56 protein-coding genes (1 of these 56 running past the window's edge) are annotated in these 55,928 nt (G+C 63.4%); 27 read left to right on the top strand and 29 right to left on the bottom strand.

Features of this window, described 5'->3' with window-relative positions:
- Together BDK88_RS12385 and BDK88_RS12380 are read right to left on the bottom strand one after the other, a co-directional pair.
- Positions 1-726: the beginning of an alkaline phosphatase PhoX gene (locus tag BDK88_RS12385; protein ID WP_338143221.1), read on the bottom strand. The gene continues 1,437 nt to the left of window position 1, outside the view; the window shows 726 of its 2,163 coding nt (coding positions 1-726); the start codon lies at positions 724-726; the stop codon falls past the left edge of the window.
- Between the two features lie 301 nt (positions 727-1,027).
- Entirely contained in the window at positions 1,028-1,456 is a 429-nt protein-coding gene (locus tag BDK88_RS12380; protein ID WP_130500691.1) for a hypothetical protein, read from the bottom strand.
- 388 nt (positions 1,457-1,844) lie between these two features.
- Here BDK88_RS12380 and BDK88_RS12375 point away from each other — a divergent pair, with 388 nt between their 5' ends.
- Together BDK88_RS12375 and BDK88_RS12370 are read left to right on the top strand one after the other, a co-directional pair.
- Positions 1,845-2,858, top strand: coding sequence for a sodium:calcium antiporter (locus tag BDK88_RS12375; RefSeq protein WP_130501043.1), 1,014 nt, complete (start codon positions 1,845-1,847; stop codon positions 2,856-2,858).
- 103 nt (positions 2,859-2,961) lie between these two features.
- Positions 2,962-4,254, top strand: a complete 1,293-nt coding sequence (locus BDK88_RS12370; protein WP_130500690.1) for an O-acetylhomoserine aminocarboxypropyltransferase/cysteine synthase family protein — start codon at positions 2,962-2,964, stop codon at positions 4,252-4,254.
- A gap of 3 nt (positions 4,255-4,257) precedes the next feature.
- Here BDK88_RS12370 and BDK88_RS12365 read toward each other — a convergent pair whose 3' ends face one another.
- Entirely contained in the window at positions 4,258-4,455 is a 198-nt protein-coding gene (locus BDK88_RS12365; protein ID WP_130500689.1) for a hypothetical protein, read from the bottom strand.
- Positions 4,456-4,632: 177 nt separating this feature from the next.
- Here BDK88_RS12365 and BDK88_RS12360 point away from each other — a divergent pair, with 177 nt between their 5' ends.
- Positions 4,633-5,163 carry a DUF5813 family protein gene (locus BDK88_RS12360; protein WP_130500688.1) on the top strand — a complete coding sequence of 177 codons (531 nt, stop codon included), beginning with the start codon at positions 4,633-4,635 and terminating at the stop codon, positions 5,161-5,163.
- Positions 5,164-5,546: 383 nt separating this feature from the next.
- On the opposite strand, the gene BDK88_RS12355 is transcribed toward BDK88_RS12360, so the two are convergent.
- The 11 genes from BDK88_RS12355 to BDK88_RS12305 form a co-directional block, all read right to left on the bottom strand.
- Complete coding sequence (locus tag BDK88_RS12355) at positions 5,547-5,777, bottom strand: Lrp/AsnC family transcriptional regulator (RefSeq protein ID WP_130500687.1); 231 nt, start codon at positions 5,775-5,777, stop codon at positions 5,547-5,549.
- The gene (locus tag BDK88_RS12350; protein WP_130500686.1) at positions 5,777-6,523 is read right to left on the bottom strand and encodes a potassium channel family protein; all 747 of its coding nucleotides are present in this window, start codon (positions 6,521-6,523) and stop codon (positions 5,777-5,779) included. Before BDK88_RS12350 ends, BDK88_RS12355 begins: the two co-directional genes overlap by 1 nt.
- Positions 6,524-6,662: 139 nt before the next feature.
- Positions 6,663-6,893, bottom strand: a complete 231-nt coding sequence (locus BDK88_RS12345) for an Lrp/AsnC family transcriptional regulator (RefSeq protein ID WP_130500685.1) — start codon at positions 6,891-6,893, stop codon at positions 6,663-6,665.
- Positions 6,894-6,975: 82 nt separating this feature from the next.
- Complete coding sequence (tmk, locus tag BDK88_RS12340; RefSeq protein ID WP_130500684.1) at positions 6,976-7,578, bottom strand: dTMP kinase; 603 nt, start codon at positions 7,576-7,578, stop codon at positions 6,976-6,978.
- Positions 7,579-7,634: 56 nt separating this feature from the next.
- Positions 7,635-8,384: a 3-oxoacyl-ACP reductase FabG gene (fabG, locus tag BDK88_RS12335; RefSeq protein ID WP_130500683.1), complete on the bottom strand. Its 750-nt coding sequence runs from the start codon at positions 8,382-8,384 to the stop codon at positions 7,635-7,637.
- Positions 8,381-9,328: an ACP S-malonyltransferase gene (locus BDK88_RS12330; protein WP_130500682.1), complete on the bottom strand. Its 948-nt coding sequence runs from the start codon at positions 9,326-9,328 to the stop codon at positions 8,381-8,383. Before BDK88_RS12330 ends, fabG begins: the two co-directional genes overlap by 4 nt.
- Positions 9,329-9,355: 27 nt before the next feature.
- Positions 9,356-9,808 carry a holo-ACP synthase gene (locus BDK88_RS12325; protein WP_130500681.1) on the bottom strand — a complete coding sequence of 151 codons (453 nt, stop codon included), beginning with the start codon at positions 9,806-9,808 and terminating at the stop codon, positions 9,356-9,358.
- Positions 9,809-9,810: 2 nt separating this feature from the next.
- Complete coding sequence (locus BDK88_RS12320) at positions 9,811-11,031, bottom strand: beta-ketoacyl-[acyl-carrier-protein] synthase family protein (protein WP_130500680.1); 1,221 nt, start codon at positions 11,029-11,031, stop codon at positions 9,811-9,813.
- Position 11,032: 1 nt separating this feature from the next.
- Positions 11,033-11,278 (bottom strand): acyl carrier protein, encoded by a 246-nt coding sequence (locus tag BDK88_RS12315; protein WP_130500679.1) that lies wholly within the window; start codon positions 11,276-11,278, stop codon positions 11,033-11,035.
- A 55-nt stretch (positions 11,279-11,333) separates the two neighbouring features.
- Entirely contained in the window at positions 11,334-12,305 is a 972-nt protein-coding gene (locus BDK88_RS12310) for a quinone oxidoreductase family protein (protein WP_130500678.1), read from the bottom strand.
- Between the two features lie 2 nt (positions 12,306-12,307).
- On the bottom strand, positions 12,308-13,156 hold the full coding sequence (locus BDK88_RS12305) for a ferritin family protein (RefSeq protein WP_130500677.1): 849 nt from the start codon (positions 13,154-13,156) through the stop codon (positions 12,308-12,310).
- A gap of 134 nt (positions 13,157-13,290) precedes the next feature.
- Here BDK88_RS12305 and BDK88_RS12300 point away from each other — a divergent pair, with 134 nt between their 5' ends.
- From BDK88_RS12300 to cofG, 4 genes are all read left to right on the top strand, one after another.
- Positions 13,291-14,211 (top strand): complex I NDUFA9 subunit family protein, encoded by a 921-nt coding sequence (locus BDK88_RS12300; protein ID WP_130500676.1) that lies wholly within the window; start codon positions 13,291-13,293, stop codon positions 14,209-14,211.
- Positions 14,212-14,409: 198 nt separating this feature from the next.
- Entirely contained in the window at positions 14,410-15,588 is a 1,179-nt protein-coding gene (locus BDK88_RS12295) for a tubulin/FtsZ family protein (RefSeq protein WP_092932869.1), read from the top strand.
- Positions 15,589-15,724: 136 nt separating this feature from the next.
- On the top strand, positions 15,725-16,417 hold the full coding sequence (gene cofC, locus BDK88_RS12290; protein WP_130500675.1) for a 2-phospho-L-lactate guanylyltransferase: 693 nt from the start codon (positions 15,725-15,727) through the stop codon (positions 16,415-16,417).
- A gap of 61 nt (positions 16,418-16,478) precedes the next feature.
- Positions 16,479-17,642 carry a 7,8-didemethyl-8-hydroxy-5-deazariboflavin synthase subunit CofG gene (cofG, locus tag BDK88_RS12285; RefSeq protein ID WP_130500674.1) on the top strand — a complete coding sequence of 388 codons (1,164 nt, stop codon included), beginning with the start codon at positions 16,479-16,481 and terminating at the stop codon, positions 17,640-17,642.
- On the opposite strand, the gene BDK88_RS12280 is transcribed toward cofG, so the two are convergent.
- From BDK88_RS12280 to cofH, 4 genes are all read right to left on the bottom strand, one after another.
- Positions 17,639-18,091, bottom strand: coding sequence for a nucleoside deaminase (locus BDK88_RS12280; protein ID WP_130500673.1), 453 nt, complete (start codon positions 18,089-18,091; stop codon positions 17,639-17,641). The genes cofG and BDK88_RS12280 overlap by 4 nt on opposite strands.
- A gap of 179 nt (positions 18,092-18,270) precedes the next feature.
- Positions 18,271-19,296, bottom strand: a complete 1,026-nt coding sequence (locus BDK88_RS12275; RefSeq protein ID WP_130500672.1) for a DUF4350 domain-containing protein — start codon at positions 19,294-19,296, stop codon at positions 18,271-18,273.
- A complete protein-coding gene (locus tag BDK88_RS12270; protein WP_130500671.1) occupies positions 19,293-20,258 on the bottom strand; it encodes a S49 family peptidase in 966 nt (321 codons plus the stop codon). The genes BDK88_RS12275 and BDK88_RS12270 overlap by 4 nt, the downstream gene beginning before the upstream one ends.
- A 353-nt stretch (positions 20,259-20,611) precedes the next feature.
- Positions 20,612-21,991, bottom strand: a complete 1,380-nt coding sequence (gene cofH / locus BDK88_RS12265) for a 7,8-didemethyl-8-hydroxy-5-deazariboflavin synthase subunit CofH (RefSeq protein ID WP_130500670.1) — start codon at positions 21,989-21,991, stop codon at positions 20,612-20,614.
- Positions 21,992-22,181: 190 nt separating this feature from the next.
- On the opposite strand from cofH, the gene BDK88_RS12260 reads away from it, so the two are divergent.
- The 3 genes from BDK88_RS12260 to BDK88_RS12250 all read left to right on the top strand — a co-directional run bounded on the left by BDK88_RS12260 (position 22,182) and on the right by BDK88_RS12250 (position 23,879).
- The gene (locus BDK88_RS12260; RefSeq protein ID WP_130500669.1) at positions 22,182-23,201 is read left to right on the top strand and encodes a phosphoribosylaminoimidazolesuccinocarboxamide synthase; all 1,020 of its coding nucleotides are present in this window, start codon (positions 22,182-22,184) and stop codon (positions 23,199-23,201) included.
- Between the two features lie 126 nt (positions 23,202-23,327).
- Positions 23,328-23,531 carry a hypothetical protein gene (locus BDK88_RS12255; RefSeq protein WP_130500668.1) on the top strand — a complete coding sequence of 68 codons (204 nt, stop codon included), beginning with the start codon at positions 23,328-23,330 and terminating at the stop codon, positions 23,529-23,531.
- A gap of 75 nt (positions 23,532-23,606) precedes the next feature.
- Positions 23,607-23,879, top strand: a complete 273-nt coding sequence (locus BDK88_RS12250) for a MoaD/ThiS family protein (RefSeq protein ID WP_130500667.1) — start codon at positions 23,607-23,609, stop codon at positions 23,877-23,879.
- Positions 23,880-23,895: 16 nt separating this feature from the next.
- Here BDK88_RS12250 and BDK88_RS12245 read toward each other — a convergent pair whose 3' ends face one another.
- Complete coding sequence (locus BDK88_RS12245) at positions 23,896-25,203, bottom strand: acetamidase/formamidase family protein (protein ID WP_130500666.1); 1,308 nt, start codon at positions 25,201-25,203, stop codon at positions 23,896-23,898.
- A gap of 123 nt (positions 25,204-25,326) precedes the next feature.
- On the opposite strand from BDK88_RS12245, the gene BDK88_RS22530 reads away from it, so the two are divergent.
- On the top strand, positions 25,327-25,497 hold the full coding sequence (locus BDK88_RS22530; protein WP_449406705.1) for a DUF7576 family protein: 171 nt from the start codon (positions 25,327-25,329) through the stop codon (positions 25,495-25,497).
- A 53-nt stretch (positions 25,498-25,550) separates the two neighbouring features.
- Here BDK88_RS22530 and BDK88_RS12240 read toward each other — a convergent pair whose 3' ends face one another.
- Entirely contained in the window at positions 25,551-26,510 is a 960-nt protein-coding gene (locus BDK88_RS12240) for a formyltetrahydrofolate deformylase (RefSeq protein ID WP_207225297.1), read from the bottom strand.
- Positions 26,511-26,848: 338 nt separating this feature from the next.
- Here BDK88_RS12240 and purS point away from each other — a divergent pair, with 338 nt between their 5' ends.
- Both purS and purQ read left to right on the top strand, forming a co-directional pair.
- Positions 26,849-27,100 carry a phosphoribosylformylglycinamidine synthase subunit PurS gene (gene purS, locus BDK88_RS12235; protein WP_008009364.1) on the top strand — a complete coding sequence of 84 codons (252 nt, stop codon included), beginning with the start codon at positions 26,849-26,851 and terminating at the stop codon, positions 27,098-27,100.
- A complete protein-coding gene (purQ, locus tag BDK88_RS12230; protein ID WP_130500664.1) occupies positions 27,101-27,781 on the top strand; it encodes a phosphoribosylformylglycinamidine synthase I in 681 nt (226 codons plus the stop codon).
- Positions 27,782-27,861: 80 nt separating this feature from the next.
- Here purQ and BDK88_RS21215 read toward each other — a convergent pair whose 3' ends face one another.
- Positions 27,862-28,026: a hypothetical protein gene (locus tag BDK88_RS21215; protein ID WP_165396962.1), complete on the bottom strand. Its 165-nt coding sequence runs from the start codon at positions 28,024-28,026 to the stop codon at positions 27,862-27,864.
- A gap of 56 nt (positions 28,027-28,082) precedes the next feature.
- Positions 28,083-29,228, bottom strand: a complete 1,146-nt coding sequence (locus BDK88_RS12225) for an archaeosine biosynthesis radical SAM protein RaSEA (RefSeq protein ID WP_130500663.1) — start codon at positions 29,226-29,228, stop codon at positions 28,083-28,085.
- Between the two features lie 145 nt (positions 29,229-29,373).
- On the opposite strand from BDK88_RS12225, the gene tgtA reads away from it, so the two are divergent.
- The 5 genes from tgtA (at position 29,374) to BDK88_RS12200 (ending at position 34,904) form a co-directional block, all read left to right on the top strand.
- On the top strand, positions 29,374-30,849 hold the full coding sequence (gene tgtA, locus BDK88_RS12220) for a tRNA guanosine(15) transglycosylase TgtA (protein ID WP_130500662.1): 1,476 nt from the start codon (positions 29,374-29,376) through the stop codon (positions 30,847-30,849).
- Positions 30,850-30,906: 57 nt separating this feature from the next.
- Positions 30,907-31,269: a TRAM domain-containing protein gene (locus BDK88_RS12215; protein ID WP_130500661.1), complete on the top strand. Its 363-nt coding sequence runs from the start codon at positions 30,907-30,909 to the stop codon at positions 31,267-31,269.
- 77 nt (positions 31,270-31,346) lie between these two features.
- The gene (locus tag BDK88_RS12210) at positions 31,347-33,284 is read left to right on the top strand and encodes a NosD domain-containing protein (protein ID WP_130500660.1); all 1,938 of its coding nucleotides are present in this window, start codon (positions 31,347-31,349) and stop codon (positions 33,282-33,284) included.
- Positions 33,277-34,014 (top strand): ABC transporter ATP-binding protein, encoded by a 738-nt coding sequence (locus BDK88_RS12205; protein ID WP_130500659.1) that lies wholly within the window; start codon positions 33,277-33,279, stop codon positions 34,012-34,014. Before BDK88_RS12210 ends, BDK88_RS12205 begins: the two co-directional genes overlap by 8 nt.
- Positions 34,011-34,904 (top strand): ABC transporter permease, encoded by an 894-nt coding sequence (locus tag BDK88_RS12200; RefSeq protein ID WP_130500658.1) that lies wholly within the window; start codon positions 34,011-34,013, stop codon positions 34,902-34,904. The genes BDK88_RS12205 and BDK88_RS12200 overlap by 4 nt, the downstream gene beginning before the upstream one ends.
- Before the next feature lie 165 nt (positions 34,905-35,069).
- Here BDK88_RS12200 and BDK88_RS12195 read toward each other — a convergent pair whose 3' ends face one another.
- Positions 35,070-35,684 (bottom strand): nitrous oxide reductase accessory protein NosL, encoded by a 615-nt coding sequence (locus tag BDK88_RS12195; RefSeq protein ID WP_130500657.1) that lies wholly within the window; start codon positions 35,682-35,684, stop codon positions 35,070-35,072.
- Between the two features lie 310 nt (positions 35,685-35,994).
- Between BDK88_RS12195 and arcS the strand changes: the two genes are divergently transcribed.
- Both arcS and BDK88_RS12185 read left to right on the top strand, forming a co-directional pair.
- Positions 35,995-37,746, top strand: a complete 1,752-nt coding sequence (gene arcS, locus BDK88_RS12190) for an archaeosine synthase subunit alpha (RefSeq protein ID WP_130500656.1) — start codon at positions 35,995-35,997, stop codon at positions 37,744-37,746.
- Between the two features lie 326 nt (positions 37,747-38,072).
- On the top strand, positions 38,073-38,675 hold the full coding sequence (locus BDK88_RS12185) for an HdeD family acid-resistance protein (RefSeq protein ID WP_130500655.1): 603 nt from the start codon (positions 38,073-38,075) through the stop codon (positions 38,673-38,675).
- A gap of 58 nt (positions 38,676-38,733) precedes the next feature.
- Here BDK88_RS12185 and BDK88_RS12180 read toward each other — a convergent pair whose 3' ends face one another.
- Complete coding sequence (locus tag BDK88_RS12180; protein WP_130500654.1) at positions 38,734-40,422, bottom strand: bacterio-opsin activator domain-containing protein; 1,689 nt, start codon at positions 40,420-40,422, stop codon at positions 38,734-38,736.
- Positions 40,419-40,883, bottom strand: a complete 465-nt coding sequence (locus tag BDK88_RS12175; RefSeq protein WP_130500653.1) for a response regulator — start codon at positions 40,881-40,883, stop codon at positions 40,419-40,421. Before BDK88_RS12175 ends, BDK88_RS12180 begins: the two co-directional genes overlap by 4 nt.
- A gap of 1,625 nt (positions 40,884-42,508) precedes the next feature.
- Here BDK88_RS12175 and BDK88_RS12170 point away from each other — a divergent pair.
- From BDK88_RS12170 to BDK88_RS12145, 6 genes are all read left to right on the top strand, one after another.
- Positions 42,509-43,378 (top strand): GNAT family N-acetyltransferase, encoded by an 870-nt coding sequence (locus BDK88_RS12170; protein ID WP_130500652.1) that lies wholly within the window; start codon positions 42,509-42,511, stop codon positions 43,376-43,378.
- A gap of 66 nt (positions 43,379-43,444) precedes the next feature.
- Positions 43,445-43,831 carry a hypothetical protein gene (locus BDK88_RS12165; protein ID WP_130500651.1) on the top strand — a complete coding sequence of 129 codons (387 nt, stop codon included), beginning with the start codon at positions 43,445-43,447 and terminating at the stop codon, positions 43,829-43,831.
- Between the two features lie 175 nt (positions 43,832-44,006).
- Positions 44,007-44,489: a hypothetical protein gene (locus BDK88_RS12160; protein ID WP_130500650.1), complete on the top strand. Its 483-nt coding sequence runs from the start codon at positions 44,007-44,009 to the stop codon at positions 44,487-44,489.
- Between the two features lie 73 nt (positions 44,490-44,562).
- The gene (locus BDK88_RS12155; protein WP_130500649.1) at positions 44,563-45,987 is read left to right on the top strand and encodes an IS4 family transposase; all 1,425 of its coding nucleotides are present in this window, start codon (positions 44,563-44,565) and stop codon (positions 45,985-45,987) included.
- A 384-nt stretch (positions 45,988-46,371) separates the two neighbouring features.
- Positions 46,372-47,391 (top strand): DUF1611 domain-containing protein, encoded by a 1,020-nt coding sequence (locus BDK88_RS12150; RefSeq protein ID WP_130500648.1) that lies wholly within the window; start codon positions 46,372-46,374, stop codon positions 47,389-47,391.
- On the top strand, positions 47,388-48,440 hold the full coding sequence (locus BDK88_RS12145) for a dipeptide epimerase (RefSeq protein WP_130500647.1): 1,053 nt from the start codon (positions 47,388-47,390) through the stop codon (positions 48,438-48,440). The genes BDK88_RS12150 and BDK88_RS12145 overlap by 4 nt, the downstream gene beginning before the upstream one ends.
- 106 nt (positions 48,441-48,546) lie before the next feature.
- On the opposite strand, the gene BDK88_RS12140 is transcribed toward BDK88_RS12145, so the two are convergent.
- The 3 genes from BDK88_RS12140 to BDK88_RS12130 all read right to left on the bottom strand — a co-directional run bounded on the left by BDK88_RS12140 (position 48,547) and on the right by BDK88_RS12130 (position 53,433).
- Positions 48,547-49,479: a segregation and condensation protein A gene (locus BDK88_RS12140; RefSeq protein WP_130500646.1), complete on the bottom strand. Its 933-nt coding sequence runs from the start codon at positions 49,477-49,479 to the stop codon at positions 48,547-48,549.
- A complete protein-coding gene (gene smc, locus BDK88_RS12135) occupies positions 49,472-53,044 on the bottom strand; it encodes a chromosome segregation protein SMC (RefSeq protein ID WP_130500645.1) in 3,573 nt (1,190 codons plus the stop codon). Before smc ends, BDK88_RS12140 begins: the two co-directional genes overlap by 8 nt.
- An 89-nt stretch (positions 53,045-53,133) precedes the next feature.
- Positions 53,134-53,433, bottom strand: coding sequence for a DUF7518 family protein (locus BDK88_RS12130; protein ID WP_130500644.1), 300 nt, complete (start codon positions 53,431-53,433; stop codon positions 53,134-53,136).
- Between the two features lie 201 nt (positions 53,434-53,634).
- On the opposite strand from BDK88_RS12130, the gene gatB reads away from it, so the two are divergent.
- Positions 53,635-55,131 carry an Asp-tRNA(Asn)/Glu-tRNA(Gln) amidotransferase subunit GatB gene (gatB, locus tag BDK88_RS12125; protein WP_130500643.1) on the top strand — a complete coding sequence of 499 codons (1,497 nt, stop codon included), beginning with the start codon at positions 53,635-53,637 and terminating at the stop codon, positions 55,129-55,131.
- A gap of 172 nt (positions 55,132-55,303) precedes the next feature.
- Here gatB and BDK88_RS12120 read toward each other — a convergent pair.
- Positions 55,304-55,928: N-acyl homoserine lactonase family protein (locus BDK88_RS12120; protein WP_130500642.1), on the bottom strand; the 625-nt coding region annotated here is incomplete at its 5' end.

The raw sequence follows: 55,928 nt of genomic DNA, 5'->3' as shown, positions 1-55,928 counted from the left end.
ATCGCCGTAACAGTTGATGCGCGTCCCGCCGAGGTCGCGCATCGGCTCGGTGTTGGCGATGTTGATGGCGTTCTCGAGGTCGACCTCCCACTCGCCGTCCTCGGTCCGGCTGATCGGAATTCGGGAGACGTTGCCAGGGCTGTTCTCCCAGTTGGTAAAGAGATAGCCCTCGGTGCCGTCGTCGGTCGTGGGGACGAACTGGTTACAATCGGGGTTGTACGCGGCGTCGCCGTACTGCGTGCCGGCGAACGCGTCGGTCGTGATATTCTCGCCGTCGGGCGTCTGGACGACGCCGAGTTCTTCGGTGCCCCCGTTGATCGCCTCGTGGGCCTGTGCGAGGAACGTGAACTCGCCGTCAGCGCCGCGGACTGTCTGTCGTTCCGCGTTCGTCTGGGGCGTCGACAGCTCGTCGAAGTCGTCGTTACTGCCCTCGAGTTCGAACTGGAAGCCGCTGAAGTAGCCGATTCCGGCCTCGTCGTACGGTGCGGGATTGTCGCGGCTCGGGTGCTGGAGGCTGTAGAGCAGCGCCCCCTCATCGAACACGAACGGGCCGGTGACTTCCGCGCCGAGTGCGGTCGAGGAGAACCGCTTTAATTCCCCGTCGACGTGCGGTGCCAGCGGCGTATCGGGATCGTCAGGGTCGGCGCTCGCGACGCCAGTGACGCTCGCACCGAGCGCTGCGGCGACTGAGGCTTCCATCAGGTTGCGTCGAGTTAAATCAACCATCAGTTCCGTAACGGGCCAGCGTATTATAGGAGTTTTATATTTCTAATATTTATTCATCAATTCCTAAACGAAGCGTACGGAATTCTATGTAGCTCTCCGTTCGACTGCCGATCCAGTCATCGTCGACTTGACGCCAGCAACGTCTCGATTGCCCACAGTGTGATTCGGTCGAAAAGAACGTCTCGATTACCCTTCTCAGACGGTCTGCTGTCCCGATTTCCCAGTGGGACCACAGTGTGGATTGCGGGCCCACCGGCACTGACTGACAGGAGTCCGTCTCAGCGTGGGGATCGGCTATCAGCTACTCGAGTCCCTGTTCGGCCGCGTTCGCGCGGATTTCCTGGGCGCGCTGGCGGACGGATGCGATGTACCGTTCGATCTTCGGCGGCGTCTTCCCGTAAAACGATGCCACCCAGTTTACGTCCGTACCGGGCATCGTGAGGAAGTACGCCGCAAGCGTGTCTCGGCCCGCCTGAATGACCTCCGGTGGAACGCCCCGGTCGCCGGTTCCCGCCTCCTGAAAGCCGTTCGTGTCGAAGTAGACGTCGGCGTACAGCGTCGCGGTCTCCGGATCGTCGAACGTCATCGGCGTGTGCTGGGGGGCCTCGAACCGGTACTCTGGTGTCTCGGCGTCCGGCGGCATGACCTCGAGGATTCGGACATCCAGTATGTAGTCGTTGTAGACCGATTCTGTGTCGTCTCGCGGTGACCGTGACGTTGATTCGGACATGGGTAGTCGATGTCGCTTGGCAGCGGTTCGGACGGCGGTCCGTCGCACGTACCGTCGTGAACCAAGTGCCGGGTGCCGTGCGTATGAGCGTTGCTAGTAGTAGTACCACCGCTCACGAAGCGCTCACGAGCGATATAGAGTGCTCCCTTGCTTGCTCCGCATTATAAATAGCGCTCGGCTCGACGGCCGCGAGCACCGCGCAGTGGGGCGATCACAACGCCATCGCCGCGAGAGTCTGCCATCTTTACACGTCTGCGCGAGAAGGGCGAACCATGGAAGCGGAAGCCGCCGAGAAAGCCGAGACGCGAGAGACAACCGCTCGACGAGGCGAGCGCAACCGAACGTGTCGGCACGGATCGACAGTCGGTCGCCGACCAGCGACCTGGTCATGATCGAAATCGCGGTCTTGATCGCCCTCGCTGCCGTCGGAACGGGCGTTCTCTGGTACGGCAGCGCCAGACTCGAGGAGGCAGCCAACGACCTCGCAGCCGCGTATGGATTGCCGGCTGTCGTCCAGGGTGCCGTCATCGCCGCTGTCGGCTCGAGTATGCCCGAACTGGTGAGCGTGTTGCTCGCGACGCTGCTTCACGGCGAGTTCGAACTCGGCGTCGGTTCGATCGTCGGCTCGGCAGTGTTCAATCTGCTGGCGATTCCCGGCCTCGCCGTGGTGGTCGGCGGCGGCATCGACACGTCGCGCGAGCTGGTCTACAAGGAGTCACTGTTCTACATGCTCGCGGTCGCGTCGCTGCTGTTGACGTTCTCGCTGGCGGTCATCTACAACCCGGTTGCCGGCGGCGACGGGCTCATTCGAGGCGACGTCTCGCGGCCGCTTGCGCTGTTCCCCGTCGCGCTGTACGGGCTCTACATCTTCACCCAGTATCTCGATGCTGCTGACGAAGGGGCGACGACGGACACGTCGGTCGACGTGCTCCCAACCTGGTTGCAGTTCGGCGTCGGGCTGGTGGCGATCGTCCTCGGCGTCGAGGCCCTCGTCCGGTCGGCGGTCGGCCTCGGCGACGCGTTCGGAACCCCCACGTTTCTCTGGGGGATGACCGTCGTCGCCGCCGGCTCGAGCCTGCCCGATACGTTCGTCAGCCTCGCGGCCGCACGGGCGGATCGGCCGACGGTGACGCTGGCGAACGTCCTCGGGAGCAACACGTTCGACTTGTTGGTCGCCGTGCCGGTCGGCGTCCTCGTCGCGGGCTCGCTGACGGTGAATTTCGCCCACATCGTTCCGATGATGAGTTTTCTCGTCCTTGCGACGATCGTCTTCTTTAGCATCTCTCGGACTGAAATGCGGCTCTCGATACGCGAAGCATGGCTGCTGTTGGGGCTGTACGGTGCCTTTCTCTGCTGGCTGCTCTTGGAGAGCCTTCGTGTCGTCAGCGTGCTGGAACTGTGAATCCGTACACCGTCCGAGGTAATATCTGCCCGCATCTCGGTCGTATTCCGTCTCGAGGGGAAAGGCTAGGGGTTTTACGTGACGTGGCTGCAAGGACGCTGGTATGAGTGACGATTCCGATTCGGACGGACACCACTTCGCAACGAACAGTATCCACGCCGGTCAGGAGCCGGACCCAACGACGGGTGCCCGCGCCCCGCCGCTGTACCAGACGACCTCCTACGAGTTCGAGGACACCGACCACGCCGCCGCGCTGTTCGGCTTAGAAGAACTGGGCAACATCTACTCGCGGATCATGAACCCGACGAACGCGATGCTCGAGGAACGCATCGCGACGCTGGAAGGTGGCGTCGGCGCGCTGGCGACCGCCTCCGGGATGGCCGCGTTCGATCTCGCGACGTTCATCCTCGCCGATGTCGGGGACAACATCGTCTCCTCGTCGTCGCTCTATGGCGGAACCTACACCTACCTCACCCACACCGTCTCGAAACGCGGCGTCGAAACGAAATTCGTCGACACCCTCGACTACGAGGCATACGCCGAGGCCATCGACGACGACACCGCGTTCGTCCACTTAGAGACAATCGGCAACCCCGCGCTCGTCACCCCCGACATCGAGCGCATCGCCGACATCGCCCACGACCACAATGTGCCGCTGTTCGTCGACAACACGTTCGCGACGCCGTATCTGTGCCGGCCCCTCGATCACGGCGCGGACCTCGTCTGGAACTCGACGACCAAGTGGATCCACGGCGCGGGCTCGACCGTCGGTGGGATCCTCGTCGACGGCGGCTCGTTCCTCTGGGAAGACGGCGACTTCCCCGAACTCACCGAGCCGAACCCGGCCTACCACGGCGTCAACTTCCGCGAGACGTTCGGCGACGCGGCCTTCGCGTTCGCCGCTCGGACCCGCGGCCTGCGCGACCTGGGCAACCAGCAGTCGCCGTTCGACGCCTGGGTCACACTCCAGAAACTCGAGTCGCTGCCCCTGCGCATGGAAAAACACTGCGAGAACGCGATGGCCGTCGCGGAGCACTTAGAAGATCACCCCGACGTGGCGTGGGTCAACTACCCCGGCCTCGAGAGCCACGAGACCCACGAGAACGCCGCGAAGTACCTCGAGGGCGGTTATGGCGGTATGATCACCTTCGGGCTCGAGGGTGGCTACGACGCCGCCGAAACGGTCTGTAACGAGGTCGACCTGACGAGCCTGCTGGCGAACGTCGGCGACGCGAAGACGCTGATTATCCACCCCGCGAGTACGACGCACCAGCAACTCACCAAAGAGGAGAAGTTGGCCGGCGGCGTCACCGACGACCTCGTGCGCCTCTCGGTCGGCATCGAGGACGTCGACGACGTGATCGCGGATCTGGATCAGGCCATCGAACAGGCGTAGACGTCAGCGGGCACGGGTCGATTCGCCGTCGGCCTCATCCTCGCCGTCACGGTTGTCGTCCCCTTGTCGCGTGGGTTCGTCTCGGTCGGTCCCCCCGCTGTTGGTGTCGGTCCCGACGGGCAAGCCGGACCCGCGGTCGCCGTCGGTTCCGAGAAGGCGAGCGAATCGACGACGTTCCGCAGTTTTCCGATCGAGGGTCATGCCGTCGAGCGATGCCGAAGCTCCGGGTAGTTCCGTCGGTTCGTTTCGGGCACAACGCGAGGTTTCTCGCTGAAACGGTCCGGAATCGACGGCCGACCGCCGGGCGGTCTGCCGTCGCCGGCGCGGCGAGCCAGCGACCCAAAACATCCTTTTCCGCCACGCCCCTCTGGACGACCGATGACCGATCTTCCGGCCCCCGTCGACCGCGCACTCGAGGCCCACGACGCGTTCGCCCGAACCGACGACGGCTACGACCTCACGACCACCGTCTTCGAGACGACCGTCACGGCCGACGACGCCGACGGCAAGCGCGATGGCCGCTTTCGAGTCACCGTCTTCCTCCCGACGCTCGACGCTGCCGTCGCCGGCGAGCACGTCGCCGACGTCGTCGAAGACGGCTGGTTCGAAACACTCGAGCGCCGCCTCGACGACGTCTTCGGCGTCGCCCACACGAGCACACACGACGAGCCAGTCGTCGAACGCGACGGCGACGAGGTTCGAGTCTCTCTCGAGTACACCGCCTGGGTCGCTGCAGAAGGCGTCGAAGACGCCAAGGCGCTCATCGAGTTCGTCGAAGGCACCTACGCACAGGGGATCATCCCTGGCTACGACTACCGCGGGCCGGCAGCGACGCTGCTCGAAAACGCCCAGCAACAGGGTCAGCAGGCCGCAGACGACAACGGGAGCAGCGGCGGCATGCCCCTATAACACGCTGGCGGCTGTTTCTGGGTAAGGCTCACAGCTATGGCCGGGAGCGTGGCTCGAGCAGACGCGAGAGCCACGCGACCCGGGGAAAGGCAGGTACTCTCCCTGTTACTGACCGCGAGCGAACCCGTGCGCGGCGCTACGCGCCGCGAGTAGTCGAACGGCCGACGGCCGTGAGACAGGGTGAGCGAGCGGGCCGACGACTGACCCAGAAGCCGCGCTTTGCGCGGCTGGCGGGAAAGGAGGAGTGTCCTCGTGAACAGAGTGAACGAGGGCTCGGAAGACGCGTCGCGTCTTCCGGTGCTTTTGGTCCAGCTTTTACCGAGGGACGCCGCGCTGTGTGGCACCGCCACCAGCGCGGCAGACCGCAGAGTAAAAGCTGGGTCTTAGTCCATCGCGATGTACGTCTGTGTATCCTCGATGCCCTCGACCGCCTGAATGCGGGTCGCTGCGATCTCTTTGACTTCCGCCGGTGTCTCGACCTGTGCTTTCGCGATGAGGTCGACGTCGCCGGCGACGATGTGCGCCGATTGCACGCCCTCGATCGATTCGATGCTGTCTCTGAGCCGATCCGCCTCGCCCGTGTTTGCCTTGATCATAACGAATGCCGTAACCATTAGTTCACACCTCCAGTGTCGCTATTCGTATCACGATCCGTCGAGACCGAACTCGAGCCCGACCCTGCGTTCGCAGCCGCCTGCATCGGCGTCTCACCGACAAGCAGCTGGCGAACCTCGCTTAAGACGTCGAAATCCGCGAGGACGACGAGCCGGTCGCCGTCCTCGAGCGAGCTATCTTCGGTCGGGATCTCGAGGGAGCTGTTGTTCTTGCCAAACGCGAGGACGGTCGCGTCGGCGGGCAACTGCAGTTCGTTGAGCGTGTATCCGTTGACGGGCGCGCCGTTGGTTATCGTCAGTTCGACGACCTGCAGGCTCGGGGCGATGTCGGCGATGGCCCGGATCGTCCCGCCCAGCAGGGCGTTTTTCGCACCGATCGCGCCCAGCCGCTCGGGGTGGATGATCTCGTCGACCTGATCGGCGTACTTGCGATAGATCCCCTCGCGGTAGGCCTCGTCGATCCGCATGACGGTTCGACAGCCGTAATGGTTCCCGATCATGCAGGCGGTGAAGTTGACGTTGAGGTCGCTGGTCAGTGCGCCGACGGCGTCGGCGTCCATCACGCCGGCTTCCTCGAGGATGGGTTCGCGAGAGCCGTCGCCCTCGATGACGGGAAAGTCCTGATTCTGGGCGCGTTTGATCCGTTGTTCGTCGCGTTCGACCAGCGTTGTCTCGTGGCCTTCGTCTCGCAGGACGCGTGCCGTCCGCAGCCCGACCCGTCCGGCCCCGATAATGACGAACTGCATAGACAGGCGTACGCTCGCCCCTGTGAATAAGTTTGCCCCCGACTAGCACGGTCGGTGATCGAACAGTGACTGTAATTGTGAGAAGAAAAGCACTCGTCGACGCCGACACGACACTGCCGTCAAAACGGCGATCGAGCCGTCACCCCATCGCGATGTAGGTCTTCGTCTCGGTGACGCCGTTGAGTTGCTGCATCTGCGACGACGCTGCCTGAAGCACGTCGTAGACATCGGGGGCGTCGATCTCCGCAATGATGTCGTAGTTACCCGCGACGATGTGGGCGTCGGTGACCGACTCGAGCCCGTTGATCTCTGCGAGGAGGCCCTCCGATTTCCCGGCAGCGGTCTTCACCATAATGAACGCATGGACCATCGCCAATGTGGTACGCTATGGCACGACTAAAGCCTTTGCCCGAGTCTCGATCGCGACCAACGGCGACGGTGTCGAGCCGAACTTAGCGCGACTCGCCGAGCGCATCGGCCAGCACGTCGGCCGTCGCCTCGAGGACCGCCTCGGGCGACTGGGTCGCATCGACGCGGACGAACCGATCGGGATCGCGCTCGAGGAGCCGTTCGTAGTTGTCCCGCACCGACGCGAGGTACTCGGCGCGCTCGAATTTGTTCGTCGTTCCTGCGCGTGCTGCGGCGGTTTCGGGGTCGAGATCGAGGTAGATCGTCAGGTCCGGCTCGATTGAGAAGGGGCGATGAACGTCGACGACGTACTCGAGGGGATCCGCAAGGCCGTGGCCGTCGGCCGCCTCGAGGGTCGCGCCTTGGTAGGCAAAGCGCGAGTCGGAGTAGCGATCCGAGATCACGAGGTCGCCGCGCTCGAGGGCGGGTTCGATCACTCGCGAGAGGTGGTCGGCGTGGTCGGCGGTGTAGAGAAAGAGTTCCGCCAGCGGATCGGCGTCGTCGTCGTCGATCGATCGGTAGACGGCGTCGCCGTACCAGGAGTTCGTCGGCTCGCGCGTGAATACGGCATCGGGATAGCGCTCATGTAAGGCTTCCCAGACCGTCGTCTTGCCGCTACCGTCTAATCCCTCGAGCGTGACGAGCATAGTCGTGTCTCGTCGTGACGCCTATTACAATCCGTCGTTGTCTCGAGCCGATCGCCTCACAGCGTGAGGCCGTCGTCGACGCGCACGACCTCGCCGTTGACGTACGAGGCGGCGTCGCTGGCAAGGAAGGTGATCACGTCGGCGACTTCTTCGGGCGTCGCGGTGCGACCGCTTGCGGTATCCGTCTCGACGGCCGACTCGTGGCCCCGTGAATCCGCGAGCAGGTCGGTGTCGGTGTAGCCTGGTGCGACGGCGTTGACGCGGATTCCCTTGCCCCCGAGTTCGCGGGCCGCCGCACGCGTGAGACCGAGGACGCCGGCCTTGCTCGCGGCGTAGTTGGCCTGCCCGACTCCGCCGTGCTGGGCGGCGACGCTTGCGACGTTAACGATTCGGCCGCCTCGGTCGTCACTCCGTAGCATTCGTCTGGCCGCTTCCCGCGTGCAGTAGAACGTACCAGTGAGGTTAACGTCGATGACCCGTTGCCACTGCTCAGGGGACATCCGAACCAGCAGGCCGTCGGCCACCGTTCCGGCGTTGTTCACCAGCACTGTCGGGGGGCCATACCGTTCGGCGACGGTCTCGAACGTCGCCGCCACCGCGTCGGAGTCAGCGACGTCGAACTGCTCGACGGTCGTCTCGGCGGGAGACGACGCTAGCGCTGCTGCCGTCTCGTCTGCGGCCGCGTCGTCCTCGTGATAGGTGGCGACGACAGTCGCTCCCAGTTCGGCCAGTCGCGTCGCCACTGCGCGGCCAATACCGCGCGTCCCGCCGGTGACGACCGCAACCTCGCCCTCGAAGTCGATCACGCGAACACCTCCCTGGCGTCCGCGGGCGTCTCGAGCGCCCAGCACTCGGCCTCGGGCGCGATGCGTTCGACGAGTCCCGCTAGCACGCCGGCCGGAGGAAACGCGATGAACCGGTCGATCCCCTGTGCGCGAAGTGTCTCGATGACAGCCACCCAGTCGACCGGCGACGTGATCTGTGCTGTCAGATCTCGCCGTGCGACGGCCGGATCGGTATAGCACTCGCCGGTCACATCAGAGACGACAGGCAGTTCGGCCTCGCACAGCTCCACGTCGGCCATCGCCGTTTCGACGCAGTCGACGGCCGACGCCATCACCGGCGAATGGAACGCCGCACCGACCTCGAGTTCGCGAAACCGGGCGGTCGTCCGCTCCTCGAGCCGTTCCCGGACCGCCGCCACGCCATCGGTCGTGCCGCTGATGACAGTCTGTTTCGGCGCGTTGTACAGGGCAACGCCGACGTCCTCGCGGGCGGCACATGCTTCGGCCACCACGTCCGGGTCGGCCAGCAACACCGCCACCATCGTCCCCGGGCCGTCGGCGGCTGCCGCCCGTTCCATGCACTCGCCTCGTCGGTGGGTGAGGGCAGCCGTGGTCGCGGGCTCGATCGCGCCGGCGGCCGCCAGCGCGGTGAAGTGACCGAGGCTGTGGCCAGCGACGGCTGCCGGCTCAACGTCGAACTGGGCTGTCACACCCTCGTAGACCGCGATCCCCGTCGCCAACAACAGCGGCTGGGTGTTGCTCGGGCGCTGGATCGCCTCGGCGGTCCCGTCGAAGCACAACCCCGGGAGATCGATCTCGAGGGCGTCGTTGAGGCGGTCGAACACCGCGCGCGTCTCGGGCCAATCGTCGTAGAACGCCCGTCCCATTCCGACGGTCTGGCTCCCCTGCCCGGGGAAGAGAAACGCCGTCCCATCGAGCGTCGTGGCGGACTCGTCAGTGGTCATATCAGTGCTGTGAGTGGGACAACTCGCTTAGTGGTGTCGGGTCGTCATCCCCACGACGGTGACCGAGCCGACGGCATACCCTGCGGTCTGATCGTGACTCAGGCTGACGTCGATGTCGGCCGTCGCGAGGGAACTGCCGCGTTCCTCGAGCGTCGCAGCAAGGGCGTCGGCTGCGACGGGAGCCAGCGAGAGATGCGGACCATCATCCTGACGGTCGATTTCGATGGCAGCGGTCGGTACACTAGGGGACGCGCCAGCGAGCGTCTTTAGAAATGCCTCCTTGGCTGCCCAGCGAGCGGCATAGTGCTGTAGCGGATCGCCCTGCGCCTCGCAGTAAGCCTGTTCAGCCGACGTGAACGCGCGGTCGCGAAACGAGTCACCGAACTCCGCGAGGAGGTCGGCGATACGAGCGATCGAGACGACATCGACGCCGTGGAAGACGACAGGATCGGAACCGGGGACGGCCGCATCGTCGACCATCGTTACGGGCGCTCGAACACGAGCGCCCCGTTGGTCCCGCCGAAGCCGGCCGACGTACTCACGGCGACGTCGACGGCCGTCTCGCGTGGCTCGGTGGCGACCGGCAGGTCACAGTCCGGATCGGGCGTCTCGTAGTTCAGCGTCGGCGGGATCGTCCCCTCGGCGATGATCCGCGCGACGATAGCGGCCTCGATCGCGCCGGCAGCGCCGAGCGCGTGTCCGAGGTGACCCTTGATGCTCGTCGTCGTCGGCACCCCTGTCTCGTCGAACACCGCTGTGAGCGCGTCGGCTTCACGGGCGTCGCCGACCGGCGTACTCGTCGCGTGGGCGTTGACGTGATCGACGGCAGCCGGCTCCCTGTCGGCGTCCGAAAGCGCTTGCTCGAGACAGCGCCGAAGCCCGTCGCCCGCTTCGGCCGGCCGGGTGGGGTGATGCGCGTCCGCGGTTCGACCAGCCCCGGTGATTGCGGCGTACGGCGTTGCGCCACGCTCGCGGGCGTGCTCGCGTGACTCGAGAACGACGATGCCACACCCCTCCGAGAGCACGAGCCCGTCTCGGTCGCTGTCGAAGGGACGACTCGCTGCCGCGGGATCATCAGTGGTGCTGAGCGCCCGCATCGAATCGAAGCTCCCGACGCCGAGCGGCGAGATCGCGGCGTCGGTGCCGCCGGCGACGACGACATCGGCCCGGCCGCGCCGGATGTCGTCGGCCGCGGCTGCGATGGCGTGGGTACCCGCCGAACACGCCGTGCCCGGCGCACGGTTCGGCCCCTTCGAACCGATGGTCATGCTGACGTGGCCGGCTGCGAGGTTCGTCAACGCGCTCACGAGAAACGATGGCGAGGGGCGCGCGCCTGCCGCGGCTTCGATTTCGGCCAGGCCGGCCAGTCCCGAGCCGATGCTGGTACCCACCCGTTCGGCGTTCCAGTCGGGGCTTGCGGTGTCGAATCCGGCGTCTTCGAGTGCCTCGGCGGTCGCGGCGACGGCGAACTGAGCGTACCGGCCCATCGTCCGGTCGTCGACACGGTCGTCGGGCGCGACGGCTGCCGGATCGGTCTCCACCTCACAGGCAATTGAGGCCCGCAGGCCCGCCTCCTCTGGGTCGAAGCGCGTGATCGGCCCCGCGCCGCTCGCCCCCTCGAGCAGCCCGTTCCAGGTCCGCTCGACGCTCTCGCCCAGCGGCGTCACCAGACCGAGGCCGGTCACGACCACCTCGCGGCTCATCTCAGGCGCGCTCGTCGACGTACGCCGTCAGGTCGCCGACCGTCTCGAGGTCCTCGAGATCCGCATCAGGAATGTGGACGCCCACTTCCGCCTCGATAGCCTCCGCGATTTCGACCAGATCGAGCGAATCGGCATCAAGCGTCTCCCCGTCGAACGGGGTTCCCTCGTCGAACGCGTCCGCGTCGACGCGCAAGCGGTCGGCAACGATCCCTTCGACACGATCGGATACACCCTCCGTAGCTGTCATGTGCTGTCGTTCCGCGAGCGCCGTCAAAACCGTCCCGATTCTCGTCGGCACCCCATTAGGGCTCGAGGACGACCGTGCCGACGGTCTCGCGGTCGGCGAGCGCGTCGTGGGCCTGCGTGGCGTCCGCCAGCGCCAGTGTCCGGTCGACGACGACGTCGACCTGCCCGGTCGCGACGTGATCGATCAGCGACGGCACTGCGCTGAGGACGCGCTCGGGGACGTGCTCGAGGGCGTGCTCGAGGTGGTAGCCGCGAACGGACTGATTCGCGAAGAACAGTCGCGGGGTCGCGACGGTTGGCACGGACCCGCTTGCCATCCCGAACGAGACGATCCGACCGACCGGCGCGAGCGCGTCCACGCTGGCAGCGAAGGCGTCGCCGCCGACCCCATCAACGACGAGGTCGACGCCATTGCCGTCCGTCCGTACGTGGATGGCGTCGGCGACGTCAGTGTCCGTGTAGTCGATGGTGTGGTCGGCCCCGAGCTCTCGAGCCAACTCGCGTTTCGCCGCGGTGCTTGCAGTCGCGAAGACGGTCGCCCCGGCTGCGGCGGCCAACTGAACGGCAAGCGAGCCGACGCCGCCGGCTCCGGCGTGGATCAGCACCCGATCGTCGGCCGACAGCTCGCCCCACTCGTGGAGGACGTTGTGGGCGGTCAGTCCTTGGACCGGCAGGGCCGTCGCGTCGGCCCACGGGATCGAGTTTGGTATCCGGAAAGTACGGTCGACGGGTGCCGTCGCGACCGCCGCGTAGCCGCCGGTCGACGACAGCGCGGCGACGCGGTCGCCGACCGCGAGGTCGCTCGTCGCTGGCGCGGCCGTGACGGTCCCGGCGACGGCCAGCCCCGGCACGAACGGCGGTGACGGACCATCTGGGTAGGCTCCACGGCGTTGCTCGATATCGGCGAAGTTGATGCCGGCGGCCGCGACGTCAATTGCGACCTCGTCTGCGCTCGGCGTGGGCGCGTCCCGGTCGGTGACTGTCAACACGTCGCTGTCGCCGTATTCGGATACTTCGACGGCTCGCATGGTCAGTCCTCGGCCGCCGGGTCGGAAGCGGCTCCGTCAGGCAGTTGCTGGAGTCGGTTTCGACGCTGCTGAGCGACGAACGCGACGAGGTCGTCACTGTCGGGGCCGGGCAGGCGATGCCACCCCATCCGTTCGACGACGGCATCGACCGGCTCTGCAAGGCCCATAACCGTCTCCTCGACGAGCGAGCGCTCGACCGCCCCGCTCTCGAGGAGGGCCGCAAGTCGGTCCATCCCGTAGCCGACGTGGCGGCCCTCGTCTCGACGGATGCCGCTAAACCCCTCGACCAGCCCGGGAAGCGACGGGCCATCGGTCTCCGGGCCGAACGTCGACTCGACGGCGTGAAAGCCGGTCTGGCCGAAGACGCCCTCGACCGTCAGGTGGTAGTGACAGTACGCTCGAGCCCGATTTTCGGGCGTATCTGCCTCGAGCAGGCGGGTCATCGCCGCTTCGGTTCGGCCGAAGACCTCCTCGTAGGAGTCGGTGAACCAGCGGTCGGCCGTCGGTGCGGTCGGCTCGAGGCCTCGAGCCTCCGCTGCAGGCCTGACAGCGTCGTTCCAGTAGCGCTCGAAGAAGGCGGCGTGTTTGGCCTCGTCGTAGAGGTGGCTCGCGACGAATCGCTGATCGCTGTCGTCGTCGACGACCGCGGCAACCGGTACCAGATCCTCGGTGACGTGTTCCTCGCCCGCGCCGAACATGGCGAGCGTCGCGCGCAACTGCGTAAACGCACTCCGGCTGAGGTCGGTGAGCGTCTCCCTGTCAGCCGTCAGGTCGATCGCGTACGGGTCCCAGTGGCGCTCGACTGCCTGCCTGAAGTATCGCTCCGTCGTCTCCCGCGTGTCCGGCGGCATGTCATCCTTGTTTAATGAACCCGAAAATAAGGCTGCTCATCCCGGCCGATAGTGACCCAGCGACCGGCCCGACTCGCTGCTGGCTGCATACGTAGCCGTTCATCTATTTATCTGTGCAGGATCATATCTTGCGTATGGAGATCCTCGTCGCCGGCGGCACCGGCTTTATCGGCACGAACCTGTGTGCGGAACTGGCCGAGCGGGGCCACGAGGTAACGGCACTGTCACGATCGCCGGACAGGGACGGACTTCCCGACGGCGTCGAGACGGCGATCGGCGACGTCAGCGCCTCCGACTCGATCGCCACAACCGTCGCGGACCACGATGCCGTCGTCAACCTCGTCTCGCTCTCGCCGCTGTTCGAGCCCCCTCGCGGGACGAGCCACGAGGAGGTCCACCTCGGCGGCACCGAGAACCTCGTTTGCGCTGCCGAAGACGGCGACGTCGACCGGTTCCTCCAGTTGAGCGCGCTCGGTGCCGATCCGAACGGCGACACTGCCTACATCCGCGCCAAAGGGCAAGCAGAGCAGGTCGTCCGGGACTCGAGTCTCGCGTGGACGATCGTCCGCCCGTCGGTCGTCTTCGGCGACGGCGGCGAGTTCGTCGACTTCACGAAGACCCTGACGACGCCGTACGTGACGGGGTTGCCCGGCGGTGGGAAAACCCGGTTCCAACCCATCTGGGTCGGCGACCTCGTCCCGATGCTGGCCGACGCGCTCGAAGACGACGCTCACGTCGGCGAGACATACGAGATCGGCGGTCCGGAAGTCCTTACGCTTGCCGACGTGACGGAACTGGCCTACGAGGCCGAAGGCAAAGACGTCACGATCGTCCCGATCCCGATGGGGCTCGCCAGAGTCGGGCTCTCGGCGGCCGGGCCACTACCGTTCGTGCCCTTCGGCCCGGATCAGGCCCGCTCGCTCGCGTTCGACAACACCGTCGTTGACAACGACGTAACCGCCTTTGGCCGCGATCCGTCGGAGTTGACAACGCTTGGTTCATATCTCGGCCTCGAGCGGGCACCACGAGGGGCGAAACCGGCTGGCACGGCCTGATTGCGACGCCGGCAGTAGTAATAAACACCCATCAACTGATATACATAACCAGTGGTAGTTAGACCCGCATTTCGCGGGTAGATCCGGTTCGTTCTTTCTATTTAGCGTGATGGTACAGTATTCGAGAAAGTCAGCTTAGCGCAAGGTTTATATCCTCCATTGCACTGGTACCAATCCAACGGAGCCCCCTGACAAACAATGAAGCTGGCGATGATCGGATTCGGACAGGCCGGTGGCAAGATCGTCGATCGATTCCTCGAGTACGACGATCGGACGAACAGCGGAATCGTCCGCGCGGCGATTGCCGTCAACTCCGCGAAGGCGGACCTCATCGGTCTCGACAATATTCCCCAGGAGAATCGCGTACTCATCGGCCAGGCCCGTGTAAAGGGCCATGGCGTGGGTGCTGACAACGAACTCGGCGCGGAAGTCGCCGAGGAGGACATCGACGAAGTTCAAAACGCCATCGACCAGATCCCGACCCACGAGGTCGACGCGTTCCTGATCGTCGCCGGCATGGGTGGCGGCACCGGTTCGGGTGGCGCACCCGTCCTCGCCAAACACCTCAAACGAATCTACACGATCCCTGTCTACGGGCTCGGCGTCTTACCGGGCACGGATGAGGGTGGCATCTACACGCTCAACGCGGCCCGTTCGTTCCAGACGTTCGTCCGCGAGGTCGACAACCTGCTCGTCTTCGACAACGACTCCTGGCGGCAGACCGGCGAATCCATGGAGGGCGGCTACGATCAGATCAACGAGGAAATCGTCCGCCGCTTTGGCATCCTCTTCGGTGCCGGCGAAGTCGGCGATGGCGAAGACGTCGCCGAGAGCGTCGTCGACTCCTCCGAGATCATCAACACACTCTCGGGCGGCGGGGTGTCGACCGTCGGCTACGCAAGCGAGGAGGTCGAACTCAACACCAGTGGCGGGCTCCTCTCGCGGTTTACCGGCGACGATGGTGGCGACGACGGGTTAGACGCCGCCAACACCACGAACCGAATTACGAGCCTCGTCCGCAAGGCCGCGCTCGGCCGACTCACGCTGCCCTGTGAAATCGAAGGCACCGAGCGTGCCCTGCTCGTCCTCTCTGGCCCCTCGGAGTACCTCAATCGGAAAGGCATCGAACGCGGGCGCAAATGGCTCGAGGAGGAAACCGGCAGCATGGAAGTTCGCGGTGGCGACTTCCCACGAGAGGAACCCGAAGTCTCCGCGGCGATCCTGCTTTCGGGCGTGACGAACGTCCCGCGGATCAAGCGCCTCCAGCAGGTCGCTATCGAGGCCCAGGACAACATCGAGGACATCCAGCAAGAGAGCGAGGAGAACCTGGAGGAACTCGTCGAGGACGACGAGGACGAACTCGAACCGCTGTTCTAGACCACCATTCCGTTTTGCGGTCGACGGCCCGAGCGGCCGCACTCGTGTCGGGGGGCACGAGGCTCGAGCCGCTCAGAATCCGTATCGGACTCCGACGTGCTTTTGAGCGCGCCCGGAGTACGGCATCCACATTCAGATGCGCGTTCTGGTCCCGTTCGCCGCCGAGACGCCGAAGACTCGCCTCGAGTCCGTGCTGTCCCCGGCCGAACGGGTGGCCTTCGCTCGCGCCATGCTCGCGGACGTCCTGCGGGCGATCGTCGAGGCGGGCCACGAGCCGACCATCGTCGCGACTGCCCCGCTTGAGCTTGCCGCGCCCGGCCTCGAGCTCCCGGACGACGTCGCCACAGCAGTGTCGGTCACGGTCGACGACCGACCGCTGACGGACGCGGTCAACGCGCGATTGCCGGACAGCAACGCGACGACCGCAGACGCCGTCGCGGTCGTCATGGCCGATCTCGCGCTGGCGACCCCCGATGCACTCGAGCGACTCCTGACCGCCACGGCCGATGTCGCGATCGCACCAGGACGCGCAGGCGGGACGAACGCACTCGTCGTTCGCGATCCCGCGTTTGCCGTCGACTATCACGGGGCTTCGTATCTCGACCACTGTGCGATCGCTCGTGAGGTCGGGGCCACCCTCGAGACGATCGACTCGTTCCGGCTGGGAACGGATATCGACGAACCCGAGGATCTCGTCGAAGTGCTCGTCCACGGGCGTGAAACCGACCGTGCACTCACCTATCTCCGGAAGGCGGGGTTCGAACTCGACGAGCGTGACGGGCGGGTCGACGTCAGACGCGACGAGGCGTCGATGACGGAGACGCGATAGCCATCGGCCCATACACCGCGAAGCCAAGCCCTTATACGCCGAGCGACGACACAGGGAGGTAATGATCCCCGGGGCGAACGAGTACGGCGTCGAAATCACGATCGACGAGCAGGCCGTCGAGGATCTGTGTGCGGTCAGCCCGACCGACGTCGACGCGCCGTCGGCACTGACCTTCGCACGGAACGTCTTCGTGCCACTGACGACGGCCTGTCGCTATACCTGTACCTACTGTACGTACTTCGATCCGCCGGGACAGGCCTCCCTGCTCTCGCTCGAGGAGGTCCGCGAGATCTGTCAGCGCGGCGCGGACGCCGGCTGTACGGAGGCGCTGTTTACGTTTGGCGACGACCCCGACGACCGCTACACCGAGATTCACGCCCAACTCGACGCGTGGGGCTACGACTCGATCCACGACTACCTGCGTGCGGCCTGTGAAGTCGCCCTCGAAGAGGGGCTACTCCCTCATGCCAATCCGGGCGATCAGACGCGCACACAAATGGAAACTGTCGCGGACGTCAACGCCAGCATGGGCGTGATGCTCGAGACGACCGCCGACGTCGATGCGCATGCCGGCCCGCGCCGGAAAGAACCAGGACAGCGCCTGCGGACCATCCAGAACGCGGGCGAACTCGACGTCGCGTTCACGACCGGGATTCTGGTGGGGATCGGCGAGACGTGGCGCGATCGGGCCGAAAGCCTGCTTGCGATCCGCGAGCTACACGACCGCTACGATCACGTCCAGGAGGTAATCGTCCAGCCGGTCGTGAACAACGAGCGCTGGGCCGGCGGTTCGCCCGATCTCGCGACGATGCGTCGCGTGACAGCCATGGCCCGCGCCGCGCTCCCCGACGAAATCTCGGTCCAGGTCCCGCCGAATCTCGCGCCCGCGAACGACCTGATCGACTGTGGCGTCGACGATCTGGGCGGTGTCTCGCCGGTCACCGACGACCACATCAATCCAGAGCACGCATGGCCCGCGCTGCGCGAGCTCGAGGAAATCGCCGCATACGCAGACGTCCCGCTCGCCGAGCGATTGCCCGTCTACGAGCGATTTCTGCCAGCTGACCTGCGACCGGACGGGTTCGATGGCACTGCGGCCGACGGTGCAGACGGCGGCCGCAACTGGCTCTCACCGACCATCCGGAACGCACTCGCAGCCGACGACCCGGCAGGCGAGCGCTATCGTGCGGTGCTTCGCGACGAGACGACAGCGCGTTCGGATTAAAAATAGTTCTCGTGGACTGCGAGTCCCTCGTCCTCGAGCATCGGCCCCTCGACGGTCGTCGCTCCGTCAGCTCGGTCGATGACTTCTGCGCAGGGAATCTCGATCACGCCGTCGGGTCGCACGTCCGCGAGCGAGTCGACGGAGACGCTGTAGACAACCCGGTCGAGCCCCGCATAGACGATCGCGCTCGCACACATCGGACACGGCTCCGTGCTGGTGTACATCGTACACGCCACGCGATCGGCTGGCTCGAGTTCCGTCGCGGCCCAGCTGGCTAATTTGAACTCCGGGTGGGCGGCGATGTCATCATCGGTCAGCGTCGTGTTCTCGGCCGTTCTGACGATCTCGTCGTCGACGACGAGCAGGGAACCGAAGGGTGTGTTACCGCTTTCGACTGCCGATTCCGCGAGATCGATCGCCCGCCGCACGTACGACTCGTCGCTTGTCATACCGGTTTGTCGGCTGCCATCACTGATACGGCTTGCTGTACTCTCGACCGCGCCGTTTCCGCTGTCAGGACCACCGACTCTCATGCGCGTATGATCAGTATGATAGCACGAACTGGCAGCGATCAAGACTGCTTCGCTCACTCGAGTCGTCGAAAAAAGCGACGACGGAGCGGTCTCGGCTACGTGCTCGGCAGTTGCGGTGGACTGGATTCCGCCGTCATGCCAGTATCACTGGATTCCGCCGTCATGCCAGTGTCACGCTCAGCACTCGTCTCCTCGGGAACGCCGGGCGCTTTCTCACCGGTCACGAGGAACTCGAGGATGTTGCCGATCAGGACATCGTTGTCAGCACGGTTGTAGTTCGTACTGGACATGAAGCCGGGATCGCCGACTGCGATCGCGTTCCCGCTCCGTGCAAAGACGCTGTACGCTCCCGTCTCTCGGGTTTCGGAGTGTTCCGTTCCCTCGAGCGTCGTGAGGAGGGTCTGCCCGTCCGTGACGACCGGCGTCGGGCCGTCGAAGACGACGCGGTCGACGCCGTCGGTCAGCTCGGAGTTGGTCGACGGGGTCGCGTAGATCGACTGGAAGTTGTTCTCATACTCCTCCATGTTGTAGAGGTAGCCAGTGTCGTAGGCGATACCCACAGGCGAGGTGACGGCAGCGAACTCGTCGCCGGTCGGCTGGGTGCCGCCGAGCAGTCCGAGCAGTCCACCGAGGCCACCCGAGTCAGGACCGGAAGCAAACAGGACGCGGCCGCCGGCATCGGCGAACGCGCTCACGCCAGCTGCTTCTCCGGCGGTATATCGCGTTTCGGGTTCGACGACGATCAGCGCGTCGGCACCACGGAGCGTCTCGTTCAAGTCTGCAGCAGGATCGCTGTCGAACTCGTCCGACGCTTCGTGATACTGCACGGTGTGACCGCCCGCGGTTAGCGCGGAGACGACTGGCTCGAGGGCTTCCTCGGAGACGTCGTTCGAGTGGGCGACGTCGATCACGATAGTCTTTGACTCGCCGTCGTCATCGTAGGAGATCGTTCCGTTGCGGTCGACTGTCGGCGCGTCGATCGCGCTCGGCTGGAACTGTTGTTGATCAACCGTCGGTTGTGCTGTCATCCCATGGTTGGTAACGAGTCCGGCCGCACCCACGCTGGCGACAGTGACGAACACGACGGTAGCGAAGACGACGAGCCGAGAGCGGACGTTCATGGGCGATCACCCCCAGTCTCGTTGGCCACGGGGCGCTCGAGTTCGGTCGCGTCGATGACCCGTTCGTTGTCAACCGACCCCCACAGCGCGAGGAACGTCGGTGTATTGACGGCACCGTACCGTCCGTAGGTCTGCGGATGAACGGCGGACGCCTCCGGGCGGTCACCGTTCTCACTGCCGATGATCAACGAAATTCCAGAGCGCGGTTCACTCTCCATTTCGATGGTGTCGTAGTCTTTGAGGCCGGCCATCTCTGCAGCCGTCCCGATTGCGACCTCGGTGTCACCGATATCATCTGCGAGGCCGTTCTCGACGCTTTTGGTGCCGGTGTAGACCTTCGCGTACGCCAATTCCGTCTCTGAAAGGGTCAACTCGTCGCCACGGTGCTCGATGACGGTGCCGACAAACGCCTGCCGCATCATTTCAACCTGTGCCTTGTACTCGGCTTCGGTGCCGCCGGTGTTCTTGTCGGGACCAGTCGTGATTTGCCCGTCCGTCGGCGGCACGTCGAAGTACGTCGCCCGAACGCCGATGCTACCGACGATCGACCCCGGCTTGACGTAGATTTCGTCGCTCGGCGCAATCATGTAATATCCACCCGAGGCGGCCGTCGAGTCGACGCTCGTAACGACGGGCATCTGTTCAGCGGTGCGTTCGACAGCGAGGTATAATCCCTCGCTCACACTGACACCACCACCGGGGCTGTCGACATCCAACACGACCGCACTGATCGAGTCGTTCTGTCGTGCCTCTTGAAGATCGTCCGTGATTCGCTCGGCAGACGATTCGGTGAGTGTTGAATCGACTTCGATTACGGCAACTGTTCCGTCGGGATTGCTCGTTGACCCCCAGACGATCGGTGCCAGACTGGCACTGACGAGGAGGGCAACGACGACGACCGTCACGTAGGACTTCGCGACGGTCCCCAGCAGGTTTCGCAGGGACGCAAATGTTGGAGTCATATCACAACGACACATACTTTTCAAATTACATTATATAATGTATTCTATTTCTAATCAGTTCGAAGAGTGTATGATACCACTGGCCATAGATCGCCGTTCAAACGGCGGTTTCTGTATGGAACATCGGCCAGTCGCCCACGAAAGCGGCCGCTTGTCGGACTTGAATTCGCTGGCGGCTCACTGGGCCAACTCCCGATTGGCGGCGATGTCGTCGTCAGTCAGCGTCGTGTTCTTGGCCGTCCGGCTGAATCGTCATCCGGACTCCTGTCAGTCAGTACCGGCCGACCGCGACCCACACTGCGGTCCCACCGGCCATCGGGACAGCAGACCGTATCACAGCGCCTCCACGGTCCTCACTTGGTGGACCGGCTCGCCCGCGTTTCACGTTCCTCGCGAGTCAGCAACGGCGTTCCATCCGCGTTCGGCCCGAGGCGCGGCCCAAAGGGCGGCTCGTCCGGATCGATGACTCGTCGCGTCTCGTAGTCAGTCGAGCGCTCGACAGGAACCCGGCCGATCGAGGTGATCATCTCGACGTAGTCCGCAAACGAGCGGAACTCGCCGTAGCCGCCGCCGGCGCGTTTGGTGATCTCTTCGGAGAGGATCGTTCCCATGTAGTCGTCGGCACCGCAGTTGAGCAGCTTCAGCCCGTGCTCGTCGCCATACTTGACCCACGAGGACTGAATGTGCTCGATGTTGTCCAGAAAGAGCCTCGAGACGGCGATCATCAGTTCGTCCTCGTCGGTGCTCGCGCCGCCGGCGACCACGTCGTGTTCGTAAAGCGGTGTGTTCTGGTGGATAAAGGATAGCGGGACGAATTCTGTGATCGCGCCGGTCCGATCCTGCAGTTCGCGGACGCGTTGCAGGTGCATCGCGCGGTGGGCCTCGTTCTCGACGTGACCGTACATGATCGTCGCCGTCATATCGAACCCGACGCTGGCAGCGGCTTCCATGGCCTCGAGCCAGCCGTCGGTGCTGATCTTGCCGGGGCAGATCACCTCGCGGACTTCCTCGACGAGGATTTCCGCGGCGGTGCCGGGAACCGTATCGAGTCCCGCCGCTTGCAGCCGGCTGTAAACCTCCTCGTAGTCCCAGTCGGTGCCCCGCCGGGCGTGATAGGCCTCCTCGGGAGTCATCGAGTGAACGTGGACGTCGTCGACACTCATCGCCGCGATCTGGTCCGTATAGGTTCCAGGGCTGGTCTCGTATGCTTCGGGCGGCTTGTAGTTGATTTCCTTCGGGTTCGGATGGGCCTCGAGGATTTCCCGGTGGTCGTCGTCGAGCGCGAACGCGGGGTGGAGGCCCGACACCGACGTGACCTCGTAGATACCACGATCGACGGCATCGGCGACGATTTCGCGTGACTCCGCTGGCGTTTTCGTAAAGCCTGCTGTTTCGATCTCGGTCTCGCGTTCGAAGGTGTGGGCGGCGTCTTTGAAGTTACAGAACAGACAGCCCACGTTACAGGCCGTCGTAACGTTGTTGTTCAGGTTCGCGATGAAGGTGACTTCCTCGCCGACTTCTTCGGCGCGCCGTCGGTCGGCCGCCTCGAGGACGCGTTCCTTGCGCTGACGGTCGAGTCCCTCGCTGTCGGTTCCCGTGGTGAGCAACTCGATGGCATCGTCAACTGTGAGTCGATCGCCATCGCGTGCCTTTGCCAGTGCGTTCTCGAATGACTGGTCGGTCTCGGGGACATGTTCGAACGAGAGGTCGGCTTCGGTCACCGGTCGCTCCATCGGCATAGCAATGCCTGCACAGCGAGAAAAGGGTGATGGATCCGGTAGTGTGCCTGTTCGCGGGAGTCCTCGTGTCGCGTTCGGGCGATAGCATCGCCGGTGTGCAACACGATACTGAAACCTTCTTACCGTCCGGCCACCCCAACTTGGATATGAACTGCGGCGACGGACACATGCTGGGGTGTCTCGAATGACGAGCGTCAAAGAGTTCCGCATCGAGGAGGACGCGACCGACGACGACCTCGGTCGAGGTTCGTTCGTCTTCACCGACGACTACTCGGTGTTCGACTGGGGGAAAATGCCCGACCAGATCCCACAGAAGGGCGCGACCCTCTGTACGATGGGCGCGTTCAACTTCGAACTGCTCGAGTCCGAAGGCGTTCCAACCCACTACCGCGGTGTCGTCGAGAACGGCGACGTCATTCCGCTCGAGGAGGCGTCCCATCCGCCCTGGGAGATGGCCATCGACCTGACGCAGGTGCCCGACCTTCCGCACGAAGGTCGCGAATACGACTACGACCACTACCACGAGGCGGCCGGCGAAAACTACCTGATTCCCCTCGAGATCGTCTTCCGCAACCGGGTTCCCGTCGGCTCGAGTCTGCGCCGTCGGACCGATCCCGCCGACCACGACCTCGACTTCGAGGAGTGGCCCGACGAGGTCGTCGATCTGGACGAGCCGATCGTCGAGTTCTCCACGAAATACGAGGAGGGCGACCGCTACCTCGATCACGCGGAGGCCGACGCCATTGCCGGCGTGGCCGCCATCGACGACCTCGAGAGCGTCGCCCGTGAGGTCAACCGGATCATCACCGAGCAGGCCGACGCCGCCGGGTTGGTCCACGAGGACGGCAAGATCGAGTGCCTCTACTATCAGGGCGAAATCCGCGTCGCCGACGTCGTCGGCACGTTCGACGAGAACCGCTTTAGCTACGAGGGCACCCAACTCTCGAAAGAGGTTCTGCGCCAGTACCACAAGCGCACCCAGCCCGACTGGGTCGAAGCCGTCGACGCCGCGAAAGCCGAGGCAAAACAGGAAGACATCGCTGACTGGAAGTCGCTCTGCGACGAGGCTCCTGACCCGCTCACAGAGGAAGTCCTCGAGACTGCCCGCGACATGTACTGTGCAGGCGCAAACGCCTACACCGGCCAGGAGTTCTTCGACGCGCCGCCACTCTCGAGTGCGATCGGGGCGGTCCAGCGACTCTAGACCGCATCCCGGTCGCCGCCACGGGCAACCGTGATCTCGAGCCGATTCGAGCGTGTGTCGTTTTCTCCGACGGCAATGTACAGCAACCCTCATATGGAAGGGTCGAGAACAGTTGTCCGAGCACAGATGATACCCGCTAGTGGAATCGCTGCGAGTATCGTCGCGTTCAGTCTCACCACCGGTATTGCCACTGCCGCTGGCGCTATGGTGGCGCTGTTCGTTCTTGCGATGATCGCGTTCGCCGCCATGTCGGCGTTCTCGTCGACGTGGGTCGGTCGGTCGGACATGGCGTCAGCCGCTGACGCTGACACTGCACCGGGCGACGAATAGAGGCGACCACCACTCGTCTGGCGTCGCCGACGAGGGCGTGGACACGCTCTTGCCCGTCCACGACCACTCTCACACATGGAGACCACAATCACTGTATACGGTCCCCTGCGTAGCGCGACCGGTGCGAAGACGGTCTCGCTCGAGTGGGCTGGCGGAACGGTCGCAGACGCCATCGCGGCGCTCGTCGACGCGTATCCGCGCGCGGAACCCTATCTCTACGATGACGATCGAATCCGACCGAGCGTCAGAGTCTCGCTCGATGGCGAGCGTGCCGACCTCGTAACGCGGGTGTCCGGGGACGCGTCGCTGACAGTTGTTCCTGCGGTTCAGGGTGGCGCTCGAGAATAACGGCGATTTGACGACCCTAAAGGTCGTACTGCTCACGCACCAGGTGATCGATGCCCCGCTCCTCGAGCACGGCCAGCGGCGCGAGCATGTCGAGTTGCACGACGCCGGGGAGCCGTCCGATCTGGACGCCGCCAGTGAACGTACACCGCGAGCGGACCTCGCCCTCGCTCATGTCGAGCAGGTCGGTCGCCCGGTCGAAGGCGTTCTGCGTGGCGTCGTTGACCGTCGCGCCGGAGCCGATCACCTGGATCGGGCCCATGTCTTCCTCGACGTCGACACCGTGTTCCGCGCCGAGGTCGCGGCCGGCGTCGCGTTCGTCGTCGCTGTAGGGTTTGCTGATGAAGGGCAGGTCCTCCTCGGGAGGGAGCAGGATCGGCCCGTCGAGCTCGAGGCCCTCGATGACCTCGACGTCCATTCGCACCGTGCCGCTGACGTCAGTCGTGTGCAGGGAGAGTTCGCCATCACCCTGGTTAGCGTGGAGGTCGCCGACGTAGATCCCCGCGCCATCGACCTTGACGGGACAGATGAGCGTCGCGCCCGGCCGGACCTGCGGGATGTCCATGTGGCCGTCGGTGCGTGCCTCGAGGTCGGTCTCGTCTGCGAGGCCGTAGTCGTGGTCGGCTCCGATGAGGAACTGTCCGAAGTCGCCGGCGTTGTGTGAGTCGGGCATCGTGACCGGTGGAGTGGTCCCGATATTTCCGATAAAGGGGCGCAGCCGTCCCAGCGTGCCGGGCATCTTGCCGGGTTCGTACAGCAGGATGGGGTGCTGGCGGGAGTTCTCGGGGATGTCCATCACTTCGGCGGCGTTTTCGGCGAGGTCGTGGGCACCGTCCTCGCCGAGGGTGATTCCGACGGTGTGGTCGTCGTCGAAGGCAACAGTGTAGCCGTACTCGAAGCCGAAGGAAGACGCGTTCGCGCCGCATTCAGCGCACCTGATCGCGTCCTCGCCGGTCCCCTCGACGATCGAGTCGGGCCACTCGGTGCCACATTCGGGACAGCGGTGGTCGACGAACGGATCGTCGCCGAAGGCATCTTCGCGTTCGGCCATCGACCCAGTACTCGTGGCCATGCTCGTGACTGTCATGTCCCGGATGTGGATCGCGACGGCGTCACCGACCGATGCCCCCTCGACGCGTACCGGACGAGTGACTTCGTGGCCCCCGTGAAACTCGGGTGTAATCATCGGCCCCCAGCAGCCCGGTGGCGTATACGTCTCGATCGTGCCGCCGTCGGCGACGGTTCCAGCCCACTCCTGATCCGGTCCGACGAGGCCGAGTGTGTACTGGTCGACGGACAGCTCCTGTTGAACTTCTTGTTGTGCCATACCAATCCATAGTTCGACACTGACAGCGATAAGGCTGCTGCCCACTCTCCACACGCCTCGAGTCACGACCGAGTGTCCGATAAATAGAGTCGTTCAAGTGGGGATCATCCCATCTGTCAGCCGATGATCGACTCGCTCGAGGAGGAGCCACCCGAATGCCGACAGTGTGGGTGGTCAGTGGAGCCGTCGTCCGAACGGCGCGTCGTGACGACCGTCGGAGATGGAGCTGCCGTGCATCGTCACTTCTGTAGCGACGAGTGTCTCGAGTGCTGGGAATCGGCGAAATCAGACTGAGACCGGCTGCTGTCACTGCGCGACAGCAGCAAAACGTGGTAGAGCAGACCGTATCAGTGGTCCTCAGCAACCGCACTGCCGATGCCGTCGATCGGCCGGTCGGGCGTGAACTCCTCGAGTTCGTCGGGGAGACCGAGCTGATACTCGGTGCCGTTCTCTCGAACCGAGGTCCGACCGCGGTGGACAGACACATCGCCGTTCAAGTGCAGTTGGACGGCCTCGAGTAAGGCATCGGCCTCCAGCGGCTGGCCGCGGCGTTTCATCTCGTCTAAGTCGGCGTCGTCGGGGACGTCGAACGCGCGCTGGGTGATGATCGGCCCCTGATCTAAGTCGGTCGTGACGTAGTGGGCAGTGACGCCGGCGACTCGAACGCCTTCCTCGATCGCCTGTCGATAGGCCTCCGCACCCGGGAACGCCGGCAGCAGGGAGGGGTGGATGTTGATGATGCGATCCTCGTAGCGAAAGACCACGTTGGGGCTGAGAATGCGCATGTACCGCGCGAGGACGATCAGGTCGACGTCGTACTCCTCGAGGAGCGCGAGGAGTTCGTCCTCGTTTTGTTGGCCGCTCTCGTTGCCGATGTCGTGGAACGGCACGTCGTAGTGTTCGGCAAGCGGCTGGAGATCGTCGTGGTTGCCGATGACCACGCCGATGTCCGCACCGAGGTTGTCGTTGGCCCAGGCCTCGAACAGCGCCTCGAGACCGTGACTCTCTTTCGTCACGAGGACGGCGATCTGCTGGTGCTCGCGATCGGAAGGGAACCGAACCTGTACGTCGAGGCCGAGGTCGTCCCCGAGGTCGTGGAGGTCCGACCGAAGCGTCCCTTCGGTACAGACCATCTCTGAAGTGTCGACGGCCAGATACATCCGGAAGACGCCGTCGCGAACCGCCTGATCGAGGTCTTCGATGTTGACCCCGCGCTCGAACAGGAGGCTCGTCACGCGGGCGATGAGTCCGGTATCATCGTCTCCGATCACCGTGATTTCGGTTACGTCGGTCGTCAACGCTGCCACCTCCGCTCGAGCGAATGTCGGGTCATCACGACGGATCAAGTCCACGAACGGCTAAAAGTCCTGCTTTCCGTGGAGACGAGTGAGAAACGCCCGCATTCTCACGTCAGCTGATCAATTATGACCTGAATCGAGGCATCGAGGCTTCCTTTCGGCGGTCAGCTTGCAGTCAAACGCCGTCGCGCAGGCGTCGACGATCGGCGCGAACCAGTGGCTGACCGTCGATTGGATTGCGAAACAGAGACAGCCCTTCCACCGGTGCTCGAGCAGCAGTATCCACGAACGTGCATTACGGAGCCAAGGCGAAAGCGTTTTTGAGCACGGTTACGGGGTATCAGGTAATGACCGCCTACACCGCGACGGTGACGGTTCGACTCAAACATGGCGTGCTGGACCCCGAGGCCGAGACGACGAAGCGAGCCTTAGAACGGCTCGGCTTCGAACTCGAGGCGCTGCGATCAGCCGACCGCTTCGAGGTCGACCTCGAGGCCGACTCCGCGGACGACGCGCGCGAGCGTGCCGACGAGATGGCCGAACGGCTGCTGGCGAACCCGACCATTCACGACTACGACGTGGAGGTCGCTGAACGGTAGATGACCGTCGCAATCATTCGCTTTGGCGGCTCGAACTGCGACCGCGACGCCGAACGCGCCCTCGAGCACCTCGACATCGACGCTGAAATCGTCTGGCACGAGGACGGTCTCCCCGAGGACACGGCGGGAATCGTGCTTCCCGGCGGGTTCTCCTACGGCGACTACCTCCGCGGCGGGGCGATGGCGGCCCGCTCGCCGATCATGGCGGAGGTCCGCGAGGCTGCAGCCGACGGCGTGCCCGTCCTCGGCATCTGCAACGGTGCTCAGGTCGGCTGCGAGTCCGACCTCACCGAGGGCGCGTTTACGACCAACGAGAGCGCGCGCTTCCAGTGTGAGCACGTCTATCTGCGTGTCGAACGCGACGACACGCCCTGGACGGCCGCCTACGACGAAGGCGAGGTCATCGAAGTCCCGATCGCCCACGGCGAGGGGCGCTACGAAATCAGCGACGACCGACTGGCCGAACTCGAGGACGACGATCGCGTGCTCTTTCGCTACTGTGACGAGAACGGCGAGACGAGCCCCGAGGCGAACCCGAACGGCTCGAAACACGACATCGCCGGTATCCTCGGCGACCGCGACACCGTCGCCGTGTTGATGCCCCACCCCGAACGTGTGACCTTACCCGATGTCGGCTCGACCGACGGTCAGGGCGTCCTCCGCGGGTTCGAGTCGGCGTAACGAAACAGCAACCGCTGTAACAGCGCTTTTCCTGCCGCTCTCGAGCGAGACGACCACCAGTGGGTCTGCTCGCAGCGACGTTACCGGCCCCACTCGTAGAACCACCAGCTCGCGCCGAGCAATATGAATCCGGCACCGAACGCGGAGGTCGCGGGCTCGGGGAAAACGAACAAGACGAACCCGACGAGGATCAACAGCGTAGGCTCGAGTTCGTTCACGTAGTTCCACAGTGATAGGAGTGCCATAGCTACCCGTTTTCGGCCGCGCACAAAGTACGTGAGGCCGTCGGCTGCCGTCTGCCTTATCGGGTCAGCGGCTGGTTAAAACTCCGCTCGCGCTCCAGTACAGTCTCCCAGGTCAGTTCACACTCACAGGACACCTGCTCGAAAACCGACGGGTCCTGTCGCAGGTCGAAATCCTTGATCGCTTTCTGAACGAGGTCGTCGCACTCACCACAGTTGTGCGGCCCGCGATCGGAGCCGTGGCCGACCGGGTCCGAGACGACGATCGCGTCGACGTCCGCCGTTTCTTCTAAGACGTGGGCGACCGACCAGAGCCACGGCGGCCGGTAGCCGTCGTTGAAGTAGAGTTCGTCGACCATCGTGTAACGCTGGACGTTACACGGGTTCATCGAGACGGTATGACAGCCGGAGACGTCGGCACAGCGCTCGATCGACGAGATCATGTCGTCGACGGCTTCGGACTCGGTGAGGAAGGGCGGTTTCATTAACAGATAGGCCTTGATCCCCGCCTCGGCGTCGTCGCCTGCCGCATCGTCGGCAGCCGCGGCTTCGGCACAGGCGTCCTCGAAGTCCGCGAAGTCGAAGTACTTGTTCACGCAGTCGTGGCGCACCCGGTCGGTGGCCGTCTCGAGGCCGATCGCGACGTCGGTATCGAGCCCGTGTTGGGTGAAGTCGGCGATCTTCTCGCGGTCGACGAAGTCCGGGAGTGACTCGACGACCATGCGGTCGCGGTCGGCGAAGGTGTCGGCGATCGCCCGGCGGCTCTCCGCGCCGACCTCGCGCTCGTCGAGGAAAGAGCCGGAGGTGTAGATCTTGATCAGGTCGGCGCGTTCGTCGCCGTCGTCGGACTGTGTCCGACTGCTCGGTGAGCTTAGCTCACCGGCGTTTTCTTTCTCGTGTGCGAGACAGACGTCGATCTGGTCCATCAGCGCTTCGTGGGAGACGCTACCGCCGTCGACGCTTTCCGCGACGTAGCCACACATCGTACAGCCGCCGGCACGGGCCCACCGGCAGCCGCCGGTGTTGAGAATGATCGTGAGACTCCGCTTGACGCCGTCAGGGGTGTTGTCCTCGTCGAGCCAGACGCGGGTGGGCTCGTGGGGATCGTAACTAGCCTCCTTGCGCGAGCGGATCTCGCGCATGACCTGATTGTGGGCGTCCATGCCCTTGCCCTGCTCGTAGACGTCGGGCGTGGGTTTACTCATTAGAAGACGGAAGCGGCCCAGTGCGTAAAGCGCCTTCGTCTCCCTGCGTGCCGACGTTCTCGGCCGGAACGTGGCTCTCTGGCGGCTCGAGTCCAGCGGGTCGAAAACCGTCACGTCTTACGTCCGACCGCCCAACGACAACGCAATGCGTGAGTGCTTCGAAATCCGGGATACCGACGCCGGCGGGCGGATCGGCGAACTCTCCGTTCCCCGTGCCAATGTCACCGTCGAAACCCCGGCGCTGCTGCCGGTAATCAACCCGAATCTGGACACGATCAGTCCCCGCCGGCTCGCCGACGAGTTCGGTGCCGAGATTCTCATCACGAACTCCTATATTATCCACGGCGACGACGACCTCCGCGAGCGCGCCCTCGCGGGCGGCCTCCACGACATGCTGGATTTCCCCGGCGCGATCATGACCGACTCGGGCTCGTTCCAACTCTCCGAGTACGGTGAGATCACCGTGACGACCGAGGAAATTCTCGAATTCCAGCACGAGATCGGCTCCGACATCGCCACGCCCGTCGACATTCCAACTCCGCCTGACGTTCCCCGCGAACAGGCAGAACGAGAACTCGAGACGACGCAGGAGCGACTCGAGATCGCCGAGGACGTCGACACGGGCGAGATGCTCGTCAGCGCGCCCGTCCAGGGCTCGACATATCCCGACCTCCGCGAGCGAGCGGGCTGCCACGCCGAGGGCACCGATCTCGACGTCTTCCCAGTTGGCGCGGTCGTCCCGCTGATGAACGACTACCGCTACGACGACGTGGTCGACGTCGTCGCCGCTGCCAAACGCGGTCTGGGAGCCGACGCGCCGGTCCACCTCTTCGGTGCCGGCCACCCAATGATGTTCGCGCTCGCAGTCGCGATGGGCTGTGACCTGTTCGACTCGGCGGCCTACGCGCTCTACGCCCGCGACGACCGGTATCTGACGGTTCGGGGCACCCGAGCGCTCGAGGAGATCGACTACCTCCCGTGTTCGTGTGCCGTCTGTACCGACCACTCGCCCGACGAGCTCCGCGCGCTCCCAGACACCGAACGCGAGTCGGAACTGGCCGCCCACAACCTCCACGTCACCTTCGCCGAGATCCGCCGGATCAAACAGGCGATCCGCGCCGGCAACCTCCTTGAGCTCGTCGAACAGCGTGCTCGCGCACACCCGACGATGCTCGACGGCTATCGGACCCTGCTCGATCACGCCGCGCAACTCGAGCAATCGGACCCAGTCTCGAAGGGGTCGTTTTTCTACACCTCCCACGAGAGCGCTCGCCGTCCCGAAGTCGTGCGCCACCACGAGCGCCTCGAGCGGCTGTCGGTCCCTGACTCCCTGCTGTTGACCGAAGGCAGCGCACCTCGAAGCGACGAGTATGACGATTCCTGGCGAGTCGAGCCGCCCTTCGGTCCCTTCCCGCGGGCGCTCTCGAAGAGCTACCCGCTGACCGCCGAAGTCCCCGATCGGACAGATCGCGCCGCGCTCGCGGCCGCGGCCGATGGCGTCGCCCGACTCGTCGACGTGAATCCGGCTGCCGACATCACGCTCGCTCACGACGGGTGGCCCGCGGCTGTCCTCGAGCGCGTCCCCGACGACGTTTCGCTGGTCGATCTCACTGCGGCGTAGTGTGAACCGTCATCCTGGATCGGAACACCGAATAGCGAGGCGTCGACCGATTGGGGTATGCTCGGTCCTGGCCCCGAAACGCTTGCTGTTGGTGCGTTCGTCGCCCTCCTGATTGGCTCGTGGCTGTTCACCCGCGTCCGCGGTGGCTCCGCGGGCGAGCGCCAGTCCCGGAAACGTCACCAAGAAGCTCAACAACGTGAGCCGCCAGTCGACATCGGCGACGTCGAGACGGTCGCGATCCGCGAGTTCACCGATCATCACTCCGGCGAGCGCCGGGCAGTCGGCAAGATCGAGGGATTCGTCATCTTCGTCGAGGATGTCCCCGACAGTTGTGCGGTGACGGACGTGATCCGGGTCAAGATCCTCTCGTTCAATCGTGGCCACACGTCCGCGACGGCGACGTACCTCGAGTCGGCGTAGCGACTGTCAGCATCGTTGACAGTCGGTTCGAGGAATAAACCAGACGATATATTTTCCGTGGAAGCGAACGGGCGACCGTGATCGACCGCTCTCTTAGCACCGTCTTTCTAGGTCTTCTCCTCGTCGTTGCGCTCGGTGCTGTCGGGCTGTTCGTCGTCGACGTGGGATCGACCTCGCCGGATCCCGTCGCCTTCGACGATACGGTGACCGTCGGACTCACTCTCGAGTCCGAGTACGCACTCTCCGACGAGGTCGACCTCCCGCGCGCACAGGTCTTCTATTCACAGTACCAGTACGTCGTCGGCTACTACGGCGTCGAGACGTTCGTCGACCAGCAGCGCCAGCCAGCACACGAACAGCGGTTTGGCTATCCGCTGACGGTCTACGTCTCCGACTACAGCGAGACCGGTGTCGAACTCAACGAGAACGGCTACCCGGTCACCGAGTCGTCGCCCGGGTGGACCGACGCCGAGACGGCATCGTTCGTCATTGGCAGTGAGTCACAAACGCCGGCCGGTGACACCGTCGTCCCCTTCGGGGATCGCGAGGACGCACAGGCGTTTGCCGACGAGTACGGCGGCACCGTCCACGACTGGGAGTCGGTCCTCGAGCAATCGTTCGACCGTGACGATGCGGAAGTCGCCCGTGACCGCGTGGCCGACCGGCAGCAACAGGCGGACGCACGGATCAACAACACGTCCGCACACCTCGATCGGCCGACCTCGATCGTCGTCGGCGAAGACACAGACTCCGTTCAGGACGCGATCGATCAGGCACCGGCGAACACGACAGTCGTCGTTCCCGAGGGAACGTACGAGGAGAAAATCGAGATCGACCAACCGATCACGCTCGCTGGCGAGGGGAACGTGACGCTTCGCGGTGACGGAAACGGCTCTGTCGTCACCGTCACCAGCGAGCGAGTCGCGGTTCGCGGGGTCGACATTACTGGTGTCGGCAACGTGACGCGAGAGGGCGGCGACCTCCCCGTCGACATCAACGAGGGGGCGTGGGACGCCTCCTTCCTGCAGTACTACGCCGGAACTGACGCCGGAATCTCGGCGTACGACGCCACCGACCTCCGGGTCGAGAACGTCAGTATCGACACACCGGCAAGCGGCATCATCGTCTATGAGAGTGACGACGCCGTCATCAGAAACGTGACGGTGTCGGGTCCGGACGACCCCATGTCTGGTCTCGCCGGCGTCCTGTTGTTCCAGTCGCCGACCGTCATCGAAGACTCGACGTTCATGGGCGGCCGAAACGGTATCTATCTCTATCGCTCGCCGGAGACGATCGTCCGCTCGAACACGATCGAGGGTAACTTCCTCGGTACCCATCTGATGTATACCGGCGATAGCCTCATCGCGGACAACGACCTCCGCGGACAGGCAGACACGGGCATCGTCATCATGACCGGACCGGAGCGCAACGCCGTCGTCGGAAACACGGTCCGTGACGCGGCAGACGCCCTCAGTCCGGGCGGCAGCGCGAACTACGTCGCGAACAACATCGCCGAAGGAAACGACCTCGGACTCCGCATCGCTTCGACGTCGTCGATCTACGAACACAACGTCATCGCCGGCAACGACGTGGGCACGGAGGCAAGCGCCATGTTACCGACGAACCGCGTCGTCAACAACGACTTCGTCGGCAACGATGTCCACGCCACCGCGATGTCCGGTCCGCTCCGCATCTGGAGCCACGGCGGCGATGGCAACTACTGGCAGGGAGCCGCCGGCATCGCGAACGGCGACCAGTCCGACATGTCGTACTCACCGACTGATCCCACCGACAGCCGACTCCACCGTACCGACGGGACACCGACACTCGCCCGAGCACCCGCACTCAAAGCCCTTGCCGGACTCGAGGGGTCGGTCCCCGGCATGCGAACCGGGAGCATCGTCGACCGAGCACCGAGTTGCGAACCGAACAATCCCGACCTGCTCTCCCAGACCGAGTGGGAAGACGAAGCCTGGACCTGCTACGAACTGACGCGGACGACGAGCAATGACTGACACGACACCACTTCTCGAGGCGACCGGTATCGACCACGACTACGGGACGGTCTCCGTACTCCGAGACGTCTCTGTGACCATCGAACGCGGCCGAGTAACGGCCCTGATCGGCCCGAACGGGGCCGGCAAGTCGACGCTGATTCGCGACCTCGCCGGCCTCCACGAACCGACGGCAGGGACGATCACTTACAACGGCCCCGACACCGCACGGGAGATCGGCTATCTCCCTCAGCATCCGGCGTTTCGGCCCGGCTTTACTGCATTCGAAACGCTGCAATTCTACGCGTCACTCGTCGGTGGCGACGGGACCGACGCGATGGCCCAACTCGAGCGGGTCGGCCTCGAGAACGCAGCCGATCGACCGGTCGAAGCCCTCTCCGGCGGGATGACCCGGTTGCTCGGCATTGCACAGTCGACGATCGGCGACCCACCGATCGTCATCTTGGACGAGCCGGGCAGCGGGCTCGATCCGAGCATGGGGTTGCACGTCTTCGATGTCGCTGCCGACCTCGCCGACGAGGGGATCGCGGTCCTGTTGAGCTCCCACGACTTAGAGCTCGTCGAGCAGGTCGCCGACGACCTGTTGATACTCGCCGATGGCCGCGTCGCCGAACAAGGATCGATCGCCGACGTTCGGGCTCGAGTGGGTGGCAGCTCCCTGCGACAGGTGTACGAGCACGCCGTTGGCGGCCACCGCGATACCGTGCAGGTCGTGGGTGATCACGCATGAGCGGCGACGTGAACACGCCGAGTGACACCACCCGCGACCGGACCTCCGGACAGTTCGGTCGCTCGCAGTCGACCGCACCCGGCCCGAAACACATTCTCAGGACGATCATCGGACGGGAACTCCGGACGATCGTGCGGACGCGGACGTTTTTCATTCTCGCGCTCGCCTTTGCCGCCGTCGTGCTCGGGATTAGCTCGGTCAGCGGGAGCGTCCAGGGCGGATACGTCCCGACGCTGGTCGACTTGCTCACCCCACTCGAGTTGCTCGTCCCGGTCGTCGCGATCGCGTTTGGCTATCGCGCGATCCTCGGCGACGCAGAGCGTGGCGAACTCGACGTCCTGAAGACGTATCCCGTCTCGAGTCGCGAGATCGTTGCCGGCGTCTACGTCGGGCGAGCGATCGGCCTGCTCACTGCGATCGTGGCTCCGCTCGTCGTCACCGTGCTACTCGTCTTCGTCGCTGAAGAGGAGGGGCGGACCCTCTATGCGTCACACTCCGGCGTCGATTCGCCGATCCTGTTCGCTCGGTTCATCGTCCTGACGATCCTCTTTGCGTTGACGGTCCTCGCAATCGCGATTGCGATTTCGGCCGTCGTCAGTGGGACACGGAGTGCGATCGCGCTGTCGGTCGTCGCGCTCGTCGTCTTGCTTGTCGGGTTCGATCTGGCGCTCGTCTACGGGTTTTCGGCCGGATCGATCGGCGACGGCAGCCTCGTGTATGCGCTTGCGCTCAGTCCGCTGAGCGCATACCGAGGGCTCGTCTTCGAAAGTGCGATCGTCGTCGCGTCAGGGACCGGGCCGGCAGCCGCATCACCGATCGCGAGTCTCGTGAGCCTCGTCGTCTGGACGGCCACGTCGCTGGGAATCGCGACGTGGGTCCTGAACCGCTAGACGGCCGTCAGAGACGTATTAGCGTTTCCGGAGCTAGTGAAAATTCACATACCGATCGCATAGCAGCCGTGCGATCGGGTGTGCCTCGACGTTCGGTACTAGTCTATCGAAACCAGAACGGTGTTGTAGTATTGAACGCGATCGATCAGAAGCAAGCGGCCGCGTTCACATCCCTCCGGACATCATCGAACTGACGAGTTCTTGCGTGATTTCGTTGTGCTCGTAGATGTCACCACCGTATTCCGACTGGAACTCGTTGGCCTGGTCTGCGTCACTGAACGGAACGAGAGACTCTCCCATCGCTCCCTTGACATCACTGTTTGCGACCATCGTGAGTTCCGTCACGTCGCCGAACGCGTCGGCCTCGAGATGGCGGGAAATGGTAGTTTGAGCAGTGCTTGTGTCGACCTCGTACTCAACGGCTGAATAGTCCGTCAGGTAGCTGACTTGCGGTTCGGACTCGTTATTGAACGTGAACATGTACGTACAGAGCGAGCTACAGAACTGTGCCGGACGGTCTTCCTCGAGCACGGCAGTCGGATCCTCGTAGTGGGACTGGCCCGCGGGTCCGAGATAGTTCCCGATGATCATCCCGCACTGATCGCACTCTTTCCCTTCGTCGATACTGATCGGATCGGGGACCGACTCGGACGCGTCACCGTTCCCACTCCCACCGAAACACCCGGCAAGCGTTGCGAGAGAGGCAGCACCCACGCCGCCCAAGACCGTTCGACGGGTGATACGTCGGTCGTCATCTGCACCGACAGTTGGGACGTTCATACGGGACGTTGGCTAGCGGCCAATAAACAAGATGTGGTCCAATTCCCGAAATAACAGTACCCGGGACTATTCGTCCCGTTTGACTGCCGGTGTCACTGTTTCCCGATACCGTCATCCGGCCAGCTGTTAGCGCTATAGAGCCCCTAATTTTGAACGGCAATTGAGTATTAATTTCTCAATCTTTTCTGTTAGATTCTGGTTCGTACTATCAGTGATCGATAGAGACACGGGCATGGAAGTCAATGGCTTGCCGGCTCGAGTCCTCACGTGCGATCGACAACCTCTTTCGCCCGCCACGGTCATATCGAGTATGACCGACTATTTCGAAGTACACGAGCGCGATGGGGCCGCGCGCGTGGGCGAACTCCGGCTGTCCTCGCCACGATCGACGCCCGCACTCGTCGACGACGTCCTCGAAGACGGGGGCTCGCTCTGGAGCCAGTCCCGCGAGATCCCCGACGGCGATGAGTCGACACTCACCGTCCTTCCCCACCGGGCGTTCCCCGGCGGGACCGCCATGGAGGTTCAGGAATCCTTTGCTGTCGACGTCCCCGACGTCGACTACCCGAGCGTCGCCGTCGTCTCGAGCGAGCACGTCGACGACCACGGCACGGACGCCTATGCCCTCTCGAACGTTCAGTCGGTGATGGGCCACGGCGCGGCACTGGTCGAGGCCGTCGTCGACGTTCGTGAGGCGATCCCCGCCGACACTGCTCTGCTGTTCTCCGGCGTCGCGACGCCGCGAAACGTCGCCCTGCTAGCCTACGCCGGTGTCGACCTCTTCGACGCGACCGCCGCGGTCGTCAAGGGCACCGAAGGCCGGTATCTCACGACCGACGAGGCGTACTTCCTCGAGGATCTCGACGAACTCCCCTGTTCCTGCCCGGCCTGCCAACAGCCTCGCGAGGAGTTTACCCGCGAGGATTGTGCCGAACACAACCGAAACGCCCTTGAAGCCGAATTAGCGATCGTCCGCCGGCGGATCCGGGACGGTCGACTTCGGGATTACCTCGAGGGGCAGGCCCGCCACGACCAGTGGCTCACTGCCGCGATGCGCGAACTCGACTCGCAGTGGGGCTATCTCGAGGAGCGCACGCCGATTCTGCGGGACGCCCAGCTCGACGCGGCGACCGAGGATACGCTTCGCCGGGTCGAAATCCAGCGCTTTGCCGACCGGGTGACGACACGGTATCGCAACCGCTTCCAGAATCCGCTTGTGCTCGTGCCCTGTTCGGCCACCAAGCCCTACAGCGAGTCCCAGAGCCACCGTCAGTTCCACGACGTCATCCAGTGGCGCGGTCACCTCGTCTCGATGACCAGCCCCATCGGCGTCGTCCCGCAGGAACTCGAGACGACCTACCCTGCCCAACACTACGACACCGTGGTAACGGGTCGCTGGTCGGAAGACGAAAAGCAGTTCGTCAGCGAAGTCCTCCGGCGCTATCTCGAGCGCAACGAGTACCCGAATATTATCGCCCACGTTCCCGACGAGGGCTACCGCGACATCGTCGAGCGCGTCGAGGAACGACTCGACCTCGATATCACCTACACCGTCGCGGAGCACCCGACCGACGACGAGTCGCTTGCAAATCTCTCGAACGCGCTGTCAGGCGAACTCAAGTATTCCAAACGTGAGCGCGAGCACAACACCGTCCGCGCCATCGCTGATTACCTGCTCGGTGACGGCGCTGGCAATGAACTCTTCGCGAACATCCAGACCACTGGTCGGTACCCCAAGATTCAGGTTCGAGACAGCGGGGACACCCAGCTCGCGACGATGGTGCCCCAGTACGGCACGCTGTCGTTTACGCTCGAGGGAGCGAAGCGCTGGCTCGCAAGCGATGCGCCGGTCAAGCGCGTCGAGATCGATGGCTTCGTCCCCCACGGCAGCGTGCTCGCGCCGGGAGTCGTCGACGCCGACGAGGAGATCCGCGTCGGCGACGAGGTGATCGTCGAGGGACCGAAGGCCTTCGCCGTCGGCCGCGCCGAGATGTTCGGCCGCGAAATGGCCGAGAGCACGCGCGGGATCGCCTGCGAGATTCGCCACGTCGAAGAGAAGTAACCGACTCGAGTGCGATCGGTCTCCACCCCTCGCTTGCAGTCTCAGCGGCCGGGACACGACTTGAGCAGGTGCTCGTGATAGACGGCCGCCGGTACTCGCTCGCCACAGAGGTCACACGTGCGATGGTCGTCGCGATCGTCTGTCACGGCTCGAGGTATCACGCCCGTCGGGATAGTCGTCGTGGTTCGACGACCACTGAACTCGGTTGTTGCGAGTCTGCTGTCGCCGTTCGTCCCCGTTTCGGACTGGTCTGTGCCCGTGAGCTACTGTCAAGCTGTAGAATTGTGTTATATACACGCACAGCGTGTCTAGTATTGGTGAATATAATGAGCAGTGAAACAGCAGACACCACGTACGCCGAGGGGGCCTCCCTCGAGAATGACTGGCGGCCGCTCGCGATCGCGGGTGGGATCGTCGGGCTGATCGGCCTCCTCGCGATTGCCGCTCCGGTCGTCACCGGGCTCTCGGTATCGATCGTGCTCGGCGCACTTCTCGTCGTCGGCGGGGTCGTCCATGGCGTTCACGCATTCACAGCACGCGGGTGGCGTGGCTCGCTCTGGCAGGTCACGCTTGCGATCGTCTCGGTACTCGCCGGGCTGGCCGTCCTCGCAGCGCCCGTCGTCGCGCTCGTTACCCTGACGCTGGTGCTCGTGGCGTACCTCTTCGTCGACGGCATCGTCGAACTGGGGATGGCGCTGTGGATGGGGTCGGCCCCGGGACGGCTCTCGATCGCCGTCAGCGGCGTTATCTCGCTGGTCCTCGCTGGCCTCCTCTGGGCCGGCTTCCCGGCAACGGCAGCCTGGGCGATCGGGCTTCTCGTGGGTGTGAGCCTCCTCGTAACCGGCTTCTCGATGGTCTCCGTCGCGATAGCGTCCCGGCCGGTCGAAGACGTGAGCCCGCCCGCGACCGAACCTCGCGGTGCAGCATAACTATCCGCCTCGTTTTTGAAGCGCGCTCGAGCGACGTCAGCGACCGCGACGCCGACCACTACTCGCCGAACACCGACTCGAAGAACTTCCGTTCGGCTGTCCGGAGGTGCTGGTTGAACGTCGCCGGTGCGATACCCAATCGATCGGCGATTTCCTCGCCAGTGCTCTCACGGGGCCAGTCGAAGTAGCCCCCGAAGTAGGCCGTCTCGAGGGCGGCTCGCTGTTTCTCGGTGAGTTCGTCCTCGAGAACGGACACTGCATGGGTATCGCCGCGTTCGCTTCGCTCGGTCGTCCGCTGGGCGAGGTAGGTAACGTCGTCACGCCGGTCTTTGATGAGTTCGATCATCTGGCGCGTGTCTCGGCCCCGCGGGAGTTCGACGATAAATCGAAACTCCCCATCGTCGATCGTCGCTTCAGCGACGCGGCCGCCATGGGTCGCAATCGTCTCGAACAGGGAGACAGCCGTCGGTGCAACGAGTTCGAACTCGAATTCGTCGCGTCTACTCGTCAGGACCCGGATGTCGCTGATGCCGCCGGTTCGCTCGGCAGCGTCGATAAACGCATCCTGGGAGACATCCCGTGCCGAACCGTACGCCAGAAGCGCCTCGTCACCACTGACCAGCTGCTCGAGCGTGATCGTACAGTCTTCGGAGACTGATAGTTCGACCAGGGGTTCGGCGAGTGATTCGACGCGGAACTCGAGTTCGATGACGGCGTCGCTGACTAAGGCATCCCGGCGCTCGATGGCGGTAATTGCGTGCGCGATGACGTCGCCGATACGGACGAGAACAGCCGTTTCGGGTTCCCTGAACGCACGTGATGACGAGGAATAGATACACAAGACGCCATAGACGAGGTCTTCGTAAACGATCGGGACCGCTGCCGACGAGCGATAACCACGGGCGTGTGCCTGCGTTCGCCACGGCTCGAATTTGGGGTCTGTTCGAGCGTCGTTCATCACCTGAACCTGCTCAGTTCGAATCGCCGTGCCCGCTGGCCCCTGTCCGCTCTTTTTGTTTTCGTCAACGGTGACCTCGATCTCGTCGAGGTAGCCGTCTTCGACGCCGGCCGCTGCCTTCGGGGAGACGCGGTCGCTGCCCGGATTGAGCTCGCCGATCCACGCGAATCGGTAGGCATCAGACTCGGCGAGTCGGTCACAGACCTGTTGTTCGAGTTCCGCCCGCGTCTCAGTCGTGATCACCGCGTGGGTAATATCGTGGCCGATTCGGTTCAGCCGGTTGAGTGCCTCGAGTTGCTCGCGCTGCTGACGGCGTTCTCGCTGTTGGCGGGCCCGCTCGATCGCGTGGTGGATCGTCCGAATCAGGAGTTCGCTCGTCACCTCGTCTTTGACGAGGAAGTCCTGGGCACCGCGCTGGATCGCCTTGACGCCGATCTGCTGATCGCGGACGCCGGTCAGGACGACGATCGGCGTCTCCGATGCTTCGTGGACCGTCTCGAGCGTCGACAACCCCTCGCTGTCGGGGAGATTGAGATCGAGAAGAACGATGTCGATGTGTTCGTCCGCGAGGGTCTCGAGAGCCTCCTCGAGGCGCGTCGCGCATGAAATGTCGGGTGTCCGCCCGGACACCTCGCCAGGACGAACCCGCTTTGCGAGCTCTTCGGTCTCGTGGAGCATCTCCTGAATGAGGCGGGCGTCACCAGGATTGTCCTCGATCAGGAGGACCTGAAGCGCCTCGTCTGCCGCTGCGTTCGTCTCCTCGCTGGGTTGGGTATTCGTTTCGCTCATGAGGTCTCTTCCGCCGGTGGTAACCGGACAACCGAGAACCAGAACTGCTCGAAGGCACGGACCGTCTGACTGAACTCGTCGGGATCGACTGGCTTCGTCAGATACGCGTTGGCGTGACGTTCGTAGGATCTGGCGATGTCTTCGTCGGCGCTCGAACTCGTCAGGACGATCACTGGGATCGAACGGAGTGTGGGATCGTCTTTGAGTTCCTCGAGGACGTTTTCGCCGTCTTTCCCCGGCAGATTGAGATCCAGCAAAACGAGATCCGGACGTGGGACGTCGGTGTACTCACCGTCCCGTGAGAGAAACGAAAGCGCCTCACTCCCATTGGAAACGACATGCAGGTCGGTTTCGATCTGCCCCTGTTCGAATGCCTCCTTGGTCAGGCGGACATCACCGGGATTGTCTTCGACCAACAGGATCCGTGCTGGCTCCGCCTGAAACGTGTGTGACTCACTCATCGGTTACGTGTTCCGTCGCGATTGCACTGGCGACGTGGATCGGTGTCGAGCACCCGTTATCGTCCGTGTCGAGGGCCACCAGCAATACGCAAACGCGTTGCTCGGTCCAGTTTGGCGTCGACACTGTCTATACCGCTGTCCCATTCTGTCCCGTCCCGCTTTGCTCCCTCGCGCACGCACTAGTTCGTTCATTGTGTCTCTGTGCTATCAGTTGGCCATCACTGAGACTGTGCGTCGGGCCCGATCTCCGATGGGTCACTCGCCCTCGAGCACCGTCCGCAACACCTCGAGGGAGCCGGCTGCGAAGTCGTACGGACCCGTGTCGGGTCGTGTGCACTGACGACGGTCTCAGTCAGTGGTGACTGCCATACTACAACCCAGAACGTCCGCGGACGGTGTAAACCTGCCGACGAAATCTCTGTTTTTCCAACCGATTTCTCTCAATTAGTCGTTTCTTTAAATTTGTACCAAATTCGTAAACAAGACGACGGGCAAACGCAACGACCAGTTCAGAAGCCGCATATAGTCGAATTAGCCCGATTCCTCCCGTCGCTCCAGAAAGCGAGACGTCTCTCGAGGGCTGTGCCCGCATGCAGTCGACAGCAGTACCAATTCGATATATCAATATCGAATTTATACTCGTCCAGAACGAGTTGCTGCTCTCGAGGAGCTACAGAGTGTTCACCTCGATACTGTGGGACGATAGCGCGAACTGGGCGACAGTCCCAGAGATGGTCCGTAGCGAGAGTGACAGCCGAAGTGAGTGAGATACCGATACAGGGCCATCGTGCGATCAAGTATGCACTGGCGTTCAGTGGTTACGACACAGACGCGATCGCACGGTCCCGGACCCCAACGCCGTGGCGACGGATGAGGAATCCGTCTCGTGACAACTGGACGAGATACGCCATTCATCCATCGGCGTCGCAGCGACTTCTGGCGACGTGACGCTCACACCGCGACACCGCGCCACAACAGGACGGGTACCTGTGACGTCCGACGATTGCTGACAAACGGGAACCACAGACAGTCGAGCCGACAGTAGGGTGGATGGCCAGGCAGTCGGTGCAGCCACACGTACGGGTATCGATCCGCTACGATTGGTGCCAAAGCCGTGCCACAGCTCGTCACGACATACTCGAGTGCCCGAGCCGACGGTCGATCCGAACTGTGACTCGAGGGAGGCGAAGTGCGTGGCTCGGACACCGCTCGTGGCAGGTCGAACACCGACAGACGCTGATCGATGACCGGTCACGTGGTTCAAAACAGACGTTCTCGAACCCGATCGACGGGGTAATTGGCTACTCGACCGCGGAACCGATTCCGGTTCGTCGTCGATATCGACTGTTACCTCGTATTTCGGATCCGTTGCAACTGGCGTGAGCGGCCCATCACCAGTGTAATAAATCATATATCGCGATAGTAAATGCCAGCTGCGCCGGCGTCTACCGGTGCCGGCAGTGACGAGGATGCGTCGCTAACGACTGATTTCCGGACGTGACAGGCGTCGGTATCGTTCGAAACAGTCTGATCTCGAGTACAATGACGTACTTCGCTACGGCGGCGGGCAGACCGGCGCTGATACGAATCGCATACTAATACCGTCTGTTCGCGCGGTCGTTGCTATGAGCGTGTACCCCACCGGCTCGTTCGAAAACGAACTCCAGCGGCGCATCTACGAGTACGTCGAGCGAAACGGGGCCGTCACACTGGCCGAGCTAGCGCGGTCGATCGAAGTCGACGGCGGCCACTCGGACTCGAAACCGGCTCGATCGAGGGCGTACACCGAGTCAGTGCCACCCACCGAAGACGAGTTGCAGACGTGTCTCGAGACGCTGCAAGCCGAGGGCTACCTGACCGACATCGACGGGAAGTTTCGGATCGCGCTCTCGGCGACGACGGCCGACCTCGAATGTGATGAGGGGGCCGTCGTCATCCGACCGGCACATGAGGAAGATCGGGCTGGGGTCGTCGAAACGATGCGGACGGTCGCCGAGGACGGAACGTATGTCGTCGCCGAGAACGTCGCGATGGAACTCGATCGCGAATCGGCGCTCGTCCGGGCTAACGAGGCGCGGTCGCGAATCGTCTTCGTGGCGATTCTTACGCCGGAGCCAGACGAGGACGAGGCCGATACCGACTCATCCGAGGAGCGAACCGAGCCCGCGGCGACGGACGGCGACGTCGTCGGCTGGCTCCACATCGACGCGCCAGCACTCCCGGCACTGCGTCACACGGCCGAACTCACCGTCGGGGTCGATCCACAGTATCGGCGACAAGGCATTGGCTCGGCACTGCTCGAGTACGGCCTCGAGTGGGCCAGCGATGCTGGGTATCAGAAACTCTATCAGAACGTGCCCGAGACCAACGGTGTCGCACTCGAGTTCTTGGCGGAACACGGTTGGCAGCGGGACGGTGAACACGAGGACCAGTACTGTCTCGACGGCGAGTTCGTCGACGAGATCATGCTAGCGGTGTGGCCCGAATCCGAGTGACTGTCCCTGTCGGAGTTACTCGAGTGGGGCAAAGGTTTTCTTGCTACGCGGCCCCATGCACGTCGCATGCAAGAGATCACGCTTGGTGTTCCGGAACCGATCCTCGAGCGACTGCCCGACGACGACGAGAGCGCGGCAGCTGACATGCAAAAGGCCGTCGCAGGCTGGGAAACTCGGCTCAATCAGGTGCTCGAGGACGCCGACGACGAGCGCGAGGCCGCGGGCCGTGTGCTCGAGGCGATCGACCGCTTCGAGGAGCGATACGAAACCTACGACGAACTGGTGCCGGAGCTGCGGGCGTGGGGGCAGTCGCCGATTTACGCGATCGCATGGCGGACGCTGTACGCCGACGTGATCGCACAGCTCTACGAACATGACGACCTCACGGACCACCTCGATCGAGAGCGAAACGCCCGGTTGGTGGCAGACGGCATTCGGTTACGGGACCTGTGACGAGTGGCGGTACTGCTCGAGCGATTTTCTTCAGAACGTGTCATGTTCGGGTCTGTTCTATATAGTCATGTTTTCGGTTTTGTACGCCTGTATCCTCGCTTTACTCGGCCAGCATTACAGAAACAAAACCAATCTGATAGTAACGATTTTGTAGTCGGACTCGAGAGTGGGACGTGTGGCGACGACTGACCGACTGACACCGGATGGAACCGACGCGATCGATCTGACGACTCGCGTCCGCCGTCGACTCCTGCCGGCGCTCCATCGGCTCAAAGAGCCCCTCGGTGGGTACGCCATTTGCAGACAACATCCAGCGGAGTACGTCGGCACCGTCAAGCGCACCCTGAATACGATGCGGTCGATACTCGCGGAGTTGGCGTTCGAGTCGGAGCCGATCGCGTCGCTGAAGGTTCACGACGACGGCCGACGCTCGGCGGGGAGCTGGGTCCGCCGTGAATCACCGCTTGCAAAGTGGCAACTCCACGTCACGCTGTTTCGGACGGGCGAGGGAGCTGTCGAGGTGTTCGCCCATCGCGAACATTCGTGGCTTCGCCATCCGTACAAACACTACACACAGGATGGGTGGGATATTCAGGGTGGCGTCGACCGGATGCGATCGATCCTCTCGGAGCACGGCGTTCCGTTCTGGATCGAGTAACTCCTCCCACGACTGCAGTCCTGTCTCTTACCCACAAGTTCTAACCCCGTAGCTGACGAATTGAGACGGGAAAATGGGACGGGGGTCACGGAGTTGGCAGCCTGATTTAGACGATGACGGAGAGTTGTGTGACATGGATGTATCAGGTTGGATTCGAACAGAGTTTCGCTCAGCTAATCTCGGAGACAAGCGCCTCACCGATCGACTGGTGCAACTTGGGGATGAACTCGGCAGTTCACCTGCCGAGTCCATCCCAACTGCCTGCGAAGACTGGGCCTCCACAAAGGCTACGTACCGATTTTGCGATAATGAGAATGTGGAACCGAACGAGATCCTCTCCGCTCACAAGCAAGCACAACGATCACGAGTGAGTCAGTTAGACGAACTCGTGATCGTCTCCGATACCACTGAACTTGTCTTTCCGAGACATCCATCCAAGGACGGACTCGGCGACATTGGTAACTCTGAGATGGACCTTGAGGGCGTCAAAGTCCACTCAACGATCGGCATTCATCCACAAACACATCGAATGACAGGGGTCCTCGATCAGCAGGCGCTGATCGAGGACCAACAGGCTGACAAAAAGTATGAGACAAACGGGAAATCAGAGCCAATTCCGTTGGAGAGTGAACAGGAGAAGTGGGCTCGTGGTGACAGGCAAGCCAGAAACTGGCTTGCCGACGATGTTCGCCCGTTGTTTGTTCATGATCGAGGAGCAGATGCATTCGCGTTCTATACAGACGTTGTCGAAGAGATAGAGAACGCTGGATTCATCGTTCGAGCCAACCAAAACCGACGGATTTGGACAGAAAACGATGAATCTGGGAAACTCTTTGACTGGAGCAGCGACCTTGCCGAGCAAGGTCGCAAAACGATCGAGATTCAACAGGCAAGTGGGCGAGAAGCCAGGACAGCAGAGCTGTCGATTGCAACGGGAACCTGTGAGTTGCGTGCGCCGCGGAATAATCCTGATCAAGACGGTTCAGTGGCAGTAAATGTCGTACGAGTCGATGAGATCGGTGAAACTGACGACCCGATTCAGTGGGTGTTACTCACCACTGAATCGGTCGAAGAGTTTAACGAGACGCTGACTGTCATCGACTATTATGGTCTTCGCTGGCGAATCGAAGACTGGCACAAAGTGCTGAAGAGTGGCTGTAACATCGAAGAACGGCAACTCCAGACTTGGGAACGAATGGAAGTCTTGCTAAGTCTGTACTCGGTGATTGCCTGGAAGGTCCTGGAGTTACGAGAGCTTGCTCGGGGAGAGACCTCGACTGCACCTGATGTCTTGTTGAGCGAAGCAGAGCGCGCAGTTCTGGAAACAAAATTTCCAGAACTGCAAGACCAGAACGGGAAAGCCTACGCTGTGAGTGTAGCGAAGCTTGGCGGGTATCTGGACCGCGGATCAAATCCTCCTCCAGGATGGGAAACGATGTGGAAAGGCCTCCAGAAGCTACGCATGTGGGCAGAAGGGTACGAACTCGGTGCTGAATGAGCGCCAACGGCGACTCATTCAGCGGACCTCAACGTGAATTCAGACTTCGTTCCAATTTTACAGACTGACCACTCCTCAGAAACGGTGAGCCAGTCCAGATAATGAAAACATCCCGACTAATTCTTTGATTTCAGACGCATCTACTTGATTTTTCTCGCTGGTGCTGAGTTATGGGTAAGAGACAGTGCTCGAGACGTGGCCATGAAACGCGCAGTTGACACCAGCACCCGTCATAGCAGCGTCCGACGATGGCCGCGGTAGCACGCTACTACTTAGCAAGGTAGTTCCATCCGTTTCGTTTCAGCCGGGTTCGATGCGCGTTTGCTTCTCACTGCCATTCCGCCAGTCAGGTAGTTCAAGTACTCCCTCGTCTATCTCACACGTATGCGTGTCGCAATTCTCGCCCACGAGAAATTCCCCAACAACGCCAAAACCGCACTCGGGATCCTCCGCTATGCTGACCACGACGTCGTCTCGATCCTCGATCGGACGGCCGACGGACACCGCGTCTCCGATTTCGTTTCTGACGTGCAGGACGCACCGATCGTCTCCGAGATGGCCGCCGTAGAGCCCGACGCCGTCGACGCCCTCCTGATCGGTATCGCGCCGATCGGTGGCGGCTTCGACGAGAGCTGGCGCGACGACGTTCGGACGGCACTCGAATACGGCTGTGACGTCATCTCTGGACTGCACTACTTCCTCGAAGACGACGAAGAGTTCGCCCAACTGGCGGCCGAAAACGACTGTGAGATCTGGGACGTTCGGAACCCGCCCGAAGACCTCACGGTTGCCGAAGGCGTGGCCGACGAGGTCGACGCCGAGGTAATCCTCACCGTCGGCACCGATTGCTCGGCCGGCAAAATGACGACGACGATGGAACTCGCCCGCGACGCCCGCGCGGCCGGTCACGACGCCGCCGTGATCCCGACCGGCCAGACGGGCATCATGATCGAAGGCTGGGGGAACCCGATCGACCGCGTCGTCAGCGACTTCACCGCGGGCGCGGTCGAGGAGATGATCGTAGAGAAAGGCGACGAGCACGACTACCTGTTCGTCGAAGGCCAGGGCAGCATCGTCCACCCGGCGTACTCGGCGGTCACGCTCGGCATCCTCCACGGGTCGATGGCCGACAAACTCGTGCTCTGTCACAACGCCGACCAGGAGGCGATCCACGGCTACGAGTCGTTCGCGCTGCCGTCGATTCCAACGTATGTCGACCTCTACGAGAACGTCGCTGCCCCAGTCGCGGAGAGCCAGATCGTCGCCGGCGCGCTCAACACCTCCGCCATGGATGACGACGAGGCGGCTCGCGACGCCGTCGACGCGTACGCCGACACGCTCGACGCACCCGCAACCGACGTGATCCGCTTTGGGACCGACGCGGTGCTCGACGAACTGCTATGACCCTCGAGACGGCGTTCGAGCGGCGCTCGCTCCCGCTCGAGTACCCGTTCGGGATCGCTCGCGGCACAACAACCGAGTCCGAGGCCGTGTTCGTCCGAATCGAGGACGACGAGGGCCGGGTCGGCATCGGTGCTGGCACCCCATCGTCACACTACGGCGAGACCCCAGCGACCGTCACGGCCGTCTTACCCGACCTGCTGTCGGTCGTCGAAGACGTCGGTGATCCCCACCAGCTCGAGCGGATCGAACGCCGTATGCGCGAGACGGTCCGCAAGAATCCGGCCGCCCGGACCGCGGTCAGCATCGCGCTTCACGATCTCGTTGCCAAACAACTCGAGATCCCGCTCTACCGGTACTGGGGGCTCGATACCGACGACACGCTCGAGACCTCCTACACCATCGGGCTCGACGACACGGCAACGATGCGCGAGAAGACAGAGACGGCCGTCGAGCGCGGGTACACCACGTTGAAAGTCAAGCTGGGGACCGACCGTGACCTCGAGATCATCGAGACGATTCGGTCAGTCGCACCGGATGTCCGGCTGTTCGTCGACGCGAACGAGGCCTGGACGCCCCGCGAGGCCGTCACCAAGATCGAGCGGGTAGCGGACTACGATCTGGCGTTCGTCGAACAGCCAATTCCTGCCGAGAATCCAGAGGGACTGCGGTTCGTCTCCGAACGATCGCCGCTGCCGATCGCTGCCGACGAGTCCTGCGTGACGCTGGCCGATATTCCACGGATCGCGGACCGCTGTGACATCGCGAACCTGAAACTGATGAAATGCGGCGGCCTGCTGGAAGCCAAACGGATGATCCACGCGGCTCGCGCCCACGGCCTCGAGGTGATGTGTGGCTGTATGACCGAGTCGAACGCCTCGATCGCGGCGGCCTGTCACCTCGCGCCGCTGCTCGACTACGCCGACCTCGACGGCTCCTTGCTGTTAGCCGACGATCCCGCCGACGGCGTCCCGATGCCCGACGGCCGGATCGACCTCGCCGGCCTCGAGCGCCCCGGGACTGGTGCCGTCCTCGAGTCCGACGTCGACTAACAGCACAGGCGGCGACTCCCCTCTCATACGGACTCCTCTCAGTCAGTTCCGGCGCACCCGCGACCCGTCCTGCGGGTGCGGCGGTACCCAGTGATAGCAGACCGTATCAGTCAGCGATCGCTTCGCTCGCGTCCGACTCCACCGTCGCCTCCTTTACCCAAAGGTCGCCGAACAGATCGTCCTGCTCGAGGGTCACGCGGCCCCGATGGGCCAAAAAGAGCAATGCGAGATACGTCATCACGCGCGAGCCACCGACCGTATCGATCTCGGCGTACAGCACCTCGTCGCGGCCCCGTTCGTAGTGGGCCTCGAGTTCGGCCTCGACGTCGTCGATGACCGCTTCGATGTCCTCCTCGTGAGTCGTGTGGGTGACGTCGTCGCTGGTCGGCTCGTCGTCGACCCGAAAGTCATCGCCCGAGTGGTAGTTCAACTCCTGGACGCCGCGATCGTAGCCGCTGGGTGAGTCGCTCGTATCGTAACTGCGAGATTCCTTCCACCAGCTGTCGCGTTCCGCAGTCCGGAGTTCGCGCACGAGTTCGTCCAGCGTCTCCGGCTTGCCGCGGGCGTGCTTGCGCTCGAGGCGGCGTTCCATCTCTGCCTCGAGGTTCTCGACGGGATCGAACCCTGGTGGGTAGTCCTGACCGTCGTCGTGCTCAGCGTCCGCCGGCCTGTCCTCGGCGAACGGCGCTTCCCACGGCGGGAGTTCCTCCTCGTCGGGATCGTCGGCCGCAAACAGCTCGTCGCTTTTCATCCGCAAGAGAACGCTCGCGTAGAACAGCGCTCGCCCGGACGTTCGCAAGTCGACATCGTCGATCGCCTCGAGGAACTTGTCGGTGACCCGGACGACGTCGATATCCCAGGGATCGATCTCGCCGTCTTCGGCAAGTTGGACGAGCAGTTCAACCGGTTCGACGGTCGCCTCGTCCTCGTCGGAGTCCGTCGACTCGGTGTCGGTGAACTCGAGGACGCCGTCGGTCTCGTCGGGCCGGTCGCGATCCTCGTGGCCCGTGATGTTCAGCGGAATCTCGTCGTCAGTCATCGGCCGGCACCTCGCCGCTGCTCAGGTCGATGCCGGTCACCGCGCTGACGTTGTCCTGTTGCATCGTCACGCCGATCGCCCGCTCGGAGCGATCAAGCATGGCCGACCGGTGGGAGACGACGACGAACTGGGCCTTCTCGGAGAGTTCGTCGACCATCTCGCCGATCCGCTCGGCGTTGACGGCGTCGAGGAACGCGTCGACCTCGTCTAAGGCGTAGAACGGGGCTGGGTTGTGCCGCTGGATCGCGAAAATAAAGGCAAGCGCTGTCAATGACTTCTCTCCGCCGGACATCGCGTCCAGTCGCTGGATGGGCTTGTCGCCCGGTTGGGCTTTCATCGTCAGGCCGCCGTCGAACGGGTCGTCCTCGTTCTCGAGGTGTAACGTCCCCGTTCCCTCCGAAAGCTTCTCGAAGATCTCTGTGAAGTGGGCAGCGATCGCGTCGTAGGCGTCCATGAACGTCTGTTTCTTCTGGGTTTCGTACTGCTCGATCCGGTCACGGATGCCCTCCGCTTCCTCGACCAACGTCGCTTTGCCGTCCTCGAGTTCGTCGAGATCCTCGCGAACCTCGTCGTATTCGTCGATCGCGAGCATGTTGACCGGCTCCATCGCCTCCATGTCCGCACTCAGCAGGTCGATCATCTCGAGGACGGTATCGTGATCCGGCACGTTTTCGGGGTCGTAATCGCCGACTTCCGATTCTAACGCGTCGATCTCCCACTCGAGATCACTCGCACGCTCGCGTGCGTCCTCGAGTTTGCTCTCGACGGCGTTGACCCGGTCTTGCTGCTGGTCACGTTTCGTCTTCGCGTCCGCGAGTTCCTCCTTGAGATCGCTGCGTTCGGCTTTCAGTTCGGTCAGTTCATCCTCTAACTCCTCGACGGCCGCGCGCTTTTCTGCGAGTTCGTCACGTTCCGCGTCGATTTTCGCCTCGTACTCCTCGATCCGGTCTTGGTGCTCTGCCTTGCGATTTTGCGCGGCCTCGATGTCGTCGTGGAGGTCCTCGATAGCGTCTTCGGCGTACTCCTTTTCGAGGGAGAGTTCGTTGAGTTCGCTATCGAGGTCCTGAATCCGGTCCTCACGCTCGTCGATCTCGGCTTCGAGTGCGTCGATCTGATCGGTCAACTCGGGAATCTTCGAGTCGGCAAGTTCGGTCTCGAGTGCGTCGATTTCGGCCTCGAGATCCTCGACTGTTGCTGTCTTCGCCTCGATCTCGTCGGCGATCTCGTTCATCCGCTCGTCGACGGATTCGCGCTCCTCGCGGAGGTCCTCGAGGTCGCCCTCGAGGTCCGCGATTTCCGTCTCGATCCGGTCACGTTTCTCGTCGAGTCCCTCGAGTTCGGTTTCGATCGAGCGGACCTCGTCTGCCGCGTCGCTCTTGCGATCGCGGGCGTCGTCGAGCCGCTCTTCGACGCCACGTAGTTCCTCGCGGAGGGAGTCACGCTCGTCCTGTAGTTCGGTGATCTGTTTGGCGACGCGCTCGAGTTGGCCCTCGCCGCCGCCGGTAAACGAATACCGCGAGCCGCCGCCGGAGCCGCCGGTCATCGCGCCGCTTTTCTCGACTAAGTCGCCGTCGAGGGTGACCATCCGGTAGTCGCCCATGTACGAGCGGGCAGTCTCGATGTCCTCGACGACCAGCGTATCCCCGAGGACGTACGAGAAGACGCCCGCGTATTCGCTGTCGAAGTCGACGAGGTTGTACGCGAAGTCGACGACGCCCGGATCGCTCGGTGCCGATGGCAGCCGGCGCTGGCTCATATCGGTCAACGGCAGGAAGGTTGCTCGGCCCGCGTTGCGCGACTTGAGGTGTTCGATACACTGCTGACCGACGACGTCGTCGTCGACAACCACGTTCGCCAGCCGGCCGCCAGCAGCGGTTTCGCAGGCGGTTGCGTACTCGCCGGGAACCGTCCCCAGTTGGGCGACCGCACCGTGAACCCCGTTGATCCCCGAATTGAGGATCGTCGTCACCGCGCGGCCAAAGGAGGAGTCACCGCTCTGGCCGGCGTTGGCCTCGAGTTCGGCGTACTCCTGTTGTTTGGCCTGCAGATCGTCGTCGACGTCGTCGAGATCCGACTGGAGCCGGCGTTTCTCGCCTTTGAGGTCCTCGACGACCTCGGCGATGTTTGCCCGGTTGCGCTCGGCCTTCTCGAGTTCCCGCTCGAGGTCGCTTCGCTCGCTTTCGATCTCGGGAATCGACTCGCGTTTGGCCTCGATCGCGTCTTCTTTCTCGCTGATAGCGTTCGAGCGTCGCCGGGCCTCGTCGAGCAAGCGATCCTGCTCGCGCTGGAGGTCGTTTTTCTCCGTCTTGGCCGCCTCGAGGTCGTCTTTGCGCTCGGTGAGTTCGGCCTTGAGTTCGTCGAACTCGGTGTCGACGGCCTCGATCTCGGCCTCGAGCTCGTCGCGTTCGGCCTCGCGTTCTTGGATCTCGCTTTTGATCGAGGCTTTCTCGAGTTTCTGCTCGCGGATCTCCGTCTCGAGGTCGTCGATCGTCTCCTGTTTCCGGTCGATCTGGACGAAGGCGTCTCGGCGTGTGGATTCGGCGTCTTCGATCTGTTCTTCGCTGGCTTCGATCTTATCCTCGAACCGTGATATCTCGCCTTTGAGCTCCTCGATCTCGCTTTTGATCCGGAGCTGTTCGTCTTCGCCTTTGCGCTCGATTTCGGCATTGAGATCCTCGAGGTCTTCCGCTAAGCGGACGACTTTGCCTTCGCGTTCGTCGAGTTCGCGCTGCAGTTCGCGGCGTTCGTCTGCGAGGTCGTCGACCTCGGCTTCGACCGACGCGAGTTCGTCGCGTTTCTCCTCGAGTTCGCTGGCCTTCTTGTAGCCTTCGTACTCGTCCTTTTCGCGCCGGAGCCGGCGATAGCGCATCGCTTCCCGACGTTCGTCCGCGAGCTGATCGAGCCGGTCGCGTTTCTCCTCGATCCGGAGTGTTGCCTCGTCGATCCGTTCCTGGACCGTCTCGAGTTCGCCGAAGGCGTCCTCCTTTTTCGCGTCGAACTCCGCGACGCCCGCGATCTCGTCGATGATCTCTCGGCGGGCGTGGGGCGTCATGTTGATGATTTCGGTGACGTCGCCTTGCATGACGACGTTGTACCCCTCCGGGGTGATGCCGGCTTGCGCCAGCAGGTCCTGGATGTCCGAGAGGTTGACCGACCGATCGTTGAGATAGTAGTACGAGTAGTAGTTGTCCTCGGTCTCTTTGACGCGCCGTCGGATGCGGATCTCGTCGACGTCGCCGACGTCCTCACTGCCCGCGGCGTTGACGACCTGCGAGCGCTCCAGGGTGCCGTCGGCGTTGTCGAGAATTACTTCGACGGTGGCCTCGCGGGGGCCACTGGACGTGTTCCCGTCCTCGTGACCGGGGTTGTAAATCAGGTCGGTCAGCTTCTCGGCGCGGATCCCGCGGGTTCGGGCGAGTCCGAGCGCAAAGAGGACGGCGTCGATGATGTTCGACTTTCCGGAGCCGTTCGGGCCCGTCACCACCGTGAAATCCTCGTAAAACGGGATCTTGGTCTTCCTCCCAAAACTCTTGAAATCGTCGAGGATGATCGCCTTGATATACATTCTCCTTGCGCGGCCTCCGTGTCGTCGAGCGCCGTCGGTCGTGGGTACTCGTCACGGCTCTGTTCCCCGCCCCACGGCGTCGCCTGCAGTTATGCTACGATAATGTCGTCGCTACCTGAGTCTTCCGTTTCGTCACCGCTCGTGTCTGCCTCACCGTCGGCGTCGGCCGCCGCTTCGGCGACGTCGTCGGGTTCGGCTTCGGGGGTCTCGTCCCCATCGGCAGGCTCCGCCCGTCGCTCGGGAACGCGCGTCGGCGTGTCGGCATCGAGTTCGGCCTCGAGAACACGGATCCGCTCTTTCGCCTCGATCAATTCCTCCGTCAGGCCTGTTACCGTCGACTCGAGTTCCGAAACCGTCGATTCGAGCTGCTCGACACGGTTGTTCGACATATCTGCTAGGGGGCCGTCCGGCCACATAAACGTACGTCAGACGAATATAAGCTATCTTATATACGGTCCTGCGACGACCGATCGGTCACGAACACGCGAGTAGACACCGACAACGAATCTGGGGTGCTCGAAGACGGCACAGCCAAGCGCGGCGACTTCGTCCCGTTACGTTTTACCCCCGTGGGGCCGAATCGATGTCCAATGACTGCCCAGACCGTCCAGCAGGGCGACCTCGTGACCGTCATCGGGCTCGAGGTCCACGTTCAGCTGGAAACCGATACGAAGATCTTCTGTGGCTGTTCGACCGACCAGACCGACGACCCCAACGAGAACGTCTGCCCGGTCTGTCTCGGCCTGCCAGGAGCGCTGCCGGTCCTCAACGAGGCCGCCGTCGAGGCCGCCGTCAAGATCGGGAAGGCGATCGACGCCGACATCCCAGAGGAGACCCGCTTCCACCGGAAGAACTACTACTACCCTGACCTGCCAAAGAACTTCCAGATCACCCAGTACGACGAGCCGATCTGTGCCGACGGCGAACTCGAGGTTGCTGTCGAGGGCCAGCGCCGTACCATCACAATTGAGCGCGCTCATCTAGAGGAGGACCCGGGCAGCCTCCAGCACGTCGGCGGCGGTGGCGGCATCGACTCCGCGGAGTACACCCTCGTCGACTACAACCGCGCGGGCACGCCGCTGATGGAGATCGTCACCGCACCGGACTTCCGCAGTCCGAGCGAAGTGCGAGCCTTCCTCGCGGAACTCGAGGAAGTGCTCGAGTACCTGGGTGTTTTCGACGCCGAGCGCGACGGCAGCCTGCGGATCGACGCCAACCTCTCGATCATCCCCGAGGACGAAATCGACGGCGATGACGTCGACGAGATCGGCGAAGAGGCGCTGGCCGCGGCGAACCGCACGGAGGTCAAGAACATCTCGAGTCACAAGGGCGCAGAGAAGGCTCTGGCATACGAGGAGACCCGCCAGAAGAACGCCATCCAGCGCGGCCGCGCGGTCGAACAGGAGACCCGCCACTGGGACGAGAGTCGGGGCATCACGGTCTCGATGCGCTCGAAAGAAGAGGAGAAAGACTACCGCTACTTCGAGGAGGCCGACCTGCCGCCGCTTCGCGTCTCCGGGTGGAAAGACGAGATCGCGATCCCGGAACTCCCCTCGGCTCGTCGCGAACGGTTCCAGGAGGAGTACAGTCTGAACGAGGAGGCCGCCTCGAAGCTTACCTCGACGAAACAGGTCGCGGACTTCTACGAGGACGTCGCCGGCGAGTTCGATCCCGATCTCGCCGCCACATGGGTCGCGGACAACCTGCTTGGCGAACTCAACTACCGCGACATCGAGATCACCGAGATCGAGGACCGACTCGAGGAAGTCACCCGACTGGTCGAACTCGTCGCCGAGGACGAAATCACGGCGAAAAACGCCCGCGAAACGGTGCTGCGCTCGATGCTCGACGACGGCCGCACGCCGGACGAGGTCGTCGCCGAGGAGGGCTTAGGCAAGACCGGCGAAGACGAGGTCCAGCAGGCCGTCGTCGAGGCGATCGACGAGAATCCTGATGCCGTCGACGACTACGAGTCGGGCGACGACGGCGCGATCAACTTCCTCGTGGGCCAGGTCATGCAAAAGACCGGCGGCAGCGCCGATCCGGGCGATGTCAACCAGTTGTTGCGAGCGGAGTTGGAAAGATAACTACCGAACGCGAGCAAAGCGAGCGTTCGGCTTTTTGGTCCAGATTTTTCACGTTGGGTTGCGAGTCCAGCGAGCAACCCGACGTGAAAAAGGTGGCAAAACTGACCGGTGGCAGCGCCGATCCGGGCGACGTGAATCAGTTGTTGCGGGCCGAACTCGAGGAATAGTCTCCCTATAGTCCATCCTGTAGCGCCTCGAGATCCGCCCTGGCGTGTCCACAGCACACCCGCGCATCGTGGCGGCGCTCGAGGTCCCTGACCGTTCGCAGGCTCTCATGCCAGTCGCGATTGCTCCAGAGGAGTCCCCCACCCATCGGGAGGCCCTGGTCGTAGTTCTCGCGGGTGTAGGCCTGATCGCCCGCGAGGATCACCGTGCCGGCGTCATCGAGTTCGAGCACCACGCCAAGCAAGCCGGGCGTGTGGCCGGGCAAGTGAACGAGCTCGAGGCCGTCGAGGAGTTGGCGGCGGTCGCCGTGGACAGGCTTCCAGTTCAGGTCGCGGTCGAAGTCACCGGCGAGGTAGGCCACGTCGCCCGCGTCGGTTTTGGCGCTGTAGTAGGCGTATTTCAGCTCCGCCTCGTGGACGACGATCGGCGTGTCAGTATCCTCGAACGCGTAAAGCCCGCCGGCATGGTCGAGGTGCAGATGCGTCTGGATCACCATGTCGATGTCGGCGATTGCGTAGCCAGCGTCGGCCAGATCGTCCTCGAGCGGGCGGAGGCCGGTGTGTTCGAAGGCCGCATAGAGGTCGGCGGGCCAGTGGCCGTCCTGCGGCGTCGGATGGGAACCGGTATCCCAG

The organism is Natrinema hispanicum (assembly GCF_004217335.1).
Taxonomy (GTDB): domain Archaea; phylum Halobacteriota; class Halobacteria; order Halobacteriales; family Natrialbaceae; genus Natrinema; species Natrinema hispanicum.
The sequence above is the reverse complement of the archived record's forward strand: the minus strand, read 5'-3'. Positions and strand labels throughout refer to the sequence as shown.

What these genes read in the sequence shown, in the direction of transcription:
- BDK88_RS12215 (WP_130500661.1), top strand. Translation starts at nt 30,907, where the DNA reads ATGCTCGGTCCTGGCCCCGAAACGCTTGCTGTTGGTGCGTTCGTCGCC.
- cofC (WP_130500675.1), top strand. Translation starts at nt 15,725, where the DNA reads ATGCGCGTTCTGGTCCCGTTCGCCGCCGAGACGCCGAAGACTCGCCTC.
- arcS (WP_130500656.1), top strand. Translation starts at nt 35,995, where the DNA reads ATGACCGACTATTTCGAAGTACACGAGCGCGATGGGGCCGCGCGCGTG.
- BDK88_RS12325 (WP_130500681.1), bottom strand. Translation starts at nt 9,808, where the DNA reads ATGGTCGACGATGCGGCCGTCCCCGGTTCCGATCCTGTCGTCTTCCAC.
- smc (WP_130500645.1), bottom strand. Translation starts at nt 53,044, where the DNA reads ATGTATATCAAGGCGATCATCCTCGACGATTTCAAGAGTTTTGGGAGG.
- BDK88_RS12350 (WP_130500686.1), bottom strand. Translation starts at nt 6,523, where the DNA reads ATGCAGTTCGTCATTATCGGGGCCGGACGGGTCGGGCTGCGGACGGCA.
- BDK88_RS12275 (WP_130500672.1), bottom strand. Translation starts at nt 19,296, where the DNA reads ATGAACGTCCGCTCTCGGCTCGTCGTCTTCGCTACCGTCGTGTTCGTC.
- cofH (WP_130500670.1), bottom strand. Translation starts at nt 21,991, where the DNA reads ATGGAGCGACCGGTGACCGAAGCCGACCTCTCGTTCGAACATGTCCCC.
- BDK88_RS12200 (WP_130500658.1), top strand. Translation starts at nt 34,011, where the DNA reads ATGAGCGGCGACGTGAACACGCCGAGTGACACCACCCGCGACCGGACC.
- BDK88_RS12205 (WP_130500659.1), top strand. Translation starts at nt 33,277, where the DNA reads ATGACTGACACGACACCACTTCTCGAGGCGACCGGTATCGACCACGAC.
- tmk (WP_130500684.1), bottom strand. Translation starts at nt 7,578, where the DNA reads ATGCTCGTCACGCTCGAGGGATTAGACGGTAGCGGCAAGACGACGGTC.
- BDK88_RS12330 (WP_130500682.1), bottom strand. Translation starts at nt 9,328, where the DNA reads ATGACCACTGACGAGTCCGCCACGACGCTCGATGGGACGGCGTTTCTC.
- BDK88_RS12180 (WP_130500654.1), bottom strand. Translation starts at nt 40,422, where the DNA reads ATGAGCGAAACGAATACCCAACCCAGCGAGGAGACGAACGCAGCGGCA.
- BDK88_RS12300 (WP_130500676.1), top strand. Translation starts at nt 13,291, where the DNA reads ATGGAGATCCTCGTCGCCGGCGGCACCGGCTTTATCGGCACGAACCTG.
- BDK88_RS12310 (WP_130500678.1), bottom strand. Translation starts at nt 12,305, where the DNA reads ATGCGAGCCGTCGAAGTATCCGAATACGGCGACAGCGACGTGTTGACA.
- purQ (WP_130500664.1), top strand. Translation starts at nt 27,101, where the DNA reads ATGACCGTCGCAATCATTCGCTTTGGCGGCTCGAACTGCGACCGCGAC.
- BDK88_RS12185 (WP_130500655.1), top strand. Translation starts at nt 38,073, where the DNA reads ATGAGCAGTGAAACAGCAGACACCACGTACGCCGAGGGGGCCTCCCTC.
- gatB (WP_130500643.1), top strand. Translation starts at nt 53,635, where the DNA reads ATGACTGCCCAGACCGTCCAGCAGGGCGACCTCGTGACCGTCATCGGG.
- BDK88_RS12260 (WP_130500669.1), top strand. Translation starts at nt 22,182, where the DNA reads ATGACGAGCGTCAAAGAGTTCCGCATCGAGGAGGACGCGACCGACGAC.
- BDK88_RS12355 (WP_130500687.1), bottom strand. Translation starts at nt 5,777, where the DNA reads ATGGTTACGGCATTCGTTATGATCAAGGCAAACACGGGCGAGGCGGAT.
- BDK88_RS12195 (WP_130500657.1), bottom strand. Translation starts at nt 35,684, where the DNA reads ATGAACGTCCCAACTGTCGGTGCAGATGACGACCGACGTATCACCCGT.
- BDK88_RS12375 (WP_130501043.1), top strand. Translation starts at nt 1,845, where the DNA reads ATGATCGAAATCGCGGTCTTGATCGCCCTCGCTGCCGTCGGAACGGGC.
- BDK88_RS21215 (WP_165396962.1), bottom strand. Translation starts at nt 28,026, where the DNA reads ATGGCACTCCTATCACTGTGGAACTACGTGAACGAACTCGAGCCTACG.
- BDK88_RS12170 (WP_130500652.1), top strand. Translation starts at nt 42,509, where the DNA reads ATGAGCGTGTACCCCACCGGCTCGTTCGAAAACGAACTCCAGCGGCGC.
- BDK88_RS12380 (WP_130500691.1), bottom strand. Translation starts at nt 1,456, where the DNA reads ATGTCCGAATCAACGTCACGGTCACCGCGAGACGACACAGAATCGGTC.
- tgtA (WP_130500662.1), top strand. Translation starts at nt 29,374, where the DNA reads ATGCGTGAGTGCTTCGAAATCCGGGATACCGACGCCGGCGGGCGGATC.
- BDK88_RS12255 (WP_130500668.1), top strand. Translation starts at nt 23,328, where the DNA reads ATGATACCCGCTAGTGGAATCGCTGCGAGTATCGTCGCGTTCAGTCTC.
- BDK88_RS12130 (WP_130500644.1), bottom strand. Translation starts at nt 53,433, where the DNA reads ATGTCGAACAACCGTGTCGAGCAGCTCGAATCGACGGTTTCGGAACTC.
- BDK88_RS12175 (WP_130500653.1), bottom strand. Translation starts at nt 40,883, where the DNA reads ATGAGTGAGTCACACACGTTTCAGGCGGAGCCAGCACGGATCCTGTTG.
- BDK88_RS12250 (WP_130500667.1), top strand. Translation starts at nt 23,607, where the DNA reads ATGGAGACCACAATCACTGTATACGGTCCCCTGCGTAGCGCGACCGGT.
- BDK88_RS12245 (WP_130500666.1), bottom strand. Translation starts at nt 25,203, where the DNA reads ATGGCACAACAAGAAGTTCAACAGGAGCTGTCCGTCGACCAGTACACA.
- BDK88_RS12320 (WP_130500680.1), bottom strand. Translation starts at nt 11,031, where the DNA reads ATGAGCCGCGAGGTGGTCGTGACCGGCCTCGGTCTGGTGACGCCGCTG.
- BDK88_RS12360 (WP_130500688.1), top strand. Translation starts at nt 4,633, where the DNA reads ATGACCGATCTTCCGGCCCCCGTCGACCGCGCACTCGAGGCCCACGAC.
- BDK88_RS12140 (WP_130500646.1), bottom strand. Translation starts at nt 49,479, where the DNA reads ATGACTGACGACGAGATTCCGCTGAACATCACGGGCCACGAGGATCGC.
- BDK88_RS12150 (WP_130500648.1), top strand. Translation starts at nt 46,372, where the DNA reads ATGCGTGTCGCAATTCTCGCCCACGAGAAATTCCCCAACAACGCCAAA.
- BDK88_RS12315 (WP_130500679.1), bottom strand. Translation starts at nt 11,278, where the DNA reads ATGACAGCTACGGAGGGTGTATCCGATCGTGTCGAAGGGATCGTTGCC.
- BDK88_RS12225 (WP_130500663.1), bottom strand. Translation starts at nt 29,228, where the DNA reads ATGAGTAAACCCACGCCCGACGTCTACGAGCAGGGCAAGGGCATGGAC.
- BDK88_RS12280 (WP_130500673.1), bottom strand. Translation starts at nt 18,091, where the DNA reads ATGACAAGCGACGAGTCGTACGTGCGGCGGGCGATCGATCTCGCGGAA.
- BDK88_RS22530 (WP_449406705.1), top strand. Translation starts at nt 25,327, where the DNA reads ATGATCGACTCGCTCGAGGAGGAGCCACCCGAATGCCGACAGTGTGGG.
- BDK88_RS12370 (WP_130500690.1), top strand. Translation starts at nt 2,962, where the DNA reads ATGAGTGACGATTCCGATTCGGACGGACACCACTTCGCAACGAACAGT.
- BDK88_RS12305 (WP_130500677.1), bottom strand. Translation starts at nt 13,156, where the DNA reads ATGCCGCCGGACACGCGGGAGACGACGGAGCGATACTTCAGGCAGGCA.
- BDK88_RS12345 (WP_130500685.1), bottom strand. Translation starts at nt 6,893, where the DNA reads ATGGTCCATGCGTTCATTATGGTGAAGACCGCTGCCGGGAAATCGGAG.
- BDK88_RS12165 (WP_130500651.1), top strand. Translation starts at nt 43,445, where the DNA reads ATGCAAGAGATCACGCTTGGTGTTCCGGAACCGATCCTCGAGCGACTG.
- BDK88_RS12295 (WP_092932869.1), top strand. Translation starts at nt 14,410, where the DNA reads ATGAAGCTGGCGATGATCGGATTCGGACAGGCCGGTGGCAAGATCGTC.
- BDK88_RS12365 (WP_130500689.1), bottom strand. Translation starts at nt 4,455, where the DNA reads ATGACCCTCGATCGGAAAACTGCGGAACGTCGTCGATTCGCTCGCCTT.
- BDK88_RS12145 (WP_130500647.1), top strand. Translation starts at nt 47,388, where the DNA reads ATGACCCTCGAGACGGCGTTCGAGCGGCGCTCGCTCCCGCTCGAGTAC.
- cofG (WP_130500674.1), top strand. Translation starts at nt 16,479, where the DNA reads ATGATCCCCGGGGCGAACGAGTACGGCGTCGAAATCACGATCGACGAG.
- BDK88_RS12270 (WP_130500671.1), bottom strand. Translation starts at nt 20,258, where the DNA reads ATGACTCCAACATTTGCGTCCCTGCGAAACCTGCTGGGGACCGTCGCG.
- BDK88_RS12155 (WP_130500649.1), top strand. Translation starts at nt 44,563, where the DNA reads ATGGGACGGGGGTCACGGAGTTGGCAGCCTGATTTAGACGATGACGGA.
- purS (WP_008009364.1), top strand. Translation starts at nt 26,849, where the DNA reads ATGACCGCCTACACCGCGACGGTGACGGTTCGACTCAAACATGGCGTG.